Annotated in this window: 57 protein-coding genes and 1 pseudogene (2 of these 58 only partly in view); 23 read left to right on the forward strand and 35 right to left on the reverse strand. The window is 69.4% G+C overall.

Going from position 1 to position 56,157, the window contains the following annotated elements:
• The 3 genes from OP79_RS00795 to OP79_RS00805 all read left to right on the forward strand — a co-directional run.
• Positions 1-472, forward strand: the 3' portion of a protein-coding gene (locus tag OP79_RS00795) for an alpha/beta fold hydrolase (protein WP_033317884.1). 452 nt of this gene lie to the left of the window's left edge; 472 of the gene's 924 nt are visible here — the last part of the coding sequence; its start codon lies off the left edge, out of view; it ends in the stop codon at positions 470-472.
• Positions 473-554: 82 nt separating this feature from the next.
• Positions 555-1,466 (forward strand): metal-dependent hydrolase, encoded by a 912-nt coding sequence (locus OP79_RS00800; RefSeq protein WP_033317885.1) that lies wholly within the window; start codon positions 555-557, stop codon positions 1,464-1,466.
• A gap of 23 nt (positions 1,467-1,489) precedes the next feature.
• Positions 1,490-2,593: a PDR/VanB family oxidoreductase gene (locus OP79_RS00805; RefSeq protein ID WP_033317886.1), complete on the forward strand. Its 1,104-nt coding sequence runs from the start codon at positions 1,490-1,492 to the stop codon at positions 2,591-2,593.
• 162 nt (positions 2,594-2,755) lie between these two features.
• Here OP79_RS00805 and OP79_RS00810 read toward each other — a convergent pair whose 3' ends face one another.
• From OP79_RS00810 to OP79_RS57985, 5 genes are all read right to left on the reverse strand, one after another.
• Complete coding sequence (locus OP79_RS00810) at positions 2,756-3,460, reverse strand: antibiotic biosynthesis monooxygenase (RefSeq protein WP_033317887.1); 705 nt, start codon at positions 3,458-3,460, stop codon at positions 2,756-2,758.
• Between the two features lie 93 nt (positions 3,461-3,553).
• Positions 3,554-4,156 carry a DUF3618 domain-containing protein gene (locus OP79_RS00815; RefSeq protein WP_051744287.1) on the reverse strand — a complete coding sequence of 201 codons (603 nt, stop codon included), beginning with the start codon at positions 4,154-4,156 and terminating at the stop codon, positions 3,554-3,556.
• Positions 4,153-4,566, reverse strand: coding sequence for a phage holin family protein (locus OP79_RS00820; protein ID WP_033317888.1), 414 nt, complete (start codon positions 4,564-4,566; stop codon positions 4,153-4,155). The genes OP79_RS00815 and OP79_RS00820 overlap by 4 nt, the downstream gene beginning before the upstream one ends.
• Before the next feature lie 53 nt (positions 4,567-4,619).
• Positions 4,620-5,297, reverse strand: a complete 678-nt coding sequence (locus tag OP79_RS00825; RefSeq protein ID WP_033317889.1) for a hypothetical protein — start codon at positions 5,295-5,297, stop codon at positions 4,620-4,622.
• Positions 5,294-5,425, reverse strand: a complete 132-nt coding sequence (locus tag OP79_RS57985; RefSeq protein WP_281193003.1) for a hypothetical protein — start codon at positions 5,423-5,425, stop codon at positions 5,294-5,296. Before OP79_RS57985 ends, OP79_RS00825 begins: the two co-directional genes overlap by 4 nt.
• Before the next feature lie 161 nt (positions 5,426-5,586).
• Between OP79_RS57985 and dapA the strand changes: the two genes are divergently transcribed.
• Positions 5,587-6,483, forward strand: a complete 897-nt coding sequence (gene dapA, locus OP79_RS00830; protein WP_033317890.1) for a 4-hydroxy-tetrahydrodipicolinate synthase — start codon at positions 5,587-5,589, stop codon at positions 6,481-6,483.
• A 10-nt stretch (positions 6,484-6,493) separates the two neighbouring features.
• Here dapA and OP79_RS00835 read toward each other — a convergent pair whose 3' ends face one another.
• The 6 genes from OP79_RS00835 to OP79_RS00860 all read right to left on the reverse strand — a co-directional run bounded on the left by OP79_RS00835 (position 6,494) and on the right by OP79_RS00860 (position 10,804).
• The gene (locus tag OP79_RS00835; protein ID WP_033317891.1) at positions 6,494-7,678 is read right to left on the reverse strand and encodes a WD40 repeat domain-containing protein; all 1,185 of its coding nucleotides are present in this window, start codon (positions 7,676-7,678) and stop codon (positions 6,494-6,496) included.
• The gene (locus OP79_RS00840; protein ID WP_033318117.1) at positions 7,675-8,232 is read right to left on the reverse strand and encodes a SigE family RNA polymerase sigma factor; all 558 of its coding nucleotides are present in this window, start codon (positions 8,230-8,232) and stop codon (positions 7,675-7,677) included. The genes OP79_RS00835 and OP79_RS00840 overlap by 4 nt, the downstream gene beginning before the upstream one ends.
• A 161-nt stretch (positions 8,233-8,393) precedes the next feature.
• Positions 8,394-9,383, reverse strand: a complete 990-nt coding sequence (gene dapD, locus OP79_RS00845; protein ID WP_033317892.1) for a 2,3,4,5-tetrahydropyridine-2,6-dicarboxylate N-succinyltransferase — start codon at positions 9,381-9,383, stop codon at positions 8,394-8,396.
• A gap of 90 nt (positions 9,384-9,473) precedes the next feature.
• Positions 9,474-10,010: a TetR/AcrR family transcriptional regulator gene (locus tag OP79_RS00850; RefSeq protein ID WP_033317893.1), complete on the reverse strand. Its 537-nt coding sequence runs from the start codon at positions 10,008-10,010 to the stop codon at positions 9,474-9,476.
• A gap of 31 nt (positions 10,011-10,041) precedes the next feature.
• Entirely contained in the window at positions 10,042-10,362 is a 321-nt protein-coding gene (locus OP79_RS00855) for a DMT family transporter (protein ID WP_033317894.1), read from the reverse strand.
• A gap of 76 nt (positions 10,363-10,438) precedes the next feature.
• Complete coding sequence (locus OP79_RS00860; RefSeq protein WP_033317895.1) at positions 10,439-10,804, reverse strand: VOC family protein; 366 nt, start codon at positions 10,802-10,804, stop codon at positions 10,439-10,441.
• A gap of 142 nt (positions 10,805-10,946) precedes the next feature.
• On the opposite strand from OP79_RS00860, the gene OP79_RS00865 reads away from it, so the two are divergent.
• Positions 10,947-12,710 carry a hypothetical protein gene (locus OP79_RS00865; RefSeq protein WP_245685181.1) on the forward strand — a complete coding sequence of 588 codons (1,764 nt, stop codon included), beginning with the start codon at positions 10,947-10,949 and terminating at the stop codon, positions 12,708-12,710.
• Between the two features lie 313 nt (positions 12,711-13,023).
• Positions 13,024-13,968: an AbfB domain-containing protein gene (locus tag OP79_RS00870; protein ID WP_033317896.1), complete on the forward strand. Its 945-nt coding sequence runs from the start codon at positions 13,024-13,026 to the stop codon at positions 13,966-13,968.
• 82 nt (positions 13,969-14,050) lie between these two features.
• Here OP79_RS00870 and OP79_RS00875 read toward each other — a convergent pair whose 3' ends face one another.
• The 8 genes from OP79_RS00875 to OP79_RS00910 form a co-directional block, all read right to left on the reverse strand.
• Positions 14,051-14,383 carry a metal-sulfur cluster assembly factor gene (locus tag OP79_RS00875; protein WP_033317897.1) on the reverse strand — a complete coding sequence of 111 codons (333 nt, stop codon included), beginning with the start codon at positions 14,381-14,383 and terminating at the stop codon, positions 14,051-14,053.
• Positions 14,380-14,847, reverse strand: a complete 468-nt coding sequence (gene sufU, locus OP79_RS00880) for a Fe-S cluster assembly sulfur transfer protein SufU (RefSeq protein ID WP_033317898.1) — start codon at positions 14,845-14,847, stop codon at positions 14,380-14,382. The genes OP79_RS00875 and sufU overlap by 4 nt, the downstream gene beginning before the upstream one ends.
• A 16-nt stretch (positions 14,848-14,863) precedes the next feature.
• Positions 14,864-16,120 carry a cysteine desulfurase gene (locus tag OP79_RS00885; protein WP_033317899.1) on the reverse strand — a complete coding sequence of 419 codons (1,257 nt, stop codon included), beginning with the start codon at positions 16,118-16,120 and terminating at the stop codon, positions 14,864-14,866.
• The gene (gene sufC / locus OP79_RS00890; protein ID WP_033317900.1) at positions 16,117-16,881 is read right to left on the reverse strand and encodes a Fe-S cluster assembly ATPase SufC; all 765 of its coding nucleotides are present in this window, start codon (positions 16,879-16,881) and stop codon (positions 16,117-16,119) included. Before sufC ends, OP79_RS00885 begins: the two co-directional genes overlap by 4 nt.
• A gap of 7 nt (positions 16,882-16,888) precedes the next feature.
• Positions 16,889-17,206: a non-heme iron oxygenase ferredoxin subunit gene (locus tag OP79_RS00895; protein WP_033318119.1), complete on the reverse strand. Its 318-nt coding sequence runs from the start codon at positions 17,204-17,206 to the stop codon at positions 16,889-16,891.
• 5 nt (positions 17,207-17,211) lie between these two features.
• Positions 17,212-18,393, reverse strand: a complete 1,182-nt coding sequence (gene sufD / locus OP79_RS00900) for a Fe-S cluster assembly protein SufD (RefSeq protein WP_033317901.1) — start codon at positions 18,391-18,393, stop codon at positions 17,212-17,214.
• A gap of 95 nt (positions 18,394-18,488) precedes the next feature.
• On the reverse strand, positions 18,489-19,910 hold the full coding sequence (sufB, locus tag OP79_RS00905) for a Fe-S cluster assembly protein SufB (RefSeq protein WP_033317902.1): 1,422 nt from the start codon (positions 19,908-19,910) through the stop codon (positions 18,489-18,491).
• Positions 19,907-20,641, reverse strand: a complete 735-nt coding sequence (locus tag OP79_RS00910) for a helix-turn-helix transcriptional regulator (RefSeq protein ID WP_033317903.1) — start codon at positions 20,639-20,641, stop codon at positions 19,907-19,909. Before OP79_RS00910 ends, sufB begins: the two co-directional genes overlap by 4 nt.
• 194 nt (positions 20,642-20,835) lie before the next feature.
• Here OP79_RS00910 and OP79_RS00915 point away from each other — a divergent pair, with 194 nt between their 5' ends.
• From OP79_RS00915 to OP79_RS00940, 6 genes and pseudogenes are all read left to right on the forward strand, one after another.
• Positions 20,836-21,246, forward strand: a complete 411-nt coding sequence (locus OP79_RS00915; protein ID WP_078491541.1) for a response regulator — start codon at positions 20,836-20,838, stop codon at positions 21,244-21,246.
• Positions 21,246-21,620 carry a response regulator transcription factor gene (locus tag OP79_RS00920; protein WP_033317904.1) on the forward strand — a complete coding sequence of 125 codons (375 nt, stop codon included), beginning with the start codon at positions 21,246-21,248 and terminating at the stop codon, positions 21,618-21,620. The genes OP79_RS00915 and OP79_RS00920 overlap by 1 nt, the downstream gene beginning before the upstream one ends.
• Positions 21,621-21,777: 157 nt before the next feature.
• Positions 21,778-22,113 (forward strand): annotated as a pseudogene (locus tag OP79_RS56730) (HEAT repeat domain-containing protein); the annotation flags it as partial.
• Positions 22,114-22,116: 3 nt separating this feature from the next.
• On the forward strand, positions 22,117-22,716 hold the full coding sequence (locus tag OP79_RS56735; protein ID WP_157857259.1) for a HEAT repeat domain-containing protein: 600 nt from the start codon (positions 22,117-22,119) through the stop codon (positions 22,714-22,716).
• Positions 22,713-24,206: a glycosyltransferase family 2 protein gene (locus OP79_RS00935; protein WP_211270711.1), complete on the forward strand. Its 1,494-nt coding sequence runs from the start codon at positions 22,713-22,715 to the stop codon at positions 24,204-24,206. The genes OP79_RS56735 and OP79_RS00935 overlap by 4 nt, the downstream gene beginning before the upstream one ends.
• A complete protein-coding gene (locus OP79_RS00940; protein ID WP_157857260.1) occupies positions 24,203-26,302 on the forward strand; it encodes a HAMP domain-containing sensor histidine kinase in 2,100 nt (699 codons plus the stop codon). The genes OP79_RS00935 and OP79_RS00940 overlap by 4 nt, the downstream gene beginning before the upstream one ends.
• 25 nt (positions 26,303-26,327) lie before the next feature.
• On the opposite strand, the gene OP79_RS00945 is transcribed toward OP79_RS00940, so the two are convergent.
• The gene (locus OP79_RS00945) at positions 26,328-27,245 is read right to left on the reverse strand and encodes a glycoside hydrolase family 16 protein (RefSeq protein WP_078491543.1); all 918 of its coding nucleotides are present in this window, start codon (positions 27,243-27,245) and stop codon (positions 26,328-26,330) included.
• 252 nt (positions 27,246-27,497) lie between these two features.
• On the opposite strand from OP79_RS00945, the gene OP79_RS00950 reads away from it, so the two are divergent.
• The 3 genes from OP79_RS00950 (at position 27,498) to OP79_RS00960 (ending at position 30,252) form a co-directional block, all read left to right on the forward strand.
• Positions 27,498-28,421 (forward strand): ABC transporter ATP-binding protein, encoded by a 924-nt coding sequence (locus OP79_RS00950; RefSeq protein ID WP_033317908.1) that lies wholly within the window; start codon positions 27,498-27,500, stop codon positions 28,419-28,421.
• Positions 28,422-28,471: 50 nt separating this feature from the next.
• Positions 28,472-29,188: an ABC transporter permease gene (locus OP79_RS00955; RefSeq protein WP_051744335.1), complete on the forward strand. Its 717-nt coding sequence runs from the start codon at positions 28,472-28,474 to the stop codon at positions 29,186-29,188.
• Positions 29,189-29,259: 71 nt separating this feature from the next.
• Positions 29,260-30,252 carry a COX15/CtaA family protein gene (locus OP79_RS00960; RefSeq protein ID WP_245685185.1) on the forward strand — a complete coding sequence of 331 codons (993 nt, stop codon included), beginning with the start codon at positions 29,260-29,262 and terminating at the stop codon, positions 30,250-30,252.
• 30 nt (positions 30,253-30,282) lie between these two features.
• Here the strand turns inward: OP79_RS00960 and OP79_RS00965 are convergent, their stop codons facing one another.
• From OP79_RS00965 to OP79_RS00980, 4 genes are all read right to left on the reverse strand, one after another.
• Complete coding sequence (locus tag OP79_RS00965) at positions 30,283-31,035, reverse strand: nucleotidyltransferase domain-containing protein (RefSeq protein ID WP_033317911.1); 753 nt, start codon at positions 31,033-31,035, stop codon at positions 30,283-30,285.
• A gap of 29 nt (positions 31,036-31,064) precedes the next feature.
• Positions 31,065-32,171 carry an amidohydrolase family protein gene (locus OP79_RS00970; RefSeq protein ID WP_033317912.1) on the reverse strand — a complete coding sequence of 369 codons (1,107 nt, stop codon included), beginning with the start codon at positions 32,169-32,171 and terminating at the stop codon, positions 31,065-31,067.
• A gap of 109 nt (positions 32,172-32,280) precedes the next feature.
• On the reverse strand, positions 32,281-32,661 hold the full coding sequence (locus OP79_RS00975) for a hypothetical protein (RefSeq protein WP_033317913.1): 381 nt from the start codon (positions 32,659-32,661) through the stop codon (positions 32,281-32,283).
• A 98-nt stretch (positions 32,662-32,759) separates the two neighbouring features.
• On the reverse strand, positions 32,760-33,713 hold the full coding sequence (locus OP79_RS00980; protein ID WP_033317914.1) for a heme o synthase: 954 nt from the start codon (positions 33,711-33,713) through the stop codon (positions 32,760-32,762).
• A 366-nt stretch (positions 33,714-34,079) separates the two neighbouring features.
• On the opposite strand from OP79_RS00980, the gene tkt reads away from it, so the two are divergent.
• From tkt to pgl, 5 genes are read left to right on the forward strand one after another with little or no spacing between them, the layout of a single operon-like run.
• Positions 34,080-36,167, forward strand: coding sequence for a transketolase (gene tkt / locus OP79_RS00985; protein WP_033317915.1), 2,088 nt, complete (start codon positions 34,080-34,082; stop codon positions 36,165-36,167).
• A gap of 34 nt (positions 36,168-36,201) precedes the next feature.
• Complete coding sequence (tal, locus tag OP79_RS00990) at positions 36,202-37,320, forward strand: transaldolase (RefSeq protein ID WP_033317916.1); 1,119 nt, start codon at positions 36,202-36,204, stop codon at positions 37,318-37,320.
• Positions 37,321-37,324: 4 nt separating this feature from the next.
• The gene (zwf, locus tag OP79_RS00995; protein ID WP_033317917.1) at positions 37,325-38,863 is read left to right on the forward strand and encodes a glucose-6-phosphate dehydrogenase; all 1,539 of its coding nucleotides are present in this window, start codon (positions 37,325-37,327) and stop codon (positions 38,861-38,863) included.
• Entirely contained in the window at positions 38,860-40,116 is a 1,257-nt protein-coding gene (opcA, locus tag OP79_RS01000; RefSeq protein ID WP_051744292.1) for a glucose-6-phosphate dehydrogenase assembly protein OpcA, read from the forward strand. The genes zwf and opcA overlap by 4 nt, the downstream gene beginning before the upstream one ends.
• On the forward strand, positions 40,113-40,898 hold the full coding sequence (gene pgl / locus OP79_RS01005) for a 6-phosphogluconolactonase (protein ID WP_033317918.1): 786 nt from the start codon (positions 40,113-40,115) through the stop codon (positions 40,896-40,898). The genes opcA and pgl overlap by 4 nt, the downstream gene beginning before the upstream one ends.
• 347 nt (positions 40,899-41,245) lie before the next feature.
• Here the strand turns inward: pgl and OP79_RS58410 are convergent, their stop codons facing one another.
• The 11 genes from OP79_RS58410 to uvrC all read right to left on the reverse strand — a co-directional run bounded on the left by OP79_RS58410 (position 41,246) and on the right by uvrC (position 53,152).
• Entirely contained in the window at positions 41,246-41,731 is a 486-nt protein-coding gene (locus OP79_RS58410; RefSeq protein WP_425428545.1) for a DUF2087 domain-containing protein, read from the reverse strand.
• Between the two features lie 110 nt (positions 41,732-41,841).
• Complete coding sequence (gene pgi / locus OP79_RS01015) at positions 41,842-43,494, reverse strand: glucose-6-phosphate isomerase (RefSeq protein ID WP_033317919.1); 1,653 nt, start codon at positions 43,492-43,494, stop codon at positions 41,842-41,844.
• A 230-nt stretch (positions 43,495-43,724) separates the two neighbouring features.
• Entirely contained in the window at positions 43,725-44,060 is a 336-nt protein-coding gene (locus tag OP79_RS01020; RefSeq protein WP_078491545.1) for an RNA polymerase-binding protein RbpA, read from the reverse strand.
• A gap of 214 nt (positions 44,061-44,274) precedes the next feature.
• Positions 44,275-44,505 (reverse strand): preprotein translocase subunit SecG, encoded by a 231-nt coding sequence (gene secG, locus OP79_RS01025; protein ID WP_033317921.1) that lies wholly within the window; start codon positions 44,503-44,505, stop codon positions 44,275-44,277.
• Between the two features lie 125 nt (positions 44,506-44,630).
• Positions 44,631-45,407 (reverse strand): triose-phosphate isomerase, encoded by a 777-nt coding sequence (tpiA, locus tag OP79_RS01030; RefSeq protein ID WP_033317922.1) that lies wholly within the window; start codon positions 45,405-45,407, stop codon positions 44,631-44,633.
• Between the two features lie 6 nt (positions 45,408-45,413).
• Positions 45,414-46,625 (reverse strand): phosphoglycerate kinase, encoded by a 1,212-nt coding sequence (locus OP79_RS01035; RefSeq protein ID WP_033317923.1) that lies wholly within the window; start codon positions 46,623-46,625, stop codon positions 45,414-45,416.
• A 189-nt stretch (positions 46,626-46,814) separates the two neighbouring features.
• Positions 46,815-47,825: a type I glyceraldehyde-3-phosphate dehydrogenase gene (gene gap, locus OP79_RS01040; RefSeq protein WP_033317924.1), complete on the reverse strand. Its 1,011-nt coding sequence runs from the start codon at positions 47,823-47,825 to the stop codon at positions 46,815-46,817.
• Between the two features lie 203 nt (positions 47,826-48,028).
• Positions 48,029-49,018 (reverse strand): DNA-binding protein WhiA, encoded by a 990-nt coding sequence (whiA, locus tag OP79_RS01045; protein ID WP_033317925.1) that lies wholly within the window; start codon positions 49,016-49,018, stop codon positions 48,029-48,031.
• On the reverse strand, positions 49,009-50,076 hold the full coding sequence (locus tag OP79_RS01050) for a gluconeogenesis factor YvcK family protein (protein WP_033317926.1): 1,068 nt from the start codon (positions 50,074-50,076) through the stop codon (positions 49,009-49,011). The genes whiA and OP79_RS01050 overlap by 10 nt, the downstream gene beginning before the upstream one ends.
• On the reverse strand, positions 50,073-51,110 hold the full coding sequence (gene rapZ, locus OP79_RS01055) for an RNase adapter RapZ (RefSeq protein WP_033317927.1): 1,038 nt from the start codon (positions 51,108-51,110) through the stop codon (positions 50,073-50,075). Before rapZ ends, OP79_RS01050 begins: the two co-directional genes overlap by 4 nt.
• Positions 51,107-53,152, reverse strand: a complete 2,046-nt coding sequence (gene uvrC / locus OP79_RS01060) for an excinuclease ABC subunit UvrC (RefSeq protein ID WP_033317928.1) — start codon at positions 53,150-53,152, stop codon at positions 51,107-51,109. The genes rapZ and uvrC overlap by 4 nt, the downstream gene beginning before the upstream one ends.
• 197 nt (positions 53,153-53,349) lie before the next feature.
• Between uvrC and OP79_RS01065 the strand changes: the two genes are divergently transcribed.
• The 3 genes from OP79_RS01065 to OP79_RS01075 all read left to right on the forward strand — a co-directional run.
• Positions 53,350-54,297: a hypothetical protein gene (locus OP79_RS01065; protein WP_033317929.1), complete on the forward strand. Its 948-nt coding sequence runs from the start codon at positions 53,350-53,352 to the stop codon at positions 54,295-54,297.
• Positions 54,298-54,497: 200 nt separating this feature from the next.
• Positions 54,498-55,529: a LacI family DNA-binding transcriptional regulator gene (locus tag OP79_RS01070; RefSeq protein ID WP_033317930.1), complete on the forward strand. Its 1,032-nt coding sequence runs from the start codon at positions 54,498-54,500 to the stop codon at positions 55,527-55,529.
• On the forward strand, positions 55,526-56,157 hold the 5' portion of the coding sequence (locus OP79_RS01075) for a carbohydrate kinase family protein (protein WP_033317931.1). Its footprint extends 280 nt past the window's final position; the window shows 632 of its 912 coding nt (coding positions 1-632); its start codon is at positions 55,526-55,528; the stop codon falls past the right edge of the window. The genes OP79_RS01070 and OP79_RS01075 overlap by 4 nt, the downstream gene beginning before the upstream one ends.

The raw sequence follows: 56,157 nt of genomic DNA on the forward strand, positions 1-56,157 counted from the left end.
GCCGAAGCTGCTGCGGCAGGCCGTACGGTCCTGGTACATCGCCTACTTCCATTTCCCGCTCCTGCCCGCCCTGACCTGGAGAGCACTGGGACACCGCTGGCGCGCCTTCCTCACCGGCTCCCAAGGCGTGCCCCGGCACACCCCCTACCCCGCGCCGACGCTGGCCCGCGACGCCGTGACGGGCACCGCGCTGTACCGCGCCAACATGCTGCCCCGCCTGCTGCGTCCCCGGGACCGGCCGACCACCGTCCCGATCCAACTCGTCGTCCCCACCCGGGACTTCTGCGTCACCCCGGTGCTGTCGTACGGAGTGGAGCACTGGACGCGCCAGATACAACGGCGCCCGATCGACGCCGGGCACTGGGTACAGCTCAGCCACCCCGAGGAGATCGCGTCCCGGATCGCGGAATTCGCCCACCGCGTCGAAGACGGCTCCCGCCGCAGTCCGGACCACACCGCGCACCCGATCTGACAGACCAACAGACCAGCAGTACTGGACGACTGCCTGACCGCCCCTTCGCACACACCGATCGCCGACGGAGGAGGAACCTGTCATGTTCCGAGCCGCACATGCCCACCCGGAGCGTCCGTCCGAGCCCATCGACCACCACGACCTGGTGCTGCAACCCCGGGACGTCACCTTCGACTGGGGCACCACCCCGCTGCACTGGCTGCCGGGTGAGCCCTTCGCGACCCACACCTTCGATGTGCTCCACCTCATGCTCCCCGAGCTGGAACGCTGGTTCGTGCGCACCTTCGAGCAGGCACTGCCACTGATCACCGATGACCGGCTGCGCGAGGACGTACGCGGCTTCATCGGCCAGGAAGCGATGCACGCCGAGGCGCACCAAGAGGTCCTGGAACACCTGCTCACCAAGGGTCTTGACCCGGCTCCGTACACTCTGCAGTCCGAATGGATCTTCCGAAGGGTGCTCGGAGACCGGCCGGGGCTGACGCCGGCCGCCGCACACGCGCACCTCCTCCAACGGCTCGCCCTCATAGCAGCCTTCGAGCACTTCACCGCGTACATGGGTCACTGGATTCTCAGCAACGGGCACCTGGACCAGGCCGGCGCGGACCCCGCGATGCTGGATCTGTTCCGCTGGCACGGCGCGGAGGAGGTCGAACACCGCTCGGTCGCGTTCGACCTGCTGGTGCACCTCGATCCCCGGTACCGGCGCCGAGTGGTCGGCATGCTCGTCACCGCTCCGGTGCTGACCCGGCTGTGGATCCGCGGAGTCCGCTTCCTGATGAGCGCCGACCCCGAACTCGACGATCGGGTCAAGGTCCGCTTCCGCGACTACCTGGCCGCGGCCCGCAAGGACCTGTTGCCCCGGCCGGGCGCGTTCGCCCGCTCGGTGCTGCGCTACTTCCGCCCCGGCTACCACCCGACCCAGGAGGGCTCGACCCAGCTGGCGGTCGCATATCTGGCGGCGTCCCCTGCTGCCCGAGCGGCGGCCCGATGACCCAGCAACCAGTGAGGCATCCCATGGACATCGGCACACCCGTCACTCGGCCGCCGGACCTGTACGGCAAACCGCGCAGCGACTCCTTCATGCGGAAGCTGGCGGCTTTCAGCGACAAGGCGGTCACGGGCCTCGCGCGGCGCAGCACTCCTCCCAGGCGCCCGCCGGCCACCGAGACGCCCGTGATCCGGGAACTGGTGGTCGACGCCAAACACCAAGAGGCCGAGGATGTCGTCTCCCTGCGGCTGGCAGCACCCGACGGGGAAACACTCCCGCCCTGGCAGCCCGGCGCCCACATCGAACTGCGCCTGCCCTCCGGCCGCAAGCGGCAGTACTCGCTGTGCGGCGACCCTGCCGACCGGTACCGGTACCGCATCGCGGTGCGCCGCATCGCCGACGGCGGAGGCGGTTCGGCCGAAGTGCACGACGCCCTCGGAGACGGTGTGCGGGTCGCCATCACCGGGCGGCCCCGGAACGCCTTCCCCTTCGCCGCCGAAGCTTTCGTCCTGCTCATCGCGGGCGGCATCGGAATCACCCCGATCCTGCCGATGGCTCGGGAAGCCGCCCGACGCGGGCTGGACTGGAGGCTCGTGCACACCGGCCGCAGCCGCGGCTCGATGCCCTTCGCGGCAGAGCTGGCCGAACTGGCAGCCGCAGCCCCTGGCCGGGTCTCCATCCGTCCTGACGACGAGTCCGGCGTGCCCGAAGCAGCCGATCTGTTGAGCTTGAGCCCGGCGGCGGGTGCGGTGTACTGCTGCGGGCCCTCGCCCATGATCGACGGCGTTCGGCGCGCGTTCGGTGGCAGCCGCGCGTCAGCCCTGCACTTCGAGCGTTTCGCCCCGGCCCCGATCACGGACGGCCGTCCCTTCGAACTTCAGCTGGGCGACACCGGACGGGTTCTGCCAGTGCCGTACGACCGCTCCGCCCTGGATGTTCTCCACGAGGCCCTGCCGGACCTGCCGTTCTCCTGCCGCCAGGGGTTTTGCGGCACCTGCCGGGTACGGGTGACCCATGGCCATGTCGATCATCGTGACCGTCGGCTCACCGCCACCGAACGTGCGGCCGGCGCCATGCTGCCCTGCGTCTCGCGTGCACCGGAAGGAGAGCGGCTGGTGCTGGAGGTGTGAGCGATGGCCGAGTGCCCGTAGAGCGCGGCCGTCGCCGCGAGGAACCTCAGCGGCATCGGGACCGAAAACTTTTTTGTCCAGACGGTTCAAGCTTTCGGTGAGACGGTGTGGGCCGGCTACGCCCGATGCGGTGCGGGTATGCCCGGTGCGGTGCGCGATGAGTCACTCGGGGACGAGGCCGAGGGCGTACGAGTACCTGCTGACCGTCGAATTCTTCAGGCCGGGGAACGTCTGCACGCGCTCCCACTGCGACGTGGACGATCCGACGCCGTCACCGGGAGCGGCCAGGGCGTCGATATGGGCCTGCGCGCTCTCCCACTCCGCGTAGTTGAGGACCCTCGTGCCGTCGGTGCTCAGGTGGAAGTGGGCGGAGATCCCGCCGGGGTGCTGGTTCGGTTCGCTCTCCAGGGCCTCGAACACGGCGTCCACCCAGGCGCGCTGCCGGTCGGGGTCCGACCCCTCGAACTCGACATCGACGATCACGATGCAGCCCGGCACGCGCGGCTCGGCCTCGGGCCGTGTACCGCTGCGGTAGCGCCGGTACCGTCCGAGGGCCACCCGCTCGATCCCGGGCACTGCGGTGTCGATCTCGTCGACGCGCTCCTGTCGCTGTGTCCTCGCGAACGCCTCGTACGCCTGCTCGTCGGCCCACTGCGAGTGGTGCAGCAGGGTCGTGCCGTCGTGCCCGGTGTAGACGTAATAGCCGAGCAGGCCCTCGATCGGCCAGGGCCTGCTCTCCCAGGTCGAGGCGATCGCCTCGACGGTCTCCTTCTGCCGTTCGGTCGTCCCCACCCGCCAGGTGCTGAAGAACGGGGCTTTCACCTCAGGGCGGGTCAGGTCGGGGTGCGCGTCGGTACGGCGCGTCATCACAGCCTCCAGTGATTCGGTACTCGGTGCGAGCACCACCCACCCTCTGACCTCAACCAAAGTTCAGGTCAAGAGCGGAGACTGTGATCCTGTTCAGCGGCGACCGCGATGACCGGGTCGGCCTCGGTAGCCGCGGTGACTGGACCCGCTGGTGGACCGCCGCCGCAGGATCCCCACCGCGATCACGGCAGCGGCTCCGGCGATCAGTACCGGCTTGGGATGCCGTCGGCCGGTCTGAACGACGGTGGTCGCGGCGTTACGGACGGGCTGCGGCACGTTCTCCTGCACGACGTGCCCTGCGTGGGTCGCCTTGCTCTGCACGGTGTGCCCGGTGTGCCCGACCTTCTCCTGCGCCCGGTGTCCGGCGTCGGCCGCCTTCTCCTGGGCCACATGCCGGGCATGGGCTGCCTTCTCCTGAGCCACATGCCGGGCGTGCGCGGCCTTCTCCTGAGCCACGTGCCCGGCCTGCGCCGCCTTGTCCTGTACGGCATGTCCGGCCTCGGACGCCTTGCCCTTGAGCTCGGCGCGCCGCGCCCGGGCGCGAGCCCGCACATCGGCCTTGGCGGCCAACTCCTCGACGGTTTCGCCGAGTTGCTCGCGGGTCTGCGTGATCTGCTCTCGCAATTCCTCCGGCCCCTTGGCGCCACGGGCCGCCTTGCCGGCTCCCTCGGCGTCCGTGCCCTTCCGCTGGTTCATCGATGCGCCCTTTCCTTGATTGTGTCGACGTCGGCCCGGACGCTTTCGAGGGTCTCCGCAGGCATGGGCGGCGTGGCACGGCGCAGTTGCGCGCGGCCGGTGACGCCCAGGACGGCTGCGATCACGAAGAGCACGGCCGTGACGATGAGCGCCGACGCCCACACGGACAGCACCAGGGACAGCGCGGCGACGCCCGTGCCGGCCAGCGCCATCACGCCGACATATCCGACCGCGCCCGCCGCGCCGAGGAGCCCGCCGCCGCGTCCCGCGCGCTTGCCCTTCTGCGCCAACTCCTCTTTCGCGAGCCGTACTTCCTGCCGTACGAGCTCGGAGAGCTGTTCGGTGGCCTGTCCGATGAGGTCACCCACCGAGTGGTGTTCCTCCGGCCGCCGCTGCATGGTCTCGGTCACGACGCCCCGCCTCCTCTCGTCTCGGGACGCCCGAGTACCCCGCCGAGCCGCCGCTACCCCTGGTCGGCCCCGGGTTGGCCGAGTCGTGCCAGCTGGGTCTGGAACCAGTCGAGCCGGGCCTGCAGCAGCGCGGCCTCGGCGGTCAGCTCGGACACGCCGAGCCCTTCGGGCAGGTCGGCGCCGGACGGTGCGACACCTCCCCCGGCCCGGACCCGCAGCCCCTCTCCGCCGAGCCGCGCGAAGGTCGCCAGGGATACGGAGGGACGGCCGCGTACGCATCCGGCGCAGCTCGCCGCCAGCGCCCGCCAGCCGGGCCTGCCCCATCCGGCGTCGGCCAGCGCCACGGCCACGGAGCCGCAGCCACAGGGGCCGACCGTGGCGGTACGGACCCGTTGCCGGGCGTAACGGAACCCGAGCTCGAAGCGGATGTACGCGCCGAGGACCGCCACCTCGAGGAGCACGGCGGTCCGGTGCTCGGCGGTGCACAGCATCGCCTCCGCCGCCGTGCGGTCGTGCACGCAGTGGAAGCCGCAGTCGCAGCGGCGATGGGGTGCCCGGTGCCGCAGCCCGTACACGCAGTGGGCCTCGTCGAGCACCCCGTACGGCAGCGCGCCGCCCAGCGACACACCGGTGAACCCGGCCCGGCTGCCGTCCTGCGACAGCATCGGGTGGGCGATCTTGAATCCGGTGGGCGGCTCCGCCGGACGTTCCTCGGGGAGCCGCCACCTCATCGCGCGACCGGAACCTCTTCGGCGGCGGGCTCCAACTCCTCGATCTCCTCCGCGAGTTGAAGCTCGTCCTCGTCCACGCGCGGCTGCTCCTCCGCGACTCCGGTGGCGAGCGCCTTACCCAGCCTCATAACGCCTCCCGTGACCGATCACCAACTACCGTCCCCGCCATGGTGACTCAAACGGCGCCGACTTCCTAGAGCGCCCGTTCGCTCACCGCACAGCGTTCCTTATGGATATCTCGTAGAAGAATTAAGTGGAGCTTCAGCATCGGGATGCCGAAACTACGGACATGACCACACCTTCCGCCCCTCCCTTCGGCCGCGCCCTGTGCGCGATGATCACCCCCTTCACCGAGGACGGGCTGCTCGATCCGGACGGGGCGCAGGCGCTGGCCGATCGGCTGGTCGCGGACGGATGCGAGGGTCTTGTGCTGTCGGGGACGACCGGGGAGTCGCCGACCACGACGGACGCCGAGAAGGCCGCGCTCGTGCGGGCCGTGGTCGAGGCGGTCGGAGGGCGGGCCGCGGTGGTGGCGGGCGTCGGGACCTCCGACACACGGCACACGATCGAGCTGGCCCAGGAGGCCGAAAAGGCGGGCGCGGACGGCCTGTTGGTGGTCTCGCCCTACTACAGCAAGCCGCCCCAGGAAGCCCTCGAGGCCCACTTCCGGGAGATCGCGGACGCCTCCGGGCTGCCGCTCGCGCTGTACGACATCCCGGGCCGCACCGCCACCCGCATCGAGCCGGAGACCATGCTGCGCCTCGCCGCGCATCCGCGGATCGTGGCCGTCAAGGACTGTGCGTACGACCTGCTCGGCACCCAGAAGGTACTGGCCCGCACGGATCTCGCGTACTACACGGGCTGCGAGGAGTTCATCCTGCCGCTGTACGCGGTCGGCGGCGCCGGCTACATCAGCACCGTCGCCAACGCCGCACCCCGCCAACTCCGGGGAATCCTGGACGCGTTCGACTCGGGAGACACCACGGAGGCCGCCCGGCGTCAGCGCCGTGCCATCCCTCTCATCGAGTTGATGATGGCATCCGGCCTGCCCGGCACGGTCACGGCGAAGGCCCTGCTCACCGCCCTCGGCCTCCCCGCCGGTCCGGTTCGCGGACCGCTGCGGCCCGCCGGCCGCGAGACGGTCGACGGGCTGCTGGCGGCGTACGAGCGGCTCGTGGCCACCTGACCTGGCCTGATCAGCGTTCGGCGAAGATCGGCGTCCATTGTCCGGGCGCGCCGTCGTTCCCCTTGAGAGCTCCACTCAGGCGTACGAGTTTGTCGCTGCCGATCGTGACGACGACAAGCCGGTTGTGGTGCTCGTTCTGGCCCGGTTCGCTGTACCAGACGATGAGCCGCTCGTCGTCGACCCAGGCGAGCGGCTCGTATCCCCGCACCTTGGCGATCTGCTCGCCGGTGTAGGCATCGAGGACGGCACCGTTGGTCGCGGCCAGCTTGCCGTTCGGGGACACTCCCGCGTCGTTGAACCAGTGCGTGTACTTCTCGTTCGCGGGCTTGTCGACCTTGTTGCCCTCGAAGTCGTAGTACTGCATGTGGGGTTCCGAAGAGAGCCCGGCGTAGACCAGCTTGCCGTCGTGACTGAAGGCGAAGTCCTGACGGGCGTTGCTTTCGTCGCCCGCCGGGACCTCGCTCCACGATCCCTTGCCGGTGGCCACGTCGATGACGTAGAAGCCGTTCCGCGGCTGGTCGTGCGACTGGTCGTAGTCGTTGTTCTTGCCGTCGCCGTCACTGTCGTAGTCAACCTTGAACCGCAGGTCGGGGTTCGTCTTGTACGTCGTCGCGACGAGCTTGCCGCCGTCGGGCGAGAAGCTGACGCCCGCGACGCCGCGGTCCACCGGAATCCAGCGCTCGACCTCGCCGGTGAGCAGGTTGAGCAGGCCGATCCGCTGAGTGGGCAGGTCCTTCTCCAGGACGGCGGCGGTTCGCATGCCGGGGGCGATGTCGACGAAGGACCACTTGGTCGTCTTCTCGTACTTGCCTGTCTTCTGGTCGAGCAGCCGGTACTCGCGGACGCCGACGGCACGGTCGTCCGTCTGCTTGACGTTCTTGCGGGTGTAGTACGCGGCCAGCGCGACGTCTCCTGCCGCGATCATGTCGCGCGGGGGCGACTGGTCGGGGTGGGCGATGACGTCGCTCTCGTTCATCTCGGTCGCGAGCCGATCGCCGTCCTTGCCGGACTCCAGCATCGGCACCGCCACCGCGATGGCGACCACGGCGGCGGTGGCCGCGGCGACGGACGCGAGCGTACGGGTACGGCGGCGCCGGCGGGCCGTCAGCACTCGGTCGGCGAAGCCCGGGGGGACGGGCATGAGCTCGGTGGCCTGCTCCCGCAGGGAGTCACGCACCAGTTCGTCGACGTTCACGGGCGTACCTCCACGGGGGAGTAGTCACGGGACGGGGGCTGCTCGGCGTCGGCGAGGCCGAGTGCGGCCAGTTCGGGTGCGAGGGTGCGCAGCCGGGCGAGCGAGCGGTGCGTGGTGGAGCGCACGGTCCCGACGGAACAGCCGAGGACGCGGGCCACGTCGGCCTCCGGCAGATCCTCGAAGTACCGCAGCACGAGCACGGTCCGCTGCCGCGGGGTCAGCCGTGCCAGCGCTCCGCGCATGACGATGCGCAGCTCGGCGGCGGAGGCGGCGTCACCGCCGCCCGTTCCCTCGGGCGGCTCGGCGACGGTCAGTTCCCGTCTTCGCCACTTCAGCCGCCACCGGCTCACCTGCTGCCGGTACAGGATCCGCCGTACGTACGCCTCCGGCTCGTCGATCCGCTGCCACCGGCCCGCGGCCTTGATCAGCGCGTTCTGCAGCAGATCCTCGGCGGCGTGCCGGTCTCCGCCGCTGAGCAGGACGGCGGTCTTCAGCAACGCCGACGACCGGTTCTCCACGAACTCCCGGAAGCGCTCCTGCCCTTGGGCATCCATCGTCACCTTCTCTTCCCCGGCGGGCCTCCCCCGCTTTGCATTCCTTGTGACGCGCCGGGCCTTCCCCCGCTATGCCTGTGCCACAAAGAAAGTTCTCGCCTCCACACAGCCGAGCGCCCTCCCGCGGTCGGCGGGAGGGCGCTCGGCACGCTTCACGTACGTCAGTTGTGGCTGTGCAGGATTTCGTTCAGGCCGCCCCACACCGCGTTGTTCGGCCGCGCCTCCACCGTGCCGCTGACCGAGTTGCGGCGGAAGAGGATGTTCGAGGCGCCGGAGAGTTCGCGGGCCTTGACGATCTGGCCGTCGGGCATCGTGACGCGGGTGCCGGCGGTGACGTACAGGCCCGCCTCGACCACGCACTCGTCGCCGAGCGCGATGCCGACGCCCGCCTCGGCGCCGACGAGGCAGCGCTCGCCGATCGTGATGCGGACGTTGCCGCCGCCGGAGAGGGTGCCCATGGTGGAGGCGCCGCCGCCGATGTCCGAACCGTTGCCCACCACGACGCCGGCGGAGATACGGCCCTCGACCATCGACGTGCCGAGCGTGCCCGCGTTGAAGTTCACGAAGCCCTCGTGCATGACCGTGGTGCCCTCGGCGAGGTGCGCGCCGAGCCGGACCCGGTCGGCGTCGGCGATGCGTACGCCCTTGGGGGCCACGTAGTCCGTCATGCGCGGGAACTTGTCGACCGACGTCACGGCCAGGTGGAGGCCCTCGGCACGGGCGTTCAGCCGGACCTTCTCGAGGTCGTCGACGGCGACCGGGCCGAGCGAGGTCCAGGCGACGTTCGCGAGATGCGCGAACATGCCGTCCAGGCTCTGGCCGTGCGGCTGCACCAGACGGTGCGAAAGCAGGTGGAGGCGCAGGTACACGTCATGCGCGTCGATCGGCTTCTCGTCGAGCGAGGCGATGACCGTACGCACCGCGACCACCTCGACACCCCGGCGGGCGTCCCGACCGATGGCCTTCGCGGCGCCCTCCCCGAGCAGTTCCACGGCCCGCTCGGCGGACAGCCGCTCCGTACCGGACGGGCCGGGCCCGTCACTGAGCTCGGGCGCGGGGAACCAGGTGTCGAGAACGGTGCCGTCGGCGGCGACCGTGGCGAGGCCGGCGGCGACAGCGCCGGTGGTACGAGAAGCAGTCGTGTCGGTCATGAGGGAAACCTAACCGGCCGGGGGCGCGAGGGGCCAACCGGTGCGCCGGGCATCTCACGTGCCGGGCGCACCGCTCCGCTCAGCCGCAGCTCAGGGGATCACGCGGGCCAGCACATCCCGGGCGTACTCCTCGTCGTACTCCGCTCCCGTCAGCAGCACCTGGAGGCAGATGCCGTCCAGCAGTGCGACCAGGGCGCGGGCGGTGACCGGGTCGGTGCGATGGGCGACGCGCTCGGCGAGGTCCTGGCACCATTCGGCGGCTACGGGGCGCAGGGCGGGGCGGCGGAGGGCGGCGAGGTAGAGCTCGTACTCGAGTTCCACTCCCGTACGGTCGCCTGCGAGCCACTCGCCCGTCAGGCCGGCGAGTTCGGCGGCCAGGTCGCTCTCGGGGTCATCCAGGGCGCCGCGTGCGACGACCAGCTTGGCGAAGCCCTCGTTCGCCTGCCGCAGCGCGGCGACCATCAGCTCGTCGAGGGTCTTGAAGTGGTACGTGGTCGAGCCCAGCGGCACATCGGCCTCGGCCGCGACGGAGCGATGGCTCAGCCCGCCGATGCCCTTGGCGCCCACGACCCGGATGGCCGCGTCGATGATCCGCTGACGCCTGTCGGGGTCGTAACGCCGCACCATCAGCGGACCCCTGTGACCGCACGGCGGCCCATCAGTGCGCCCCGCCCAGGTTCAGCACCACGACCCCGACGATGATCAGCATGATCCCGGTCAGCTTCGCCGTGTTCAGCCCCTCCCCCAGGAACAGCATCCCGATCGCCGCGACGGCCGCCGTGCCGGCTCCGGCCCAGATCGCGTAGGCCGTGCCGACCGACACGGTCTTCAGTGTCTGCGCGAGCAGCACGAAGGCGACGACGTATCCGAGCAGGGTCAGCAGGGAGGGCCACAGCTTGCTGAAACCCTCGCTGTACTTCATGGCGGTCGTGGCGGCCACCTCCGCCGCGATGGCGGCGCCGAGCAGTGCGTATCCCATGTGGACGATCGTACACATCGATACGTACGCCCGTACACAGCGGGGGTGAGGAAGATGAGGTCCGGAGAGACCGCGCTCAGTCGAGGAGCGTCTTCTTCGGCCGCAGTACGCAGAACTCGTTGCCCTCGGGATCGGCCAGATTGACCCAGGTCGCGTCCCCGCCCTGGCCGACGTCGACCCGGCTTGCCCCAAGCGCGAGCAGTCGCTCGACCTCGGCGGCCTGGTCGTCCGGGGTGAGATCGATGTGCAGCCGGTTCTTGACCGTCTTGCGTTCGCCGACCGGTACGAAGCAGATCCCCGGCAACGCATCCGGGGCGGCCGCGATGATGACCTCCTCCTCGGCCTCGAACACCACGCGCCAGTCCAGGACCTGACACCAGAAGCGGGCCAGTGACGGCAGATCGTGCGCGTCTACGACGACTTGATACCAGCGGACAGCCATATGACGCAGTTTTCCCCGGTCGCCCGGCCCTCGCCAACCACCAGATCGGACGACGCCCTTGTGCGAATCCGCGCAGGGGCCGCCCCCGTTTGCTCGTATTTCGCTGTAGAGCAGGTGAGTTACCGCTGGTTACGGTGCGGTCATGAGCAAAGGAGCCGCACCTCGCAACAGGCCCTGGACACGTGCGCTGGCCGCCGGAGCGCTCGCCGCGGCGGCGCTGACCGTGGCACCGGCGGCGGACGGAACACCGGCCCGTACGGAGACCGCCGTGAAGTCCACGTCGCCGGTCACCGACGTCACCGAGACCGAGGTCTCCGTACGGATCCCGCTGCCGGCCTCGGTCGGCAGTCACCCGGCGCGCTGCGACTGGCTGTCGTATCTGCGCTACCGGTCCTCGGACGGGCCGTCGAAGTCCGCCGACGCGGACCGGATTCTGATCGCCCAGCCGGGCATCCTGGAGGGCGCGGGCGCCTTCGACAGTGTGGCCCGGAACACGGTGAAGGCGGCGGCCGAGAAGGGCGAGCACATCGAGTTCTGGGCGCTGGACCGGCGCTCCAACTGCCTTGAGGACAACGCCGGTATCGCAACGGGCAGCAGCACCAAGGCCGTTGACTACTACTACGGTGGCAAGCCGGTCGACGGGCGCACCTTCGACGGCTTTCTGACGAGCGGTCAGGCGGGCTGGCTCGCCGACGTCGGTCTGGAGCAGACCGTACGCGACCAGTACGACCTGCTGTCCGCCGAACTGCCCGACCAGAAGCTGCGCAAGGAGAAGGTGCTGTGCGGCGGGCATTCGCTGGGCGGCGTCCTCACCGGTGTCTTCGCCACCTGGGACTTCGACGGGAACCCCGCGACGAAGGCGGACGCGGGCTTCAACCAGTGCTCGGGCTACTTCGCCCTGGACACCACGATCTCCACCTCGCTGGACGACCTGAACGGCACGTCGTCCGGCGGGAACGGTCCCGGCGGGTCCCTGCTGCCGGGGCTGATTCCGGACACGAGCATCGGTTACGCCGCCGTACAGGCCGGGCTGCGCACCGGAGTTCTGCCCCGTTTCCTCGCGCTCCCCGCGGTGCTCAATCCGGAGACGATGAACCTGCTCTCGCTCGCCGGCCTGGCCGCCCGTAACGCGCCCGACGCCGAGTCCGCGCTGCTCGACGACGTCCCGTCGAACGCCAACATCGAGACGACGGGCCGCATGCTGTTCTCCAAGAACTCGGAGGTCTTCCTCAAGGGCAGCCCCACCATCCGCGACTTCCGGCTCACCAACGAGGCGGTACTGGGCACCTTCATGGACGACCACTCGGCGCCGCTCGCCTTCATCCAGACGAGCGTGGGCTTCTTCGACAGTGCGGGCAGCGGCAGCGGTGGTGGCGGCAGGATCGTGGACAAGAACTTTCCGGCCTCGAACGACGCCGCTGCCCAACCAGCCCTGTTCGGTACGGAGTTGAAGGCGATCCCGGACGAGCCGGGCGGCCCTCTCTACACCTGGCGGAACTACGACCGGGTGGGCGCGGCGGACGACCCGGTGTATCGCTCGGCCAATGGCACCCCGTTCACCACCGCCGCCAAGGAGGTCACGGATATCGGGGAGTTGGCCCGCAGCCTGGCCGAACAGCCGCTGGACTTCACGGAGGACCACTTCCCGACCAGGCTGGTCACGGACATCCAGCTGATCGACGATCCACAGCTCGCGGGCAAGTTGGTGCACAAGGAGGGCCTCACCGCGAACCCCAGGGTCACGTTCATCGCGGGCGACGGCATCCTGGCGGACCACATTCCCCAGGACGAGAACCCCGTGGTCCTGCCGGGCTACCAACACCTGGACGTGCTCACGGCGGCACCGGTGCAGAACGGCGGAAGCCGGGAGCGGATCGCGGCCGACCTGGCCGAGTTCGCTCGCTGACGCCGCGTCACATCCCGTGCGCTCCCCGCGTTCTCCTTGCGGGGAGCGCACGAGACGGTGCAGGTCGGGCCAAAGTGAGCGCAATTTGCTTCAGGTTACGAAATTGTTCCCTCCGGTCTTGAAACCGCTCTCTGAAACGTCTGCTCAGAAGGCGCCGGGTCCACTACTGTTTCAGCGTCGCGCACCGGAGTCACCCGGCCACAGCCGTACCTTCCGTGTCGCGACCTCCGCTTCCTCTCGTGCTTCCTCTCATGGCGAGGGCACATGACCAATCCGCGTCCGCCTCGGGGCGACGACGCTGGAGGAACAGCGCATGCCAGACAGCAAGCCCGGACCCGGTCCGGACCAGCCCGCGCCTGAGCCGAAGGGCGCACTGGGCCGTCCCCCACGTGCCGCTGCCAACACAGCGGACCCGCAACTCCCCGCCGAACAGCCCCCGAAGGTATGGGAGACCGGCGAAGACCTCGACGGGGGCCGCATACCCGGGACGCGCCGCCTCTATCTGGCCGGCGTACTGGCCGTGGCGGTGCTGGCCTCCACGGTGACCGCGATCGCCATACTCGACCAGACCGAGGACAAGGGGGCGCAGGACCCGCAGACCACCTCCGCCGCACAACCGGTCGTCCCCGGCTTCACCCCTGAGGCCCCCACCACGGAGCCCAGCGGGAAGAGCGGCCTTTCCTCACCGCAGCAGGACTCCGAGGACGCCGCCTCGAAGGACAAGGACGACAAGGACGGCTCCGGCTCCCCCGAGGCCCAGCAGCGGGGCTCCGAGCCCATCCCCGAGCCGTCGAAGAAGCCTCCCGCCTCCAGCAAGGCGCCCGCCAAGCCGCCGGCCTCCTCACGGAAGTCGGTCCGGGCGGTCAACTACCCGGACCGCTACTGGCACTTCAGCGACGGCACCGGCCGCCTCGACCAGGTGAACTCCGACGAGGCCCGGCGGGACTCCACCTTCAAGCTCGTGCCCGGCCTCGCCGACTCCGGCTGTGTGTCCTTCTCCACCGGCGACGGCAGCTACGTACGCCACCGCGACTTCCGCCTCCGTACGGACCGCCACGACGGCTCGGAGCTCTTCAAGAAGGACGCCACGTTCTGCCCGCGCCCGTCCTCGTACTCCGGTGCCGTGATGCTGGAGGCGGTCAACTACCCCGGCAGCTTCCTGCGGCACCGCAACTTCCAGCTCCGGCTGGAGCGGTACGAGCACAGCAACCTCTACCGGGCCGACTCGGCGTTCCGGCTGGTCGAGGGCCTGAGCTGAGCCGACAGGCGTGACCGCATACGTGTGTGGGGCCCCGGCAACTGCCGGGGCCCCACACACGTACAGGCTGAACTCAGAGGTCTCAGACGTTGAACCCGAGCGCCCGAAGCTGCTCACGCCCATCGTCCGTGATCTTGTCGGGTCCCCACGGCGGCATCCAGACCCAGTTGATCCTCAGCTCGCTGACGAGGCCGTCCGTGGCGGACTTGGCCTGGTCCTCGATGACGTCCGTCAGCGGACAAGCCGCCGACGTCAGGGTCATGTCGAGCGTCGCGATGTTCGCGTCGTCGATGTGGATGCCGTAGATCAGGCCGAGGTTGACGACGTCGATGCCCAACTCGGGGTCGACCACGTCGTACAGCGCCTCGCGGACCTCTTCCTCCGAGGCCGGTTTCATCTCAATGGTCTCGCTCATGCCGTCTTCCTTTCGGCGTCGGCCTCGCCCAGGGCCTGGGCCGTCGCATCCTTCCAGGCCATCCAGCTCAGCAGCGCGCACTTCACACGGGCGGGGTACTTGGAGACCCCGGCGAACGCCACCGCGTCCTCCAGAACCTCCTCCATCGCGTCGTCCGGTTCGATGCGGCCCTTGGACTGCATCAGCTCCAGGAAGGTCTCCTGGATCTTCTGCGCCTCGGCGAGCTGCTTGCCGACGAGCAGTTCGTTCAGTACGGAGGCGGAGGCCTGGCTGATCGAGCAGCCCTGGCCTTCGTAGCTCACATCCACGATCTGCGAGCCCTCGTACTTCACGCGCAGCGTGATCTCGTCACCGCACGTCGGGTTGACGTGGTGCACCTCGGCGTCGCCATCCCGCAGACCGCGCCCGTGCGGGTGCTTGTAGTGGTCCAGGATGACTTCCTGGTACATCGAATCCAGCTTCACGTCAGCGCCAGCTCCCTCAGCCGAAGAAGTTCCGTACGTAGTCCAGGCCTTCCACGAGTGCGTCGATCTCACTCGGCGTGGAGTACAGATAGAACGACGCTCGCGTGGTCGCAGGAATTCCGTACCTCAGGCAGACGGGCCGGGCGCAGTGGTGGCCGACCCGAACCGCGATGCCCTGCTCGTCGAGGACCTGGCCCACGTCGTGGGGATGGATGTCGCCGAGCGTGAAGGAGATCGCCGCGCCGCGCTCCTCGGCCGTCGTGGGGCCGATGATCCGCAGGTCGGGGACCTCCGACAGGCGCTTGACCGCGTACTCGGTCAGCGCGTGCTCGTGGGCCGCGATCTTCTCCATGCCGATGGAGGTCAGGTAGTCGATCGCCGCGCCGAGACCGACCGCCTGCGCGATCGGCGGCGTACCGGCCTCGAACTTGTGCGGCGCCGGGGCGTAAGTCGACGAGTGCATCGACACCGTCTCGATCATCTCGCCGCCGCCGAGGAACGGGGGCAGGTCCTCAAGGAGTTCCTGGCGTCCCCACAGGATGCCGACGCCCGTCGGGGCGCACATCTTGTGGCCGGTGAACGCCACGAAGTCGGCCTGGAGTGCCTGCACGTCCAGCGGCATGTGCGGCGCGGCCTGCGAAGCGTCGATGCAGACGAGGGCGCCGACTTCCTGCGCCCGGCGGATTATCGCCTCGACCGGGTTGAAGGTGCCGAGGATGTTGGAGACCAGCACGAAGGAGACGATCTTCGTCTTCTCGGTGATGATCTCGTCGATGTTGGAGAGGTCGAGGCGGCCGTCGTCGGTCAGGCCGAACCACTTCAGCTTCGCGCCTGTGCGCTGCGACAGCAGCTGCCACGGGACGATGTTGGAGTGGTGCTCCATCTCCGTGATGACGATCTCGGTCTCGTGGTCCACGCGGTAGGGCTCGTCGGCCCAACCGAGCATGTTGGCCACGAGGTTGAGCGACTCCGAGGCGTTCTTGGTGAAGATCACCTCGTCGCGGCTGGGCGCGTTGATGAACGTGGCGACCTTGTCCCGCGCGCCCTCGTACAGCGCCGTGGCCTCCTCGGCGAGCACATGCACACCGCGATGGACGTTGGCGTTGTGGCGCTCGTAGTACTCGTTCAGGGCGTCCAGTACCTGGCGCGGTTTCTGCGAGGTCGCCGCGTTGTCCAGGTACACCAGCTTCTTGCCCTCGTGGACCTGTCGGTCCAGGAGGGGGAAGTCCTTGCGGATCGCCTCTGTGTCGAGGAGGCCCGGCAGCTGTGTCACGCGGATACGCCACCCTTCGTGTATGCCTCGTATCCCTCGGCCTCCAGCTTGTCGGCCAGCTCGGGACCGCCGGACTCGGCGATGCGGCCGCCCGCGAAGACGTGGACGTGGTCGGGCTTGATGTAGCGCAGGATGCGCGTGTAGTGCGTGATGAGCAGCGTGCCCACCTCGCCGGTCTCGCGGACGCGGTTGACGCCCTCGGAGACGACCCGGAGCGCGTCGACGTCGAGGCCGGAGTCGGTCTCGTCGAGGATCGCGATCTTCGGCTTGAGCAGCTCCAGCTGAAGGATCTCGTGGCGCTTCTTCTCACCGCCGGAGAAGCCTTCGTTCACGTTGCGCTCGGCGAAGGAGGGGTCCATGTTGAGGTTCTGCATGGCCTCCTTCACCTCCTTGATCCACGTACGCAGCTTGGGGGCCTCGCCGCGGATGGCGGTGGCGGAGGTACGGAGGAAGTTGGAGACCGAGACGCCGGGGACCTCGACCGGGTACTGCATCGCGAGGAACAGGCCGGCGCGGGCGCGCTCGTCGACGGACATCTCCAGGACGTCCTCGCCGTCGAGGGTGACGGTGCCCTCGGTGATCGTGTACTTGGGGTGACCCGCGAGCGAGTAGGCGAGAGTCGACTTGCCGGAGCCGTTCGGGCCCATGATGGCGTGCGTCTCGCCCTGCTTCACGGTGAGGTCGACGCCCTTGAGGATCTCCTTCGTGGCGTTGTCGGCCTCGACGGTGACGTGCAGGTCTCGGATTTCAAGCGTTGCCATGGGTGCCTCAGGACTCCTGGGTGAGGGAGACGAGCACGTCGTCCCCTTCGATCTTTACGGGGTATACGGGAATGGGGCGCGTCGCGGGAAGGGCGTCGGGTTTCCCGGAGCGCAGGTCGAATCGCGAGCCGTGCAGCCAGCACTCGATGTGGCAGTCGTCCACCTCGCCCTCCGACAGCGAGACGTTCGCGTGCGAGCAGATGTCGTACACCGCGAACACCTCGCCCTCCGTCTGTACGACGGAGACCGGCGTGCCGTCGAGTTCCACCCGCTTCGGGGTGTCCTCCTCCAGCTCGCTCAGCCCGCAGGCGCGTACGAACGCGATGGCCATCAGACCGACGCCTCCAGCTCCTCGTCGATCTTCACGAGCAGCCGCTCCTCGATGTCGTCGACGCCGATCTGCTGGACCAGCTCGGCGAAGAAGCCGCGCACGACGAGGCGACGGGCCTCGTCGGCGGGGATGCCTCGGGCCATCAGGTAGAAGAGCTGCTCGTCGTCGAAGCGGCCGGTGGCGCTGGCGTGGCCGGCGCCGACGATTTCGCCGGTCTCGATCTCGAGGTTCGGTACGGAGTCGACTCGGGCGCCGTCGGTCAGCACGAGGTTCCGGTTCATCTCGTACGTGTCCGTGCCCTCGGCCTTGGCCTCGATCAGCACGTCACCGATCCACACCGCGTGCGCGTCCTCGCCCTGGAGTGCGCCCTTGTAGGCGACGTTCGACTTGCAGTGCGGGGTGTTGTGGTCGACGAGGAGGCGGTGCTCCTGGTGCTGGCCCGCGTCGGTGAAGTACAGGCCGAAGAGCTCGGCCTCGCCACCGGGGCCGGCGTAGGCGACGCGCGGGTGGAGGCGTACGAGGTCGCCGCCGAAGGTGACCACGAACGACTTGAAGGTGGCGTCGCGGCCGATCAGCGCGTTGTGCTGGCCGACGTGCACGGCCTTGTCGTCCCAGTCCTGGACGGAGATGACGGTCAGCTTGGCGCCGTCACCCAGGACGTAGTCGACGTTGGCGGCGAGTACGGCGTCACCGGTGTGGTCGATGACGACGACGGCCTCGGCGAAGGCGCCGAGTTCGACGACCTGGTGGCCGTAGGCGATCCCGCCCTCGCCGTGCACGGCGACGCGGATCGGCTCGGTGAGCACCGTCTCCTTGGGGACGGTGATCACGCCGGCCTGCTCGAACGCGGAGTACGCCTGGGCGGCGATGCGGTCCACGGGGGTGCCCGCCTTGCCGATCCGGGCGTCGTCACGGCCGACGGTCTCGACGGTGACGCCCTCGGGGGCCTGCACGTCGACCTTCACGCCGGTGCCGGTGGCGACGGCGGTGCCGTCGTGCAACCCGCGCAGCCGCTCCAGCGGGGTGAACCGCCACTCCTCCTCGCGGCCGTGCGGGACCGGGAAGTCCGCCACGTCGAAGGACGGGGGCGCGCTCATGCGCGTGGCGACGGTCGACTCGGCGGCGACCGCGATCTGGCCGGCGGTGGTGGAGCCCACCGGGATGTTCTGAGCCTCAGCCATGGCTGTCGGTCTGCTCTCTTCCTACGTAATGAGTCTTCGCGCTGCTGGCGGGGGGCGGATCGGCCGCCCCCCTGGACGTCGTTCCTGGAGGCCGGTCAGCCGACCGCGCCCTCCATCTGCAGCTCGATCAGCCGGTTGAGCTCAAGCGCGTACTCCATGGGCAGTTCCTTGGCGATCGGCTCGACGAAGCCGCGCACGATCATCGCCATCGCCTCGAACTCGCTCAGACCGCGGCTCATCAGGTAGAAGAGCTGGTCCTCGGAGACCTTGGAGACGGTCGCCTCGTGGCCCATGGACACGTCGTCCTCACGGACGTCCACGTACGGGTACGTGTCGGAACGGGAGATGGTGTCGACGAGCAGCGCGTCACACAGCACGTTCGACTTGGAGCCGTGGGCGCCCTCGCCGATCTCGACCAGGCCGCGGTACGAGGTGCGGCCGCCGGCGCGCGCCACCGACTTGGAGACGATGTTGGAGGACGTGTTCGGCGCCATGTGGACCATCTTGGAGCCGGCGTCCTGGTGCTGCCCCTCGCCCGCGAAGGCGATGGACAGGGTCTCGCCCTTGGCGTGCTCGCCCATCAGGTAGACGGCCGGGTACTTCATCGTCACCTTGGAGCCGATGTTGCCGTCGATCCACTCCATGGTCGCGCCCTCGTAGGCGACGGCGCGCTTGGTGACCAGGTTGTAGACGTTGTTCGACCAGTTCTGGATGGTCGTGTAGCGGCAACGGGCGTTCTTCTTGACGATGATCTCGACCACGGCGGAGTGCAGCGAGTCCGACTTGTAGATCGGCGCCGTGCAGCCCTCGACGTAGTGCACATAGGCGCCCTCGTCGACGATGATCAGCGTCCGCTCGAACTGGCCCATGTTCTCCGTGTTGATCCGGAAGTAGGCCTGGAGCGGAATCTCGACGTGCACGCCCTTCGGCACGTAGATGAAGGAGCCGCCGGACCACACGGCGGTGTTCAGTGACGCGAACTTGTTGTCACCGACCGGGATGACCGTCCCGAAGTACTCCTTGAAGAGCTCCGGGTGCTCCTTCAGGGCCGTGTCGGTGTCCAGGAAGATGACGCCCTGCTCCTCCAGGTCCTCGCGGATCTGGTGGTAGACGACCTCGGACTCGTACTGGGCCGCGACACCGGCGACGAGGCGCTGCTTCTCCGCCTCGGGGATGCCGAGCTTGTCGTACGTGTTCTTGATGTCCTCGGGCAGGTCCTCCCAGGACTCCGCCTGCTTCTCCGTGGAACGTACGAAGTACTTGATGTTGTCGAAGTCGATGCCCGACAGGTCCGAGCCCCAGCTCGGCATGGGCTTCTTGTCGAACAGGCGCAGGCCCTTGAGACGGAGCTTGGTCATCCACTCCGGCTCGTTCTTCTTCGCGGAGATGTCCCGGACGACGTCCTGGCTGAGGCCGCGCTTGGCAGAGGCACCGGCTACGTCGGAGTCGGCCCAGCCGTATTCGTACGTACCCAGACCCTCGAGTTCGGGGTGGGCAGTCTCCGTGGGGAGAGTCATGCGGGGTTCCTCCCGGCCGTGCGTACAGATGCGTTATCGGTGGTCTGGTGTGTCGCCTTGGGGATGAACGTCGTGCAGACGCCGTCGCCGTGGGCGATGGTGGCCAGCCGCTGGACATGCGTCCCGAGCAGCTGGGAAAAGATCTCGGTCTCCGCCTCGCACAGCTGGGGGAACTGCCCGGCGACATGGGCGACCGGGCAGTGGTGCTGGCAGAGCTGCTCGCCCTTCTGCGGAAGGGGAGCGCTGCGCGCCGTAGCAGCGTACCCGTCCGCACTCAGGGCCTTGGCCAGGGCTTCGGTGCGCTTGTCGGGGGCGACGGCCTCGACGGCTTTGCGGTACGCCTCGGCCTGGGCGGCCATACGGGCGCGGGCGAAGGCGACGACCGCCTCGGCCCCGCCCTCGCGCTCCGCGATCCAGCGCAGGGCGTCGGCGGCGAGCTTGTCGTAGGACTGGTCGAAGGCGTCCCGGCCGCAGTCCGTCAGCGCGAACACCTTGGCGGGCCGCCCGCGCGTACGAGCGCCGTAGACCCGCTTCTCGCGCGCCTCCACGACGTCGTCGGCGACCAGGGCGTCCAGGTGCCGGCGTACGGCCGCCTGGGTGAGGCCGAGACGGCCGGCCAGGTCGGCCACGGTCGACGGGCCGTGGTCCAGGATGGAGCGCACGACCCGGTTGCGCGTGGAGCGCTCCCCGGTCGCGAGTTCCTCCTGCGGGACCTGGCCTACGTTTTTCACAACACCATTGTTGCGTAATTCCTCAGAGACTGACAAGCCGCGTCCGAGCGGTGGATGGTGCCGTGCATCACTTAGGCAAACCTAAGCCGACCTGCGGAGATGATCTTTGATCGATCAGCCGACGCCCGGCGCATCACTGGGGGCCATGGGCCCCTTGTGGCGAGAGATCCAAGTTGAGCATATTTTAGAAGTAAATGCCCCACTTGATCGGAATGGCGATGGGCCCTCAGAACGGACTCGTGCACGTCCTGGTGATCGAGGACGACCGGGACGTCAGTGCTCTGCTGCAGCGGCATCTCGGTGCCCTGGGCTGTCGCGTGACCATCGCGGACACGGGTGAGGAAGGGCTGGAGCTGGCGTTCGCAGACCCTCCGGACATGGTGATCGTCGACGTGCTGCTGCCCGGTATCGACGGGCGGGAAGTCATCCGGAGACTACGAGCCGACGAGCGGACGAAGCGGTGCCGCCTCGTCGTCTCCTCCGTACTCAACCCGGAGGACCTGGTCGAGCTCGCGACGGACGAACTGCTGGCCAAACCGTTCCGGCAGGCCGCGGTGGCGCGGCTCGTCGACTCCTACCGAAGTTCCGTATCGCAGGAGGAGTAATGGCTCGTGTCCTGATCGCCGACGACGACGCCGATATTCGGGACCTCGTGGCGTTCAAGCTGGTCCAGAGCGGCCACCAGGTCACGGCCGTGGAGGACGGCATGGCCGCGCTGCAAGTGATGCGTGAGCAGCCGCTGGATCTCGTACTCCTCGACATACGGATGCCGGGGATGTCGGGACTGGACGTCTGCCGCGAGGTGCGCGCGGCCCCCGCAACCGCGTCGCTCCCCGTCATACTGATCACCGCCCGGTCCCAGGAGGGAGACGTCGAACTCGGCTTCGCGGCAGGCGCGGACGACTACATCATCAAGCCCTTCAGCCCCCGCGAACTGTCCAGCCGGGTCACCGCGATGCTCACCCGGGTCGATCGTTGATCAGCACCGGCTTCGTCACCCAGGCGCTGCTGTTCCTGCTGGCCGTGGTGCTGATGCTGAGCCTGCTGACCGCCGCCGTCCGCGGCGCCCGTACGTACCGCAGGCGCAGACGCGAGCGGATCGTGGCGCCGGTGCGTGGCCTGCTGCTGGAACTGCTGTGCGCGGCGGAGGACGAGCAGAGCGAGCTGCTGGGCCGCCTCGCACGGATCGAGAAGCGGACCTGGGCCGCGCTGGAGCCGACGGTGGCGGCGATGCTGGGCAAGGTCTCCGGGAGAGCACGCACGGCGCTCGTCCGTCTGTACGAGCTGCGGGGGCTGCCGACGAGGCCGTCGCCGGCCTCGGCAGCCGCAGCGCGGTTCGGCGAGGGCGAGCAGCTCAGGTTCTCGGGCAGCTCGCCCACCGTCCGGCGGCCCCGGCACTGTGCCGTCTGCTCGACGACCGCGACCGGGAGGTGCGGCTGACCGCGACACGGGCGCTGGGCCGGACCGGAGATCCGGTGGCCGTGCCGCACCTGCTGAGGAGCCTGTGCGGACCGCGGACCGTGCCGCCCAATGTGGTCACCGCGGCGCTGCCCTCCCTCGGACACGAGGCATGGCCCGGTGTCGCAGCGGGGCTCCAGGACCCGGAACCTTTGGTCAGGGCGGTGGCCATCGAGGCGCTCGGGATGACCGGCGCCATTTCCCGGGCCGCCGAGGTGGCCCGTGCGCTGCGCGAGGACGCCGACATCGAGGTACGGATCCGGGCGGCACGCGCGCTGGGCAGGCTGGGCATGCCCGAGGGTCTGAAACCACTGCTGGCGGCCATCAGGCCCGGTCGGCCGACCGCCCTGCGCATCGTGGCCGCCGGGGCCCTGGGCAGTCTGGGCGCCGTCGCCGCGACGGACCCGCTGACGGTGCTGCTCGGCGACCGGAACCCGCATGTGGCGGGCACCGCGGCGCGGGCGCTGCTGCGGCTGGGCCCGGAGGGTCAGGCGGCGCTGCGCGAGGCCGCGGACGGCCGCCCCGACGCGTCGGCCGCCGCGCAGGCCAGGGCCGCACTCGCGGAGGCGGCGGTCGGCGGTGCGCGCCACGACGTCCTGGTGGAGGTGGCCCTGTGAACGCGGCGCGCGTCGAGAGATGGGACGGGCTGCTCGGCACGGTGCATGGCCTGGTCGCTCTGTGCGACACCGCCGTCATCATCTACTTCCTCGCCATCAACAGCGGTTACCTCGTGCTGATCCTCTTCGCCCTCGGAGAGCTCGTCAGGAGGGTGCGCCGGGCCTCGTTCGCCGGCTACGAGGACGCGGCCGGCAGCCCGTTCACCCCGCCCATCTCAGTGATCATGCCCGCGTACAACGAAGCGGCCGGCATCACGGAGGCCGTACGGGCGATGCTGCTGCTGCACTATCCGGTGTTCGAGGTCGTCGTCGTCGACGACGGCTCCACCGACGGATCACTGGATGCCCTCGCGGACGCCTTCGACCTCGCCGAGGTGGACCACGTCGTGCCCGAGGACATCCCCATGCGAGGCAGAGTCACCTCGCTGCATCTGCCCAGGGGTGGTTCGGTGCCCCTGGTGGTGGCCCGCAAGGACAACGGCGGCAAGGCCGACGCGCTCAACGTCGGGATCAACCTGGCGCGCTACCCGCTGCTGTGCATGGTGGACGCCGACTCCATCCTCGACTCCCAAGCCCTGCTCGCGGTGGCCAAACCGTTCAGCGACGACCCGCTGCGGGTGGTGGCCACCGGCGGTGTGGTCGGCATCGCCAACGGCTGCACCGTCGAGGCCGGACGTGTGGTCAGGGCGCACGTCCCCGCGGAGCTGCTCGGACGCGCACAGGTCGTCGAGTATCTGCGCGCCTTCTTCCTCGGCCGTACCGGATGGTCGAAGGTCGGCGGGCTGCTGATCATCGCCGGCGCCTTCGGCCTGTTCCGGCGGGACGCGGTGGTCGCGGTGGGCGGCATGGACCCGGACTGCATCGGCGAGGACGCCGAACTCGTCGTCCGTCTCCACCGGCACCTGCGCGAGCAGGGCCGCCGTCACCGCGACTACCGCATCGTCTTCGTCACCGAGCCGATCTCCTGGAGCGAGGCGCCCTCCAGGCTCCGGGTCCTGGGGTGTCAGCGGCGCCGGTGGCAGCGCGGTCTGACGGAGATCCTGCTCAAGCACCGCCGCATGATCGGCAACCCGCGCTACGGCCGTATCGGCCTGGTGGCCCTGCCGTTCTACGTGCTCTTCGAGCTGCTGGCCCCACTGGTGGAACTCTCCGGTCTCGTGCTCGTGCCGCTGGGTGTGCTGATCGGCGCGGTCGACGCGGACTTCCTGTGGCGCTTCCTGCTCGCCGCCTACGCCTACGCGATGGTCGTCAGCCTGGTGTCGGTCGCGGTGGAGGAGTACGCCTACCACCGCTTCTCACGGTGGCGGGACCTGTGGGGCGCTGTCGTCGGCGTGGCTGTGGAGAACATCGGCTACCGCCAGTTCACGGCGTGGTGGCGGCTACGCGGCGTCTGGGACGCGCTGCACCGGTCCCCGCAGGTGTGGGGGTCGATGACGCACAGCGGATTCGGCCCGCCCGAGGGGGTCCGGGAGGGCGGGGATCGGCGTTGAGGATCACCACTGAACGGCGAGGCGTGCGCGTGGCGCGCCGGCTCGCCGTGACCTTCGGACTCCTGATCGCTCTGCTCCTGCTCGTCGGAGCGGGCGCACTGGCCACCGCCAGGATGGCGGACCAGCTGCACGATGAGGTTGTCGGTCAACTGGAGCCGGTGGTACGCGAAAACCATGGCGTGCACGACCAGGCGGCCCATATGCACCGAGCCGTGCGCACCTATCTGCTCACGGGCGACGCGACGGAGCGGAGCACCTATCTCCGGACGCGTGACGACGCCTTCGCCGCCCTTGCCGCGGCCCGGCGCGATGCCCCCGACACGGCCCGGCGGAACCTCGCGGTGCAAGAACGGCAACTGCGCGCCTACGTACGCATCGCCGACCAGCAGGCGAAAGCGCCGCCCGGCAGTCAACGGGCCGTCCGGCTGACCACGGAGGCCGCCCGGCCGTTCGCGGCCTTCGAGACCGCCAACCACCGGCTGGAGAGCCAGCTCGCCGATGACATCGAGCGTCTGGAGGAACGGGCCGACGCGATCCTCGGCCTCAGCGCCACGGGCATCGGCGCCCTGATGGCGGCAGGTGGGGCACTGGCCGTCTACGCGGCGGTACGCACCACCCGTGCCCTCACCCGACCGCTGCACAGCACCGCTGGAGCCCTCCACCGGCTGGCCTCTGGCGAACACTCGGCGCGGGCCGAGGAGAGGGGACCGCAGGAGATCAGGGCGGTGGCGCGGTCGGTGAACGCGCTCGCCGACGAGAGCGACCGGCTGCGGGCGATCGAGCAACAGCGCGCCGGACTGGCGGAGACCGCACGGTCCGTCGGTATCCGCATCCGGGAGCACCTCGACTTGGAGCAGGTCCTCGACACGGCGTGCGCCGGAATCGGTGAGGGCCTGGACGCCGACCATGTCTTCGTTCTCCTCACCGAGGAGGACAGCCCTCTCGTTCGCGTCGCACGCGCCTGGAGTGCGGGAAGAGGGTTGCTCCCCACACACGAGCAGCCGATTCCGCCCGTCCCCCTCGAAGTGGTACGCGACCACTACCGGCGGGGCACGGCCTGGTGCCTCAACGATCTGCCCGCCGTGCTGGCCGAGGGATCACCGCTTCCCGAGGCGCCCGGCTCCTTCGGCGAGGGCGGCCTGCCGCCGGACGCCCGAGCTGCGGCCGACGCACTGGGCCTGGTGGGCGTACTCGTCGTCCCGGTCGGCGTCGGTGACGAACCGCTCGGTGCCGTCTTCCTCGCGCGGACCGGGCCGGACCACCCCTGGCGCCCGGTGGAGATCGAAACCGCCGAATCCATGGCCGCCGGTGCCGGCCGCGCGCTGCACACCGCGCTGCTCTACAAACAAGAGACGCACCTGGTGGAGAAGCTACGCGCCCTGGACAAGGCCAAGAGCGACTTCCTTTCCACCGTCTCCCACGAGCTGCGCACCCCGCTGACCAGCATCGTGGGGTACATCGAGTTGCTGAAGGACGAGGAGACCGGGCCGCTCACCACGCCGCAGGAGCGCATGCTGGACGTCGTCGACCGAAACGCCAACCGGCTGCGGGCGCTCATCGAGGACCTGCTGACCCTGTCGCGCATCGAGTCGGGGGCGTTCGGCTCCAAGAAGGAACCGGTCGACCTGTGCCGACTGGTGGCGTCGGCGGCCGATGCCATCCGGCCGGCCGCCGAGGCCGCCTCCGTCACCGTCGAGACGCACTGCCCCGCCCGGCCCCTGGTGCTGGACGCGGACAGCGACCAGCTCGACCGGGTCCTGATGAACCTGCTGTCCAACGCCGTGAAGTTCACCCCGCAGGGCGGGAAGGTCACCGTACGCGTCGACGCCCGGGACAACGAGGCGGTCCTGAGCGTCAGCGACACCGGCATCGGCATCCCCGCCGCCGAGCAGGAGAAGCTCTTCCAGCGGTTCTTCCGCGCCTCGAACGCGACCGACGCGGCCATTCCGGGCACGGGCCTGGGGCTGACGATCGTCCATACGATCGTGGCGAACCACGGCGGCGACATCGAGGTGAGCTCGGAGGAGGGACGCGGCACCACCTTCACCGCCCTGCTGCCGATCGCCGCCGCGAACGGGGCGGCCTCCTCGTCCTGAGCCCGCCCCGCCGTACGCGAACACCTCAGACGGTGTCCTCGAAGGTCACCCCCCGCGTCCGGTAGTCGGCGACGGCGGCCTGAACCTCGGCCGGGCTGAGGATCTGGTCCTGGGCGAAGTACACGTAGTCGACCTTCTCCTCGTACGCGCGCGTCCTGCGGCTGCTGATCCCCGTCAGGTTGATCAGCCAGTGGTTGAAGCGGATGCTCATCGTCGACTCGGGCAGATACGGCTCGATGTGCCGGGCGAAGAGCCGGCCGTCGATGTAGTAGGTGACGGCCTCACTGTCGACCGTGATGACCAGGTCGTGCCACCCGGCGAAACTGGCCCGCTCCTCGGTGGTCTGGTGCACCTCCAGAGGCGGAGTCTCCGAGTACGTCTCCCAGGAGGAGGCGAGCAGCGCGCTGCTGGGCCTGCCCCAGCCGCCGTTCGGCAGGTACTCGAAGTCGAGTTCGCTGTAGGCCGGGTCCAGCGGGAAGTTCAGCGGCGAGATGGTGAAGAACGTCTGCACCATGCGGTCGCCGTCCGGTCCGGAGACCGGCACATCGCTGAAGCGGACCCGCGCGGCGTAGGTGCCGTAGTGGAACTTGCGCTGCTGGTAGATCTCGGTGTGCTGGGTGCTGCTCGCCGTCCCGCTGGTGCCCGACCGCATCGTCATGATCGAGTTGCCGGACTCGGTGCCGAACGTGAAGTTCTGCGGCCGCCACGTGGCGCCGGGCACACCGGGCCCGCCCTGGCCGGACCGCAAGGTCCAGCCGCGCTGGACGATCCGCGGGTCGGTGTAGCCGGTGTAGTTGAAGTCGTCGAACAGCGCCGGGCCGACGACGGGTTGAGCGCTCGCGGGCGACGAGCCGGGGAGTACGACGAGGGCTGCGCACAGCATCCCGAAGGCGAGGAGGCCGGCGGCGGCTCTCATCCGGGAGCACAAGGTGCTTCTGATCATGTGTCAACTGCCTTTCTGCGGGAGGGAGAAGACGTCCACCTCCCGCCCTGGGCGGACCATGACAACTGAAGCACCGTCAAAAGATCGCTATCCGATGATTACGGCCGATTCACCCGAACAGTCCAAAGTGGACGGTGTCTGGGTGCCGTGTCCCCGGAGCCGAAGGGTCCGGAGGAGGGGATCACAGGTGTTCCCAGGGGGTTCGCCAACCCGCCCGTTCCGGGCAGTGGGCGCATACCTAGACTCAAAGCCATGCGAAGCGACCCCGTCGTCCAGGTCCAGGCCCTGGTGAAGCGGTACCGCACCAAGACCGCGGTGGACGGCCTCGACCTGGTGGCCGGGGCGGGGATCACCGCCGTACTCGGTCCCAACGGGGCGGGCAAGACGACCACGGTCGAGACCTGCGAGGGGTACCGGAAGCCGGACTCGGGGACGGTACGCGTACTGGGACTCGACCCGGTGCGCGAGGCCGCGGCCCTGCGTCCCCGGATAGGCGTGATGCTCCAGTCCGGCGGCGTCTACTCCGGCGCCCGAGCCGACGAGATGCTCCACCACATGGCCAAGCTGCACGCGCACCCGCTGGACGTGGACGCGCTCATCGAGCGCCTGGGTCTGGGCAGTTGCGGCCGTACGACCTACCGGCGGCTGTCCGGCGGCCAGCAGCAGCGGCTCGCGCTCGCGCTGGCCGTCGTCGGCCGGCCCGAACTGGTCTTCCTGGACGAGCCGACCGCCGGCCTCGATCCGCAGGCGCGCCGGGCCACTTGGGACCTCGTACGCGATCTGCGTACGGACGGCGTCTCGGTCATCCTGACCACGCACTACATGGACGAGGCCGAGCAGCTCGCCGACGACGTGGCGATCATCGACGCCGGCCGGGTCATCGCCCAGGGCTCCCCCGAGGAGCTGTGCCGCGGCGGCGCCGAGAACACGCTGCGCTTCAGCGGCCGTCCCGGCCTCGACATAGGTTCCCTCCTCAAGGCCCTCCCACCGGACTGCACGGCCGCCGAGCTGACGCCGGGCGCATACCGAGTGGGTGGCAAGATCGACCCGCAACTGCTCGCGACGGTCACGTCCTGGTGCGCCCAGCACGGGGTGATGCCGGAGAAGATCTCGGTGGAACGGCACACCCTGGAGGACGTTTTCTTGGAGCTCACCGGCAAGGAGCTGCGTTCGTGACCACCGCCGGTACGTACACCCCGAAGCCGGGGGCGGCCCCGCTGTCCCGCATGATCGCGGCGCAGGCGGTGCTCGAGACGAAGATGCTGCTGCGCAACGGCGAGCAGTTGCTGCTCACTGTCGTCATCCCGACGCTGCTGCTCGTGCTGTTCAGCTCGGTCGACGTCGTCGACACTGGCGAGGGCGAGGCGGTCGACTTCCTGGCCCCCGGCATCCTCGCGCTCGCGGTGATGTCGACGGCGTTCACGGGGCAGGCCATCGCGACGGGCTTCGAGCGGCGGTACGGCGTACTGAAGCGGCTCGCCACCTCACCGCTCCCCCGCTGGGGGCTGATGGCGGCCAAGACGCTCTCCGTACTCGTCACCGAGATCCTCCAGGTGCTCCTGGTGACGGTGATCGCCTTCGCCCTCGGCTGGTCGCCGCACGGCAACCCCCTCGCCGTCCTGCTCCTGCTCGTCCTCGGCACGGCCGCCTTCTCGGGCCTCGGTCTGTTGATGGCGGGCACGCTGAAGGCGGAGGCGACGCTGGCCGCCGCGAACCTGGTCTTCCTGCTGCTGCTCGTGGGCGGCGGGGTCGTCGTCCCGCTCGACAAGTTCCCGGACACGGCCCAGTCCCTGCTCGGCCTGCTGCCGATCTCGGCCCTCTCGGACGGGCTGAGGGACGTGCTCCAGCACGGCGCCGGGATGCCGTGGGGGGACCTTGGAATCCTGGCCGCCTGGGGAGTCGTGGGCCTCACGGCCGCCGCCCGTTTCTTCCGCTGGGAGTAGGGCGGAGTGCACGCCTCCCCCCTCGTGAAGGCGTGCACAAGCGGCCGCCTACCATAGTGCCCGTGCCGAATCTGACCCGCGCCGACGCCGTCGAGGCCGTGCGCAACCCGCTCGCCTTCATCGCCGAACGCTGGACCCCGAAGCCCCGGACGGTCCAGCGAGCGGCCCTCGCCGCGCTCGTCATGGCGGTGGTCATCGTGGTCACCGGCGGTGCCGTACGGCTGACCGGCTCGGGGCTCGGCTGCCCGACCTGGCCCAAGTGCACCGACGACTCGATCACGAACACGAGCGAGATGGGCATCCACGGCGTCATCGAGTTCGGCAACCGGATGCTGACGTACGTCCTGAGCGCGGCGGTCGGATGGGCGATCATCGCCGCACGCTCGCAGAAGCCGCGGCGGCGCAGCCTCACGCGGCTCGGCTGGGCTCAGTTCTGGGTCGTCATGGGCAACGCGGTGCTCGGCGGCATCGTCGTCCTGGTGGGCCTCAATCCGTACACGGTCGCCGCCCACTTCCTGCTGTCCACCGCACTGATCGCCGTCGCCACCGTCATGTGGCAGCGCACCCGGGAGGGCGACTCCGAGCCGCGTCCGCTGGTCGGCAAGTCGGTGCAGCAACTCGTATGGGCCCTGGTCGCCGTCACCGCCCTGCTCATCGCGGTGGGCACGGTGGTCACGGGTGCGGGCCCGCATGCCGGCGACTCGAGCGAGGTCGAGCGCATCCCGCTGGACTGGGAGAACATCACCAGGCTGCATGCCGTCCTGGCCTGGGTCGTGGTGACGCTGACCTTCGCCCTGTGGTTCGTCCTGCGAGCCGTCGACGCCCCCAAAGGGCCCCTCCACCGCACCCGTGACCTCTTCCTGGTGCTCCTCGGCCAGGGTGCCATCGGATACATCCAGTACTTCACCGACCTTCCGGAGGTTCTGGTCGGCCTCCACATGCTCGGCTCCTGCCTGGTGTGGATCGCGACGCTGAGGGTGCTGCTGTCGCTGCGGGAGCGGCACGAGGCCGTGGAGGTCCCGGGGCCGGGGCAGTCGACGCAGCGGGTCGCCACGCGCGCGTAGGCACGAAAACGTGCTCCACGCGCGCGTGCGTCACGCGTAGGCCCGTACGAGGCTGTCGATTGCCGGCCCGAGGTAGGCCCTGGTCAGCTCGGCTCTGCGTGCGGTCCACTCCTCGCCCGGCTCCGCACCAGCGCCCTCGTACCGCCGCCGTCTGATGTCCTCGACCACCTCGACGGGCGCGCCGAGTGCGGGCAGCAGCTCCAGTGCCTCCCGCTTGGTGATCAGCCGCCCGTCCTTCAGGGTGACCGCGGCGCGGGCGTGCGTGACGAGCCCGTAGTCCACCCAGATGTCCTGCGTCCAGTTGCTCGCCCGGTCGACCTCCCGCCGCAAGAAGTCCCGCTGGTCGCGCACCACGAACTCGGCGAGCTCATGGTCCGGCACGGGCGGCAGCAGGCCCGTGGGCGGCTCGCCGTGCAGGACCAGCCCGAAGGTGTGCAGCTCGCGCCGTGTCACCGGCGTGACGGGGAACTTGCCCAGGTGCTCGTGTCGCCAGATGAGGTGCCGTCGCTCCGCGCCTGCCGCGGTGCCGGGCGTCAGATAGGCGCAGTGCAACTTGTCCACGAGCGCCTCGTTGCGCAGGCGGGCGTGCAGCCGCGCCACCTGCCATACCGTTCTCGCTGTGATCGGGTCGTCCAGGACCGCGATCAGGTCCAGGTCGCTGCGGCCCTCCTGGTAGTCGCCGCCGCCGAGTGAGCCGTGTGCCCATACGGCGACGGGGGCCAGGTCGCGCAGTTCGGTGAGGAAGCGGTCGAGGAGCCGGTCGGTCGCGTCGCTGCGTGTCATGCCCACAGTCTGCGCACGTTGTGGGTGGCTCACTCCAGTCCGTACACCCGCCGCGCGTTCCCCGCCGCGATGAGCCCCGCCACCCGCTGCGCGTCGGCCAACGACCAGGCGTCTTCGGCGACCCATGTGCCGAGCACCCGGGCCAGCGACTCGCGGAAGAGGCGGGCCCCGACCACATGGAGTTCGGGCAGGCCGTGGGCGCCGGAGGAGAAGAGGAGCTTGCCGAAGGGCGCGAGTTCGAGGATCTCGGAGAGCACGGCGGAGGCGCGGGCGCCCGTACGGACGAGGGCGGTGCCCAGGTCGGCGTACACATGCGGGAAGGCCCCGGTCAGATGCGCCGCGTGCCGATGGTACGGGTAGCCGTGCAGCAGGACCAGGTCGGTGCCGAGGCCGGCCGTGGCGCGGGCGAAGTCGGTGAGCAGGGCGGGGTCGGTGCGGTCGATGCGCAGGCCCCCTTCGCCGAGTCCCGCGTGCAGTTGGAGCGGGCGGCCCGAGGCGACGGCGATCCACAGGAGGTGCCGTAGCAGTACCGGGTCGGACAGGGTGCCGCCGACGCGGCGTCCGGTGAGCCAGCGGCCCGCGGCGCCCCGGACCTCGCCCGGGCCCGGCGGTTCGGGCGCGAGCGCCAGACCGTGCCGTGCGCCGGCCACCGATGTGAACGCCACGGCGTTCGCGGCCGCCGCGTGCACGGACTCAGCGAGGTTGGCGAGGAACGACTCGACGGTTCCGGAGGTGTCGGCGACCTGCTCGGCGAGCAGTTCCAGGCGGACGATCTCGTGGGCGTCGGCGCCACCGGCCGAGGCCATCTCGCCGGGTCCTGTCAGGTCGCCGGGCAGTCCGGTGTCGACCAGATAGGTCGTGATCCCGCTGCCCCGCAGCAGCCTGCGCCCCGACTCCAGTACGCCCAGCTCACGGCGTCGCGCGAGATAGCGGGCGGGCGGACAGTGCGGTTCCAGACCGAGGAGGGGCGGGCACCAGCGGCGTACGGCGAAACCGGTCTGGGTGTCGAAGAAGGTCGTGCCCGCCGCGGGCCGGCCCTCACCCCGGGCGAGGTGCGCCTCGAAGGTGCCCAGGCCCAGCTCTGTCCGCAGCACGCCATGGCAGTACTGGTCCACCAGCGACAGCGTTTCGATCATCGGGACTCCCCAGCCAGTGGGCCCTGCCTTTACAGGTCCTAACGGAGGAGCCGGGTGTCGGGTGCTGGTTAAGGACGCGGGAAGTACGAAAACTGCCGGTTGGTCGCCGTCAGGCGTTACTGGGACCGCCCAGCTGGATCCCCGCCATCCGCGTCCACTCGTACCGCCCCGTCTTCACCTTCGCCGCGAAGTCGCCGTCGAAGGACTCGTGGACGGTGATGCCTGATTTCTGGACCGCCTGCTCGGCCATCGCGTGACTCGGGGCCACCAGATCGCCCCATTCGCCGTCCTCGCCGACGAGGACGATGCGGGCGCCGCGCTGCCCCAGGTACGCGATCTGGCCCTCGGCGCCGCCGTGTGCCTTGGCGAAGGAGGCGATCTGCTTGGCGAGGCGCGCCACATGACGCTCCGCCCTGGCGGCCTGCTTACGGCCCTCGGCCTCGGCCTCGTCGACCTGCTGGGTGTCTGCGGTGTCTGCGGTGTCTGCCATGGTCAGGATGCTACCGACGGGTAGATCAAACGGCGACGGGCGGGGTGCGTGGCCTTGACCACGTACCCCGCCCGTCGACGGACGAAAGCGGCTACCGCCTACCGCAGGAAGGGATCCACAGCCACCGCCACGAACAGCAGCGAGACGTACGTGATCGACCAGTGGAAGAGGCGCATCTCCTTGAGCTTCGCGCCCACGGCCCCGTCCTTGGCGCGGGCCTGCAGCCCGTGCGCCTCCCAGAGCCAGAAGCCGCCGGTCACCAGGGCGACGGCCGTGTAGAACCAGCCGGTGTAGCCGAGCGGCGTCAGCAGCAGGGAGACGGCGACCATCGCCCAGCTGTAGAGGACGATCTGCCGTGCGACGACCCTGTTGGAGGCGATGACCGGCAGCATCGGCACGCCCACGCGCGCGTAGTCGTCGCGCACCCTCATCGACAGCGGCCAGTAGTGCGGCGGCGTCCAGAAGAACATGACGAGGAAGAGGATGACCGGGGCCCAGGACATGGAGTTGGTGACGGAGGACCAGCCGATGAGAACGGGCAGGCAGCCGGCGATGCCGCCCCAGACGATGTTCTGCGACGTACGCCTCTTGAGGATCATCGTGTAGACGACGACATAGAAGAGGAGGGCTCCGAGCGAGAGCCAGGCGGACAGCCAGTTGACGGTCAGGCCGAACAGCAGGGTCGAGACGACGGCGAGCGTGATGCCGAAGACCAGGCACTCGCGAGGGCTGACCATGCCGGTGACCAGTGGACGCTGCGAGGTGCGCTCCATGAGCGCGTCGATGTCACGGTCGATGTACATGTTCAGCGCGTTGGCGCCGCCCGCGGAGAGGTAGCCGCCGACGCAGGTGAGAAGGACCAGCTTGAGGTCGGGCACGCCCTGCTGGGCGAGGAACATCACCGGCACGGTGGTGATCAGCAGCAGCTCGATGATCCGTGGCTTGGTGAGAGCGATGAACGCCTTGACCCGGGCCCCGAACGGCCGGTGTTTCGTGCTCTGACTCGTCCCGAGCACACCCGCAGGACGGGATTCAACGGCCGTCACGTACACCCCTACAGAGACATTCCAGCGAGCCCCGAGTGTGAACTCCGGGTAAAGGCTCGCGCGTACCACGCCACTGTAGACGTTGCCCAGACCCCGCTCTTCGCGGGGGTCGGATCGTGTTGGACAGGGCCCCGCGAGGGGCTCAGCACCGCTCGATTGAGCAGCCGGATCACCGGTTGCGTATTCACGTTCATTCACCGCCCGAATGCGGAACGCGCCGGTCAGGAGATACGTGACGGGACACTCCCGGAGCTGTGGAATGACTCGAAAAAATACGCGTTCTTACGGGGGTAGGCTCGACAACGGCCGGTGGGCGCGCGTGTGCACCGGCATTCGACATGTGGAACATGTGGAGAGGAGCCCTGACTCAGGGTGAGCACCAAGCCGACCACCACAGACCTCGAGTGGACCGAACTGGACCAGCGAGCTGTCGACACGGCCCGCATCCTGGCCGCCGATGCCGTACAGAAGGTCGGCAACGGCCATCCGGGTACGGCGATGAGCCTGGCGCCTGCCGCGTACACCCTCTTCCAGAAGGTGATGCGGCATGACCCGGCAGACCCGGACTGGACAGGACGGGACCGTTTCGTCCTCTCCGCAGGACATTCCTCCCTGACCCTCTACACCCAGCTGTACCTCGCCGGATTCGGCCTGGAGCTGGACGACCTGAAGGCGTTCAGGACGTGGGGGTCGAAGACCCCGGGCCACCCCGAGTACGGGCACACGGCCGGTGTGGAGACGACGACGGGCCCGCTCGGCCAGGGCGTCGCCAACGCGGTGGGCATGGCGATGGCCGCCCGCTACGAGCGCGGTCTGTTCGACCCGGAGGCCGCTCCCGGCACCTCCCCCTTCGACCACTACATCTACGCGATCGCCGGTGACGGCTGCCTCCAGGAGGGCATCTCCGCCGAGGCGTCGTCGCTGGCGGGCCACCAGAGGCTGGGCAACCTGGTCCTGCTGTGGGACGACAACCACATCTCGATCGAGGGCGACACCGAGGCGGCCGTCTCCGAGGACACCGCCAAGAGGTACGAGGCGTACGGCTGGCATGTACAGCGCGTGCAGCCGAAGGAGAACGGCGACCTCGACCCGGCCGCGCTGTACGAGGCGATCGAGAAGGCCAAGGCCGTCACCGACAAGCCGTCCTTCATCGCGATGCGCTCGATCATCGCCTGGCCGGCCCCGAACGCGCAGAACACCGAGGCCGCGCACGGCTCGGCGCTCGGCGACGACGAGGTCGCGGCCACCAAGCGCGTCCTCGGCTTCGACCCGGAGCAGTCCTTCGAGGTCGCCGACGAGGTCATCACGCACACCCGCGCGCTGGGCGACCGCGGCCGTGAGGCCCGCGCCGAGTGGGAGAAGTCACTCGCCGCCTGGCGTACCGCCAACCCGCAGCGGGCCGCCGAGTTCGACCGCGTCAACGCGGGCGAGCTGCCCGAGGGCTGGGAGTCGCACCTGCCCGTCTTCGAGCCGGGCAAGGGCGTCGCCACGCGTGCCGCCTCCGGCAAGGTGCTCCAGGCGCTCGGCGCGGTCATCCCCGAACTGTGGGGCGGCTCCGCCGACCTGGCGGGCTCGAACAACACCACGATCGACAAGACGAGTTCGTTCCTGCCGCAGGGCAACCCGCTGCCGGAGGCCGACCCGTACGGCCGCACGATCCACTTCGGCATCCGTGAGCACGCCATGGCCGCGGAGATGAACGGCATCGCGCTGCACGGCAACACCCGTATCTACGGCGGTACGTTCCTGGTGTTCTCCGACTACATGCGCAACGCGGTGCGCCTGTCGGCCCTGATGCACCTGCCGGTGACGTACGTATGGACGCACGACTCGATCGGTCTGGGCGAGGACGGTCCGACGCACCAGCCGGTCGAGCACCTGGCCGCGCTGCGCGCGATCCCGGGTCTGAACGTGGTCCGCCCCGCCGACGCCAACGAGACGGCGATCGCCTGGCGCGAGATCCTCAAGCGCTACACCAAGGAGTTCGGCAGGGGCGCCCCGCACGGCCTCGCGCTGACCCGTCAGGGCGTACCGACGTACGAGCCCAACGAGGATGCGGCGAAGGGCGGTTACGTCCTCTTCGACGCCGAGGGCGGCGAGCCGCAGGTGGTCCTCATCGCGACCGGTTCCGAGGTGCATGTCGCAGTCGAGGCGCGCGAGCAGTTGCAGGCCGCCGGGGTGCCGACGCGGGTGGTGTCCATGCCGTCCGTGGAGTGGTTCGAGGAGCAGGACCAGGGGTACCGGGACAGCGTCCTGCCGCCGTCCGTCAAGGCGCGTGTCGCGGTCGAGGCCGGGATCGGTCTGACCTGGCACAAGTACGTGGGGGACGCCGGACGCATCGTTTCCCTGGAGCACTTCGGTGCTTCGGCCGACGGCAAGGTCCTCTTCCGCGAGTTCGGCTTCACTGCCGAGAACGTCGCATCCGCCGCCCGGGAATCGATCGCCGCAGCCCAGCGCTGACGCTGACATACGACACGTAGGAGATGCATTTTCCATGACAGACGCACTGAAGCGCCTCTCCGAAGAAGGCGTCGCGATCTGGCTGGACGACCTGTCGCGCAAGCGGATCACGTCCGGCAACCTCGCCGAACTGATCGACCAGCAGCACGTAGTGGGCGTCACGACCAATCCGTCGATCTTCCAGAAGGCCATCTCGAGCGGTGACGGTTACGAGCAGCAGGTCGCCGACCTCGCCGCCCGTGAGGTCACCGTCGAAGAGGCCATCCGCATGATCACGACGGCGGACGTCCGCGACGCCGCCGACATCCTGCGCCCGGTCTTCGACGCCACCGGCGGTCAGGACGGCCGGGTCTCGATCGAGGTCGACCCGCGCCTCGCGCACAACACGCGGTCGACGGTCGCCGAGGCCAAGCAGCTCGCCTGGCTGGTGGATCGCCCGAACACGCTCATCAAGATCCCGGCCACCCGGGCGGGCCTCCCGGCGATCACCGAGACGATCGGCAACGGCATCAGCGTGAACGTCACGCTGATCTTCTCGCTGGAGCGCTACCGCGAGGTCATGGACGCGTACGTGAGCGGACTGGAGAAGGCCAAGGCCAAGGGCCTGGACCTGTCCAAGATCCACTCCGTGGCGTCCTTCTTCGTGTCCCGTGTGGACACCGAGATCGACAAGCGGATCGACGCCCTGGGCACCGACGAGGCCAAGGCCGCCCGCGGCAAGGCGGGCGTCGCCAACGCCCGGCTCGCCTACCAGGCGTACGAGGAGGTCTTCTCCTCGGCTCGCTGGCAGGAGCTGGACAAGGCGCAGGCCAACAAGCAGCGTCCGCTGTGGGCCTCGACCGGCGTCAAGGACCCGGCCTACAAGGACACCCTGTACGTCGACGACCTGGTCGCGCCGAACACGGTGAACACCATGCCGGAGGCGACCCTCTTCGCCGCCGAGGACCACGGACAGATCACCGGCAACACCATTGCCGGTACGTACGAGCAGGCCCGTGCCGAACTCGACGCGGTCGAGAAGCTCGGGATCTCGTACGACGAGGTGGTCCAGCTCCTGGAGGACGAGGGCGTCGAGAAGTTCGAGGCGTCCTGGAACGACCTGCTCAAGTCGACCGAGGCGGAGCTCAAGCGCCTCGCCCCCTCGGAAGGCTGAGATCTTGACTCCTTCTCCCGGCACCGGAGCGAATCCGCTTCGTGACGCCGCAGACCGACGGCTCCCGCGTATCGCGGGGCCGTCGGGCCTCGTCATCTTCGGCGTCACGGGCGATTTGTCCCGTAAGAAGCTGATGCCCGCTGTCTACGACCTCGCCAACCGCGGCCTGCTGCCGCCGGGTTTCTCACTCGTCGGCTTCGCCCGCCGCGAGTGGGCGAACGAGGACTTCGCCCAGGAGGTCCACGACGCCGTCAAGGAGCACGCCCGCACCCCCTTCCGCGAGGAGGTCTGGCAGCAGCTCATCCAGGGGATGCGGTTCGTCCAGGGCACCTTCGACGACGACGACGCGTTCGAGCGGCTGCGCGAGACGATCGGGGAGCTGGACAAGGCGCAGGGCACGGGCGGCAACTTCGCGTTCTACCTCTCCGTACCGCCGTCCGCCTTCCCCGTGGTCATCCAGCAGCTGAAGAAGCACGGTCTGGCCGACCAGTCGAGCGGTTCCTGGCGGCGCGCGGTCATCGAGAAGCCCTTCGGCCACGACCTCAGGTCCGCCGAGGAGCTCAACGCGACCGTCGAGGAGGTCTTCGCCCCGGACCAGGTCTTCCGTATCGACCACTACCTGGGCAAGGAGACCGTCCAGAACATTCTGGCGCTGCGCTTCGCCAACCAGATGTTCGAGCCGATCTGGACCCGTTCGTTCGTCGACCACGTACAGATCACGATGGCCGAGGACATCGGCATCGGTGGCCGTGCCGGCTACTACGACGGAATCGGCGCCGCCCGCGACGTCATCCAGAACCATCTGCTCCAGCTGCTCGCGCTGACCGCGATGGAGGAGCCCGCCTCCTTCGACGCCGACGCGCTGGCCGCCGAGAAGACCAAGGTGCTGGGCGCCGTGAAGCTGCCCAAGGACCTCGGCCGCGACACGGTGTTCGCGCAGTACGCGGCCGGCTGGCAGGGCGGCCAGAAAGTCATCGGCTACCTCGAAGAGGACGGCATCGACGCCAAGTCGAAGACCGACACCTACGCGGCCGTCAAGCTGGAGGTGGACAACCGGCGTTGGGCGGGCGTCCCCTTCTATCTGCGCACGGGCAAGCGCCTGGGCCGCCGCGTCACCGAGATCGCGGTCGTCTTCCAGCGCGCCCCGCACTCCCCCTTCGACCACACGGCGACGGAGGAGCTGGGACAGAACGCGCTGGTCATCCGCGTCCAGCCGGACGAGGGCGTCACGGTCCGCTTCGGCTCCAAGGTGCCCGGCACCTCCATGGAGGTACGGGACGTGTCGATGGACTTCGCGTACGGCGAGTCCTTCACGGAGTCCAGCCCGGAGGCGTACGAACGGCTGATCCTCGACGTCCTGCTCGGCGACGCCAACCTCTTCCCGCGCACCGAGGAGGTCGAGCTGTCCTGGAAGATCCTCGACCCGATCGAGGAGTACTGGGACAAGCACGGCAAGCCCGCGCAGTACCCGTCGGGCACCTGGGGCCCGGCCGAGGCGGACGAAATGCTCGAACGAGATGGACGGAGCTGGCGCCGGCCATGAAAATCGACCTCACGGACACCACGGCCAGCAAGATCAACAAGGCGCTGGTGCAGGGCCGCCGGGACATCGGCACCCCCGCCGTCGGCATGGTGCTCACCCTCGTCATCGTCACCGACGAGGAGAACGCCTACGACGCGCTGAAGGCCGCCTCCGACGCGTCCCGCGAGCACCCCTCGCGCACCCTCGTGGTCATCAAGCGCATCTCCCGCTCGCCCCGCGACCGCACCACATCCCGGCTCGACGCCGAGGTACGGGTCGGCGCGGACGCGGGCACCGGTGAGACGGTGGTGCTGCGGCTGTACGGCGAGGTGGTCGACCACGCTCAGTCGGTGGTCCTTCCCCTGCTGCTGCCGGACGCGCCGGTCGTCGTCTGGTGGCCGGTGAACGCGCCGCTCGACCCGGCCAAGGACCCGCTGGGCGCCCTGGCGCAGCGCCGCGTCACCGACACCTACGCCGCCGAGCAGCCCGTACGGGAACTCGGCGCCCGCGCCGACGCCTACACCCCCGGCGACACGGACCTGTCGTGGACCCGCATCACGCCCTGGCGTTCGATGCTGGCCGCGGCCCTGGACCAGGTCACCTGCGAGGTCACCTCGGTCGAGGTGGAGGGCGAGGAGTTCAACCCGAGCTGCGAGCTGCTCGCCATGTGGCTCGCGGACCGGCTCGACGTCCCGGTCAAGCGCTCGCTGTCCTCCGGACCCGGTCTCACCTCCGTCCGGATGGCCACCAGCTCCGGACCGATCGTCCTGGACCGCGCCGACGGTTCCCTGGCGACGCTGTCCATCCAGGGCCAGCCCGACCGGGCGGTGGCGCTGAACCGCCGCGACACGGCCGAGCTGATAGCGGAGGAACTGCGGCGACTGGACCCGGACGACACGTATGCGTCGGCGCTGCGGTTCGGAGTGGAGCGGCTGGGCAGCGGGGGCTTCAAGTCCGGTTCGCTCGCGGGGGGTTCCGCGGGCGGATGGGCTGAGGGCTCCGGGGGCGCGGCTGTTACGGCGGCGGGTTCCCGAGCTGCGGCCTTCCGGGCCGGGGTCTCCGGAGCCAGTGCTTCCGAGGCTGACGCTTCCGAGACCGCGGATTCCGCGAGTTCTGCAGATTCTGCGGCGAGGGCTTCCGAAGCTGGAGGTTCCGATGCCGGGGCTTCCGCTGCGGAGTCGTCGCCCGAGGCGTCCGCCAAGGAGTCGGCGAAGGAGGCCGACAAGGCTCCGGCCACCCCCGCCGACCTGGCCAAGAGGGTGGCGTCCAAGTGAGCACCGCGCCGCAGCTCGTCGTCCACCACGACAAGGAACTGATGGCCCAGGCCGCCGCGGCCCGGCTCATCACGAAGATCGTGGACGCGCAGGCCTCCCGGGGCTACGCCTCGGTGGTGCTCACGGGCGGGCGCAACGGCAACGGCCTCCTCGCGGCGCTGAGTTCGGCCCCCGCGCGGGATGCCATCGACTGGGGCCGCCTGGACCTGTGGTGGGGTGACGAGCGGTTCCTGCCCGAGGGCGACCCGGAGCGCAATGTCACCCAAGCCCGCGAGGCGCTCCTGGACTCGGTACCGCTGGATCCGCACCGCGTGCACGCCATGCCCGCGTCGGACGGCCCGTACGGCAAGGACGCCGACGCGGCGGCGGAGGCGTACGCCGCCGAACTGGCCAAGGCCTCGGGCCCCGAGAACCACGGCCCCGTCCCCACCTTCGACGTCCTGATGCTGGGCGTCGGCCCGGACACGCATGTGGCGTCACTCTTCCCTGAGCTGCCCGCCGTACGGGAAACCGAGCGCATGGTGGTCGGCGTACACGGCGCGCCCAAGCCCCCGCCGACCCGTATCTCGCTGACCCTGCCCGCGATCCGGGCGGCCCGCGAGGTGTGGCTGCTGGCCGCGGGCGAGGACAAGGCGAAGGCCGCGGCCATCGCCCTCTCGGGCGCGGGCGAGATCCAGGCCCCGGCAGCGGGCGCGTACGGCCGCTCCCGCACCCTGTGGCTGCTGGACGCGGCAGCGGCATCCCAGCTGCCCCGCTCGCTGTATCCGCCGGCGTCGCCCTGAACACCCGTTCCGCACACGTCGAAGACCCCGCCGGATGACATCCGGCGGGGCTACGACTGCCCACGGCTTAGAAGCCCGCACCCCCGACGACCCGCAGCCTCTCACCGGCGGGAGGGGTCGTGGGCCGGTGCGTCGTATGCCCGTCGCTTAGCTCCGGTCTCGGAGAACCCGCACCGTGTACCAACACCGGGTCGTACGCCCGCCCTGCGACGGGCTGACGCACCGGCCCACGACCCCGCACCCACCACCCACCCAGGGGCGCGGGGAACGGCGCGACCAGCCACCCACACACCCGCACCCGACAACGAACCCAACCGCTCAACCGCCGGAGGCACCCCGCGGAGCGCTCAGGCAGCCGCAACGCGATAGACGCTGCCGTCCCGCTCACGTACGAGCAACCCGTTCTCCACGCAGTAGCGGCGCAGCGCTGACGTGTCGTCGTGCACGGTGCGGAACGCCTCGTTGACCTCACGCTCGGAGTAGCTGCGCTCGGTCTCGAAGAGGGTGCCGGTGAGATGGGTGAGCAGCTCACGGCGTACGGCAGGGCGCACCGGAATCGCGGTCAGCCGCCCTTGCGCGAAGAACCCCACGAGGCGACGGGGAACACCGGGGTGCGCCTCCTCCTCCACGGGCCGGGCACGGCGAAACACGGCGGGATCGGCCCGCAGGGACCCGTCCGCCGTCCGCTCGACGAGCCCCGCGGCGACCAGGCGCCCCAAGTGCTTGCGCATCAGGGCGGAGTCCTGCTCGCGCGGGGGCAGTTGGTCCAGCACGATGCGGGCGTACAGCTTCTGGCGTTCGGGATCCGCGAGTGCGGCGAGCAACTGGTCCATGACGTCCTCCCGGCGGGTGACAGCGCCGGAGCAGTGTCACCCGCCGAGCGGGGGTCGCGCATCCGATTAACGGTGCCGCGACCCGAGGCCCCTGCCTGAGCCGCCTGGGCTCAACGCCCGCGCAGCTCCCGGTACTTGGCGACCAGCGCCCTCGTCGACTCGTCAAGGCCCGGCACCTCGGCACCCTCGGTCAGCGCGGGCTCGACGCGCTTGGCGAGCACCTTGCCGAGCTCGACGCCCCACTGGTCGAAGGAGTCGATGTTCCACACGGCACCCTGCACGAACACCTTGTGCTCGTAGAGCGCGATCAGCTGGCCGAGCACCGACGGAGTGAGCTCGCGGGCGAGGATCGTGGTCGTCGGATGGTTGCCCTGGAACGTCTTGTGCGGCACCAGTTCCTCGGCCGCCCCCTCCGCGCGCACCTCGTCCGGCGTCTTCCCGAAGGCCAGCGCCTGCGTCTGCGCAAAGAAGTTGGCCATCAGCAGATCGTGCTGACCCACAAGACCCGGCAGCAGATCCGCGACCGGCTCGGCGAACCCGATGAAGTCGGCCGGGATCAACTTCGTACCCTGGTGGATGAGCTGGTAGTACGCGTGCTGCCCGTTGGTCCCCGGCGTACCCCACACGACGGGCCCGGTCTGCCACTGAACGGGCTCGCCGTCCCGGCCCACGGACTTGCCGTTGGACTCCATGTCCAGCTGCTGCAGGTACGCCGTGAACTTGGACAGGTAGTGCGAGTACGGCAGCACCGCGTGCGACTGCGCGTCATGGAAGTTGCCGTACCAGATGCCCAACAGGCCGAGCAGCAGCGGCACGTTGGACTCGGCGGGCGCGGTACGGAAGTGCTCGTCGACCAGCCGGAAACCGTCCAGCATCTCGCGGAACCGGTCCGGACCGATCGCGATCATCAGCGAAAGGCCGATCGCCGAGTCGTACGAGTACCGGCCGCCGACCCAGTCCCAGAACTCGAACATGTTGGCCGTGTCGATGCCGAAGTCCGACACCTTCTCGGCGTTCGTCGACAAAGCCACGAAGTGCTTTGCGACCGCATCCTGGTCCGCCTTCAGCTCGGTCAGCAGCCAGTTGCGCGCCGAGGTCGCGTTGGTGATCGTCTCGATGGTGGTGAAGGTCTTCGAGGCGATGATGAACAGCGTCTCGGCCGGGTCCAGGTCCCGTACCGCCTCGTGCAGATCGGCCCCGTCCACGTTCGACACGAAGCGGACCGTCAGCTCGCGATCGGTGAAGGCCCGCAGCGCTTCGTACGCCATCGCCGGACCCAGATCCGAGCCGCCGATGCCGATGTTGACGACAGTGCGGATGCGTTTGCCGGTGTGCCCCGTCCACTCGCCCGAGCGGACGCGGTCGGCAAAGCCGGCCATCTTGTCGAGCACCGCGTGCACACCCGGCACGACGTTCTCGCCGTCGACCTCGATGACCGCGTCGTGCGTCGCGCGCAGCGCGGTGTGCAGCACGGCGCGGTCCTCGGTCGTGTTGATCTTCTCGCCGCGGAACATGGCGTCCCGCAGCCCGAACACATCGGCCGCGGCGGCCAGTTCACGCAACAGCCGCAGCGTCTCGTCGGTGACCAGATGCTTGGAGTAGTCGACGTGCAGATCGCCGACCTGAAGTGTGTATCCGGCGCCGCGTCCCGGGTCCGCGGCGAACAGCTCACGCAGCCGCACCTCGCCGAGTTCCTCACGGTGCTTGGCCAGAGCGGTCCACTCGGGCTTCTGGTTGAGCCGGATATGGCTATCTGCGTTCATCTCGGACTTCAGCCTTCTTTCGTACCTGTCCTGCTGCGTACGTTGCCCCGCTGCCGGTCCCAACTTAATTGATCAGGGCTCGACGTGAGCCGTCGTCCCACCGTCATCCGGCTCAACAACAGATACGTCCGACTTGCGCGCAGGTATCAGGTCCCGCAGCCCGAAAGGCCACGAAGCACACGAAACAGCTCCGGCCGCGCACCTGTGGGTGCCCGGCCGGTTCTCAAGTCCTAGATTTCGCCTCGCAGTTTGGCGAGCGCCTCGGCGAGAATCGCCTCGCCGTCCTCGTCGCTGCGCCGCTCCCGTACATACGCGAGGTGCGTTTTGTACGGTTCGGTGCGCGGCGGGTCCGGCGGGTTGTCCCGGTCCTGTCCGGCCGGAAAGCCGCAGCGCGGGCAGTCCCAGGTTTCGGGAACCTGCGCGTCGCTGGCGAAGCTCGGCTGCGTCTCGTGCCCGTTGGAGCACCAGAAGGAGATGCGCAGCCGCGGCGCGGACTCGCCGCGCTCGGCCTCGCCCATCGGCCCCGCCCCGACCCGGCTTCCACGGATCGCGTTGCCACTTGCCACGGTCGTAACTCCCTGCCTAATGGTGCCGCGAAGCGAGTCGGCGTGACGCTTCGCTGCGAGCGCCTCAGTCTACGTAAGGCCCAACGCGCGTCCAGTGATTGGAGTTACACCCCACCCAAAGACGCAAGCCCCATGATAGGCCGCGCCCGCGGGCGCGTACCGGACATGGGGCTTTATGCGAAAGATGCGCTGTCGTACCGACGTCAGCCGCTGATCAGTTGGTGACCTTCATCAGGATGCCGAGCACGACAATGCACGCGAACCACAACAGACCGACCACGACGGTGATGCGGTCGAGGTTGCGCTCGGCGACCGAGGAGCCGCCGACGGACGACTGCATGCCGCCACCGAACATGTCGGAGAGGCCGCCGCCCTTCCCCTTGTGCATCAGCACCAGCAGCATCATCAGCAGGCTGAAGACGATCAGGGCGATCGAGAACCCCATAACCACGGCTGGACCAACTTCCTCGGATCTGGATGACGACGGGGGTTCAGCGGATATCCACTGAACCCCCGCAAGGGTACGACGTATCGCCGCTACCGCATACTTACTGGTCGCGGAACCGGTACCTACTGGTCACGGAACCGGACGATCTTGACGAACTCGTCGGCGTCCAGCGAGGCGCCGCCGACCAGGGCGCCGTCGATGTCGGGCTTCGCCATGATCTCGGCGACGTTCCCGGCCTTCACGGAGCCGCCGTACTGGATGCGGACCTGGTCGGCCAGCTCCTGCGAGTACAGCTCGGCGAGCTTGCCACGGATCGCCGCGCAGACCTCCTGGGCGTCGTCGGCGCCGCAGACCTTGCCGGTGCCGATGGCCCAGACCGGCTCGTACGCGACCACGATGGACTCGACCTGCTCGGCCGGTACGTCCTTGAGGGCGCCCTCGACCTGGGCGAGCGTGTGCGTGACGTGGTTGCCCGCCTCGCGGACCTCCAGTTCCTCACCGACGCACAGGATCGGCGTGAGGCCGTGCTTGAAGGCGGTCTTGACCTTGGCGTTGCAGAGCTCGTCGCTCTCCTTGTGGTACTGCCGGCGCTCGGAGTGGCCCACCGTCACGTAGGTGCACTTCAGCTTGGCCAGCATCGGGGCGGAGATCTCGCCGGTGTAGGCACCGGAGTCGTGCGCCGAGACATCCTGGGCGCCGTATTTGATCTTGAGCTTGTCGCCGTCGACCAGGGTCTGTACGGAGCGCAGGTCGGTGAAGGGCGCCAGGACGGCGACCTCGACGGCCTCGTAGTCCTTGTCGGCCAGGGCGAAGGCGAGCTTCTGGACGTGGGCGATGGCCTCGAGGTGGTTGAGGTTCATCTTCCAGTTGCCCGCCATCAGCGGCGTACGAGTGGTCATACGGGGTCAGTCCTCCAGTGCGGCGAGGCCGGGGAGCGTCTTGCCCTCGAGGTACTCGAGGGAGGCGCCGCCGCCGGTCGAGATGTGGCCGAATGCCGTCTCGTCGAAGCCCAGGATGCGAACGGCCGCGGCGGAGTCGCCGCCGCCGACGACCGTGAAGGCCGGGGAGTCGAGAAGGGCCTGGGCGACCGACTTGGTGCCCTCGGCGTAGTCGGGGTGCTCGAAGACGCCCATGGGACCGTTCCAGAAGACGGTGGCGGCGTCGGCGAGCTTCGAGGCGTACAGCTTGCGGGACTCAGGGCCGATGTCGAGGCCCATCTGGTCGGCCGGGATGGCGTCCGCGGCGACGGTGGTGGGATTGGCCGGGGCCTTGGTCTTCAGGTCCGGGAACTCGGACCCGACCAGTGCGTCGACGGGCAGGACCAGCTCGACACCAGACTTCTCGGCGCGCTCGATGTACTCGATGACGACCGGGATCTGGTCCTCCTGGAGGAGGGAGCTGCCGATCTCGTACCCCTTGGCCTTGAGGAAGGTGTACGCCATGCCGCCGCCGATCAGCAGCCGGTCGGCCTTGCCCAGGAGCTGGTCGATGACGGCGAGCTTGTCGGAGACCTTGGCGCCGCCGAGCGCGACGACATAAGGGCGCTTGACGTCCTCGGTGAGCTTCTTCAGGACACCGACTTCGGTGGCGATGAGGTGGCCCGCGTAGTGCGGAAGGCGTGCCGGAAGGTCGTACACGGAGGCGTGCTTGCGGTGCACCGCGCCGAAACCGTCGCCTACGTAGACATCGGCCAGGGCCGCGAGCTGGTCCGCGAACTCGCCGCGCTCGGTGTCGTCCTTCGACGTCTCACCGGCGTTGAAGCGCAGGTTCTCGATGACCGCGACCTGGCCGGGCTGCAGGCCGTTCACGGCGTCGTGGGCGGCGGGGCCGACGGTGTCCTGGGCGAACGCGACGGGCGCGCCGAGGAGTTCACCGAACCGCTCGGCGGCGGGCAGCAGCGAGAACGCCGGGTCCGGGGCGCCCTTGGGGCGGCCCAGATGCGAGGCGACAACCACCTTGGCGCCCGCCTCTGTGAGGGCCTTGACGGTGGGCAGGACGGCGCGGATGCGACCGTCGTCGGTGATACGGCCGTCGGCCAGCGGCACGTTCAGGTCGGCGCGCACGAAGACACGCTTGCCACTGACTCCTTCGACGAGAAGTTCGTCGATCGTCTTCATTGAGTGACTCCTGGGTGGGGCTCTGATGTATTACCCGCGAATAGATCAGCCATCAATTGAGGAACCACGACGGCGGTCAACCAGGTCCGCGAGAGCGGCGGCGGTTCAGCCGCAAAAGAGGGGGCCCGGGCAGCGCGGCCTTGCGCTGCCCGAGCCCTGTGCTCACATCGAGGTGCCTTGCTCTGGGACTTAGAGCTGGCCGCCGACGAAGACCGTGAGGTCCACGAGGCGGTTGGAGTAGCCCCACTCGTTGTCGTACCAGCCGAGGATCTTCACCGAGTTGCCCTCCTGGACCATGGTCAGGGAGGAGTCGAAGGTGCAGGAGGCCGGGTCGCCGACGATGTCCGAGGAGACGATCGGGTCCTCGGTGTAGGTCAGGTAGCCCTTGAGGTCGCCGTCGTCGGAGGCCTTCTTGAACGCGGCGTTGACCTCGTCCTTGGTGACCTCGCGCTGCAGCGTCACGACCAGGTCGGTGGCCGAGCCGGTCGGGACCGGGACGCGCATCGCGATGCCGTCGAGCTTGCCCTTGAGCTGCGGGAGGACCAGCGCGGTGGCCTTCGCGGCACCAGTGGTGGTCGGGATGATGTTCTCGGCGGCGGCGCGGGCGCGGCGCAGGTCCGAGTGCGGGAAGTCCAGGATGCGCTGGTCGTTCGTGTACGCGTGCACCGTCGTCATCAGGCCCTTGACGATGCCGAAGTTCTCGTCGAGAACCTTGGCCATCGGGGCCACACAGTTGGTGGTGCAGGAGGCGTTCGAGATGACGTGGTGGTTGGCCGCGTCGTACTTGTCCTGGTTGACGCCCATCACGATGGTGATGTCCTCGTCCTTGGCCGGAGCCGAGATGAGGACCTTCTTGGCGCCGCCGGCGATGTGCTTCTCGGCGTCGGCCTTCTTCGTGAAGATGCCGGTCGACTCGATGACGATGTCGACGCCCAGCTCGCCCCACGGGATATCGGCGGGGTTGCGCTCGGACAGCACCTTGATGGTGCGGCCGTCCACGGTGATGGTGTTCTCCGTGTGGGACACCTCGGCCTTCAGGCGGCCCAGGATGGTGTCGTATTTCAGCAGGTGAGCGGTGGTCGCGGTGTCACCCAGGTCGTTGACAGCCACGATCTCGATGTCTGCACCCTGCTCCAGCAGCGCGCGGAAGTAGTTACGACCGATGCGGCCAAAGCCGTTGATGCCTACGCGGATCGTCACGAACCGATCTCCTCGTTGGTACGCCGGCTTTCGACGCCGGCGAGTTGTATGGGATGTCCCCGACCGCCTACGACCCTACCCCCCTTGAGGCCCCCAGAGTGACATCCAGAGGGCCCGTACACGGCACCACGGTCCATACCCACCAGTAGGGGTACGGACCGGCCCATGCACCGAGGTCCGTAGGGGTGTGACGGGCGGAGCGGTCAGCCGACGAGGTTGTCGGCCAGTTCCTCGGAGAAGCTGGACTCCGTTCCCGGGATGCCCAGGTCCTGGGCCCGCTTGTCCGCCATGGCGAGCAGCCGGCGGATACGGCCGGCGACAGCGTCCTTGGTCAGCGGCGGGTCGGCGAGTGCGCCCAGCTCCTCCAGGGAGGCCTGCTTGTGCTCCATGCGCAGGCGTCCGGCGGCGGCGAGGTGTTCGGGGACCTCGTCACCGAGAATCTCCAGGGCGCGCTGCACGCGGGCTCCGGCGGCGACGGCGGCGCGGGCGGAGCGGCGCAGGTTGGCGTCGTCGAAGTTGGCGAGACGGTTGGCGGTGGCGCGCACCTCCCGCCGCATCCGGCGTTCCTCCCAGGCCAGCACGGCCTCGTGGGCGCCGAGGCGGGTCAACAGGGCGCTGATCGCGTCACCGTCACGGACGACCACCTTGTCCACGCCCCGCGCCTCACGGGCCTTACTGGCGATCTGGAGCCGCCGGGCCGCGCCGACCAGCGCGAGCGCCGCCTCGGGTCCCGGGCAGGTCACCTCCAGCGAGGACGAGCGGCCCGGCTCGGTCAGCGAGCCGTGCGCCAGGAACGCCCCGCGCCAGGCCGCCTCGGCGTCACAGGTGGCGCCCGAGACCACTTGCGGGGGCAGCCCGCGGATCGGTCGGCCCCGGCCGTCGACGAGCCCCGTCTGACGGGCCAGCTGGTCGCCGCCCGCGACCACACGGACGACATAGCGGGAGCCGCGGCGCAGGCCCCCGGGAGCCATCACGATCAGCTCGGAGCTGTGGCCGAAGATCTCCAGGATGTCCCGCTTGAGGCGGCGCGCCGCCATCGCCGTGTCCAGCTCCGCCTCGATCACGATGCGGCCGCTCACCAGGTGGAGGCCGCCGGCGAACCGCAGAAGGGAGGAGACCTCCGCCTTTCTGCAGCAGGTCCGGGTGACGGGGAGCCGGGAGATCTCATCCTTCACCGCTGCCGTCATCGCCATGGGCCGATCCTTCCATGCATCCGAAAAATACGGTCGTACGCGGCCGCCAACAGCTCCGGGTCGTGCCTCGGAGTTCCGTCGGTGCGGGCCACCGGCGCCAGCTCGACCGCGGCCCCGAACCGCTGGGCGGCTTCGGTGAGCAAATCGCGGTCAGGCACGGCGGCCTCGTCGGCGAGTACCACGTCCAAGGCGAGTTTAGGGGCGTGTCGTCCCAAAACCTCCAAATGACGCTGCGGGGAGAAGCCCTCGGTTTCTCCCGGCTGCGGGGCGAGGTTCAGCGAGAGCACCCGGCGCGCCTTCGTCTCCGTGAGGGCGTCGAGCAGCTCGGGTACGAGGAGATGCGGGATCACCGAGGAGAACCAGGAGCCGGGGCCGAGGACCACCCAGTCCGCGTCGAGGACCGCTGCCACGGCCTCGGGGACGGCGGGCGGATCGTGCGGCACGAGGTGCACCGACTGCACCTCGCCGCGCGTGAGGGCGACGGTGGCCTGGCCGCGCACCGTTTCGATGCCCTCGGGCCGCTCCGGATCGTGGCCCTTGACGTGGGCCTGGAGCTCCAGGGGTACGGCGGACATGGGCAGCACGCGTCCGTGCGCGCCCAGGAGTTTGCCGACCAGGTCGAGGGCCTGGACATGGTCGCCGAGCTGCTCCCAGAGGGCGACGATCAGCAGATTGCCGACCGCGTGCTCGTGCAGTTCGCCCTGGGACTGGAAGCGGTGCTGGATGACGCGGGCCCAGGTCTGGCCCCAGTCGTCGTCGCCGCACAGCGCGGCGAGGGCCTTGCGCAGGTCGCCGGGCGGGAGTACGCCCAGCTCGTCCCGGAGGCGGCCGCTGGAGCCGCCGTCGTCGGCGACCGTGACGACCGCGGTGAGGTCACCGGTGATGCGGCGCAGGGCGGTGAGCGAGGCGGACAGACCCATGCCGCCGCCGAGCGCGACGACCTTGGGCTGCGTGCCGCGGCGGCGTGGCTTGCCGCCGCGCGCCTCGGCGGGCCTGCCGCCCTGGCCTTCGGTGCCGACCCGGCGCAGCCTGCTCAGTCGCAGCGTACGACCCGTCATTCGCGGCCCATGTCCCGGTGGACGACGACCGTCTCCACTCCCTCGGACACCAGACGGGCGGCGAGCTTCTCCGACATCGCGACGGAGCGGTGCTTGCCTCCGGTGCAGCCGACGGCGATGGTCACATAGCGCTTGCCCTCGCGGCGGTAGCCGGCCTGGACGAGGCGGAGCAGCTCGGCGTACCGGTCGAGGAACTCCTTGGCGCCGGGCTGGTTGAAGACGTACGCCGCGACCTCCTCGTTGAGGCCGGTGTACTGGCGCAGCTCCGGGACCCAGTGCGGATTGGGCAGGAACCGCATGTCCACGACCAGGTCGGCGTCGACCGGCAGGCCGTACTTGAAGCCGAAGGACATCACGGTGGCCCTCAGCTCGGGCTCCTCCTCACCGGCGAACTGGGCGTCCATCTTGGCGCGCAGCTCGTGCACGTTCAGGCTGGAGGTGTCTATCACCAGGTCGGCGTCGCCGCGCAGTTCACGCAGCAGCTCGCGCTCGGCGGCGATGCCGTCGACGATGCGGCCGTCGCCCTGGAGGGGGTGCGGGCGCCGTACGGACTCGAAGCGGCGCACCAGGGCGTCGTCGGAGGACTCCAGGAAGACGATCCGCCGGGTGACGCTCTTGGCCTCCAGATCGGCGAGGGACTCGCGGAGATTGTCGAAGAAACGGCGGCCCCGTACGTCGACGACGACCGCGATCCTGGCGACATTGCCCTGGGAGCGGGCGCCGAGCTCCACCATGGTGGGGATCAGCGCGGGCGGGAGGTTGTCGACGACGAACCAGCCGAGGTCCTCCAGACACTTGGCGGCGGTCGACCGGCCCGCGCCGGACATACCGGAGATGATCACCAGCTCGGGGATGGCCGCATCGGGGACCCCGGCTGTTTCGATGCCCGTACTCACTTCTGCTCCGTCTTGCCGGCCTGCTTCGGGCGGCGACTGATCTTCGCTCGTCGTCTTCGGCTGTTTCTTGTGTTCCGCCGTGCGCCCGGCTTCCTGTCCGGCTGTGCGCTCGGTGTCTTGTCCGTCCTGCTCGTTCATGGTTCCTGCCCCCGTCGCTCGTTCGAGGCGCCCGCGGATACGGGCTCCTCCGTGGAACCCGCCGTCGTCTCGGGCGCCGCTTCTTCCTCGTCTTCCATGATCTCTCCAGTCGCCGTGTTCACGGCGGGTGCGGCCGGGGTCGCCTGGGCGAGGGCCACAGCGATCACCTCGGCCGTCTTTCGGCCTATGCCGGGGACCTCACAGATCTGCTCGATGGTCGCGGATCGCAGTTTCTTCACCGAACCGAAGTGCTTGATCAGCGCCTGCTTGCGCGTCTCGCCGAGGCCCGGCACATCGTCCAGCGGGCTCGACCTGAAACGCCTGGCCCGCTTGGTGCGCTGGTAGGTGATCGCGAAGCGGTGCGCTTCGTCGCGTACACGCTGAAGAAGATAGAGCCCTTCGCTGGTGCGCGGGAGCACCACCGGGTCGTCATCGCCGGGCAGCCAGACCTCTTCGAGGCGCTTGGCCAGGCCGCACACGGCTATGTCGTCGATACCGAGCTCGTCCAGGGCCTTCTGGGCGGCCGCGACCTGAGGCTGCCCGCCGTCGACGACGACCAGCTGCGGCGGGTACGCGAACCGCTTGGGCCGGCCGTCGTCCTCGGTGAACGTGTTCTCCCCGTCCGCCCACTCGCCGGTCTTCTCCTTCTCGGCGAGGTAGCGCTTGAAGCGGCGGGTGATCACCTCGTGCATGGAGCGGACGTCGTCCTGCCCCTCGAAGCTCTTGATCTGGAAGCGGCGGTACTCGCTCTTGCGCTGAAGGCCGTCCTCGAAGACCACCATGGAGGCCACGACGTCGTCCCCCTGGAGGTGCGAGATGTCGTAGCACTCGATCCGCAGGGGCGCGCTGTCCAGGTCGAGGGCCTCGGCGATCTCCTCCAGGGCGCGCGAACGCGTGGTCAGGTCGGAGGCGCGCTTGGTCTTGTGCAGCACGAGCGCCTGCTGGGCGTTGCGCTCCACGGTCTCCATGAGGGCCTTCTTGTCGCCGCGCTGCGGGATGCGCAGCGAGACGTTGGAGCCCCGGCGCGTGGTGAGCCACTCCTGGACGGGCTCGACGGGATCGGGCAATGCCGGGACGAGCACCTCCTTGGGCACGGAGTCGCCGCTCTCCTCGCCGTACAACTGCTGGAGGGCGTGCTCGACGAGATCCCCCGTGGTGACGGCCTCCACCTTGTCCGTCACCCAGCCGCGCTGACCGCGCACCCGACCGCCCCGTACGTGAAAGATCTGCACGGCGGCTTCCAGCTCGTCCTCGGCGACCGCCATCAGGTCGGCGTCGGTCGCGTCGGCGAGCACGACCGCGTTCTTCTCCATGGCCTTCTTGAGGGCCTCGATGTCGTCGCGGAGGCGGGCCGCCCGTTCGTACTCCATCTCCTCGGCCGCGTCCTTCATCTGCCGCTCCAGACGACGGATGTACGTCCCTGTGCGGCCGGCCATGAAGTCGCAGAATTCCTCGGCCAGCTGACGGTGGTCCTCGGCGGAGATCCGCTCGACGCAGGGGGCCGAGCACTTGCCGATGTAGCCGAGCAGGCAGGGGCGGCCGGTGCGCTCGGCGTTCTTGAAGACGCCGGCGGAGCAGGTGCGGACGGGGAAGACGCGCAGCAGGAGGTCGACGGTGTCGCGGATCGCCCACGCGTGCCCGTACGGGCCGAAGTAGCGCACGCCCTTGCGCTTCTGGCCGCGCATCACCTGCACGCGCGGGAACTGCTCGTTCATCGTCACCGCGAGGTACGGGTAGCTCTTGTCGTCGCGGTACTTGACGTTGAACCGGGGGTCGTACTCCTTGATCCAGGAGTACTCCAGCTGCAGCGCCTCGACCTCCGTGGACACCACCGTCCACTCCACCGACGCGGCTGTCGTCACCATGGTGCGCGTACGCGGGTGGAGGCCCGCCAGGTCCTGGAAGTAGCTGGCCAGGCGCTGGCGCAGGCTCTTCGCCTTTCCGACGTAGATCACCCGGCGGTGCTCGTCGCGGAACCTGTAGACCCCCGGCGAGTCGGGGATCTGCCCCGGCTTGGGGCGGTAGCTGGAGGGGTCGGCCATGTCTCACACCCTACTGGCGCGGTGTGACACCGCGGCGGCCCTGTGGACGGAGCCCCCGCGCCCCTGTGGACAGGACTCTGCCGGGAGTTGCCGAGTTTTGACCGCTGGGCACCAAGTGTTGCCCGGCCATGATCAACACGCTTCAATGCGGGGTGACTTGGGGCCGTAAACCTCGGCATTCACAGAAGGGCTCCTGCATGCGGCACGGCATACAGCACGCGGACGTCGCCACGGCCGAACTGGAGACCGCCCTGCGGGACGGCCCCTTCCATGCGGCCCTGCGCGCCGCGATCACCGCCCGGGGACTGCCACTGCAGCGCGTCCAGCACCATCTGTCGCGGTACGGGGTCAAGGTCGGCGTGACGAGCCTGAGCTACTGGCAGCAGGGCGCCCGCCGCCCACAGCGCCCCGAGTCGCTGCGGGCCGTACGCGCCCTGGAGGAGATCCTCCAGCTGCCCGACGAATCGCTGGTACGACTGCTCGCCCAGGCCGAGGAACGCCCCGGTCCGGCACACCCCGCGGCCCGTTCGTACCGCTCCCGGGTGGAGGCCTCCGGCGCCCTGGAGAAGCTGCTCGCCGAGCTGGGAGTGTCGCTCGACAGCGGACTGCACACGCTCAGCCACCACGAGCGGGTGCGGATCGGCTCGCGCAGGGAGCTGTCGGGGCGCGACTCGCAGCACATCGTGCGCGCCCACAAGGACGGCATCGACCGTTATGTGGCCGTCCACCACGGCGACCCGGGCTGCGCACCGGAACGCATGACGGTGCACGCCCTGGAGAACTGCCGTACGGGACGCGTGCGGTGGCACCACGACACCGGGGTGCTCGTGGCGGAGCTGCTCTTCGACACACGATTGCGGATCGGCGACACCTGCCTGTTCCGCTACGGCGTCGAGGACGGCACGGCCGGCGCGTCCAGGGAGTACGTCCGCGACTTCGGCTCCCCGGGCGGGCAGTACGCCCTCGAGGTGCGGTTCGCCGAGGACGCGCTGCCCGTGCGCTGCCACCGGTTCACACAGCACTCGGCGGCGGCGCCGCGCAGCGGCCGTCAGGAACTGACGCTGAGCGGGCGCCATCGGTCGGTGCACATGGTCGAGCCGCGGGTGCGGTCGGGGATCGTGGGGATCGGGTGGGACTGGGAGTGACAGTGAGCGGCTGAGGCGGTGCTTGGGGGCGGGGTGGCGTAGGGCTGGACGTAAACGCTGACGTAAGCGCTCGCGTAAAGGCTTGCGCAAACGCTTACGTAATCGCTTGCGCAAGCGTTTACGTCTGCCGTCCCATGAGGTACGGTCCGTCCAGACAGCGCCCGGCCGGTCGGCCGGGGCGAGGGTGGGGGAGGAACCACATGGCGACCATGGTCGACGTGGCCCGCAGCGCGGGCGTTTCCGTCGCGACGGTCTCGCACGTCCTCAACAACACCCGCACGGTGCGGCCGGCCACCCGCCAGGCCGTGCTCGACGCCATGGACGAGCTCGGCTACACGCCCAACTCGCTGGCGAGATCCCTGGTCACGGCGCGTACCCGGTCCATCGGGCTCGCGGTGTCGGCGATCAGCAATCCTTACTTCACGGAGATCCTGCAGGGTGTCGAGGCCGGCGCCCTGGAGCAGGGGTACAGCCTGCTGATCGCGGACCCCCACGACGATCCGGAGCACGAGCGCAAGGTGGTCCAACTGCTGCACGAGCGGCGGGTGGACGGCATGATCGTCGCGCCGTCGGTGCGTCCGGACGAGCTCATCGGCTACCTCGGACGGCATGACGTACCGACGGTGTTCCTGGACCGGCTGGTCGACGAGTCCGCGGCGCCCGGCTTCACGTTCGACCAGGTCTGCGCGGAGAACACCGAACCCGTCAGGCGACTGGTCACCCACCTCGCCGAGCTGGGCCACAAGAGGATCGGCCTGGTCGGCGGTCTGCCGGGGCTCAGCACCACGAGCGAGCGGCTCTCGGGTTACCGGCACGGGCTCGCGTACGCGGGGCTCCCGTTCGACGAACGCCTCGTGGTCTCCGGCAGCTCAGAGGCGGAGGGCGCCGAACGCGCGACCGGCGACCTGCTGTCCCTCCCGGCGCCGCCGACGGCACTCGTCACCGCGAACAACGCCATGACCATCGGTGCGCTGCGAGCCCTGCGTGAGCGAGGTCTGTCCGTGCCCGGTGACGTGGCCCTGTGCTGTTTCGACGACTTCTCCTGGGCGGACCTCTTCTCGCCCCGGCTCACCGCGATCTCCCAGCCCAGCAAGGAGATCGGGGCCCAGGCCGTACGGCTGCTCCTGGAACGGCTGGCCTCCCCCGGCCATCCGGCCCGTACGCTCCGGCTGCCCTCCGCCTTCGTTCACCGCACCTCGTGCGGCTGCCCCGAGAAAGGACCCGACTCGTGATCGTCGTCGCCGGTGAGGCCCTGATCGACCTGGTGCCGCAGGAGGCGGGCGCGCTCGCGGGACTCGATCCGCGCCGCGGCGGCGGCCCGTACAACACGGCGGTGGCGCTGGGCCGCCTCGGCTCCCCCGCCGCCTTCTGCTCCCGGGTGTCGTCCGACGCCTTCGGCGAGGCCCTGCTCGGCGGGCTGCGCGAGGCGAATGTCGATGTGTCGTCCGTGCAGCGGGGCACGGAGCCGACGACCCTCGCGGTCGCGTCGATCGGCACGGACGGCTCGGCCCGTTACTCGTTCTACGTCGAAGGCACGGCGGACCGGTTGTTCTCGGCTCCGGACCAACTCCCGCCCGGGGCAAGGGCGGTGTCCTTCGGCACCTGCTCGCTGGTGCTGGAGCCGGGCGCGAGTGCGTACGAGGAGCTGATGCGGTTCGCGTCCGCGCAAGGCGTGTTCACCGCGCTCGACCCGAACATCCGCTCAGTGCTGATCTCCGACGCGGACGCCTACCGGGCCCGATTCAAGAGCTGGCTGCCCTCGGTGTCGCTGCTCAAGCTGTCCGAGGAGGACGCGGACTGGCTCGGCGGCACCCCACGCGAGTGGCTGGCGTCGGGCCCGGCGGCCGTCGTGGTCACGCG

It is taken from the genome of Streptomyces yerevanensis, assembly GCF_000716805.1.
GTDB lineage: Bacteria > Actinomycetota > Actinomycetes > Streptomycetales > Streptomycetaceae > Streptomyces > Streptomyces flaveus.

Coding starts and splice junctions, on each gene's coding strand:
- OP79_RS00800 (WP_033317885.1), top strand. CDS start 555: ATGTTCCGAGCCGCACATGCCCACCCGGAGCGTCCGTCCGAGCCCATC.
- OP79_RS00805 (WP_033317886.1), top strand. CDS start 1,490: ATGGACATCGGCACACCCGTCACTCGGCCGCCGGACCTGTACGGCAAA.
- OP79_RS00810 (WP_033317887.1), bottom strand. CDS start 3,460: ATGACGCGCCGTACCGACGCGCACCCCGACCTGACCCGCCCTGAGGTG.
- OP79_RS00815 (WP_051744287.1), bottom strand. CDS start 4,156: ATGAACCAGCGGAAGGGCACGGACGCCGAGGGAGCCGGCAAGGCGGCC.
- OP79_RS00825 (WP_033317889.1), bottom strand. CDS start 5,297: ATGAGGTGGCGGCTCCCCGAGGAACGTCCGGCGGAGCCGCCCACCGGA.
- OP79_RS57985 (WP_281193003.1), bottom strand. CDS start 5,425: ATGAGGCTGGGTAAGGCGCTCGCCACCGGAGTCGCGGAGGAGCAGCCG.
- dapA (WP_033317890.1), top strand. CDS start 5,587: ATGACCACACCTTCCGCCCCTCCCTTCGGCCGCGCCCTGTGCGCGATG.
- OP79_RS00840 (WP_033318117.1), bottom strand. CDS start 8,232: ATGGATGCCCAAGGGCAGGAGCGCTTCCGGGAGTTCGTGGAGAACCGG.
- dapD (WP_033317892.1), bottom strand. CDS start 9,383: ATGACCGACACGACTGCTTCTCGTACCACCGGCGCTGTCGCCGCCGGC.
- OP79_RS00850 (WP_033317893.1), bottom strand. CDS start 10,010: ATGGTGCGGCGTTACGACCCCGACAGGCGTCAGCGGATCATCGACGCG.
- OP79_RS00855 (WP_033317894.1), bottom strand. CDS start 10,362: ATGGGATACGCACTGCTCGGCGCCGCCATCGCGGCGGAGGTGGCCGCC.
- OP79_RS00860 (WP_033317895.1), bottom strand. CDS start 10,804: ATGGCTGTCCGCTGGTATCAAGTCGTCGTAGACGCGCACGATCTGCCG.
- OP79_RS00865 (WP_245685181.1), top strand. CDS start 10,947: ATGAGCAAAGGAGCCGCACCTCGCAACAGGCCCTGGACACGTGCGCTG.
- OP79_RS00870 (WP_033317896.1), top strand. CDS start 13,024: ATGCCAGACAGCAAGCCCGGACCCGGTCCGGACCAGCCCGCGCCTGAG.
- OP79_RS00875 (WP_033317897.1), bottom strand. CDS start 14,383: ATGAGCGAGACCATTGAGATGAAACCGGCCTCGGAGGAAGAGGTCCGC.
- sufC (WP_033317900.1), bottom strand. CDS start 16,881: ATGGCAACGCTTGAAATCCGAGACCTGCACGTCACCGTCGAGGCCGAC.
- sufD (WP_033317901.1), bottom strand. CDS start 18,393: ATGGCTGAGGCTCAGAACATCCCGGTGGGCTCCACCACCGCCGGCCAG.
- sufB (WP_033317902.1), bottom strand. CDS start 19,910: ATGACTCTCCCCACGGAGACTGCCCACCCCGAACTCGAGGGTCTGGGT.
- OP79_RS00915 (WP_078491541.1), top strand. CDS start 20,836: ATGCCCCACTTGATCGGAATGGCGATGGGCCCTCAGAACGGACTCGTG.
- OP79_RS00920 (WP_033317904.1), top strand. CDS start 21,246: ATGGCTCGTGTCCTGATCGCCGACGACGACGCCGATATTCGGGACCTC.
- OP79_RS00945 (WP_078491543.1), bottom strand. CDS start 27,245: ATGATCAGAAGCACCTTGTGCTCCCGGATGAGAGCCGCCGCCGGCCTC.
- OP79_RS00950 (WP_033317908.1), top strand. CDS start 27,498: ATGCGAAGCGACCCCGTCGTCCAGGTCCAGGCCCTGGTGAAGCGGTAC.
- OP79_RS00955 (WP_051744335.1), top strand. CDS start 28,472: ATGATCGCGGCGCAGGCGGTGCTCGAGACGAAGATGCTGCTGCGCAAC.
- OP79_RS00965 (WP_033317911.1), bottom strand. CDS start 31,035: ATGACACGCAGCGACGCGACCGACCGGCTCCTCGACCGCTTCCTCACC.
- OP79_RS00970 (WP_033317912.1), bottom strand. CDS start 32,171: ATGATCGAAACGCTGTCGCTGGTGGACCAGTACTGCCATGGCGTGCTG.
- OP79_RS00975 (WP_033317913.1), bottom strand. CDS start 32,661: ATGGCAGACACCGCAGACACCGCAGACACCCAGCAGGTCGACGAGGCC.
- tal (WP_033317916.1), top strand. CDS start 36,202: ATGACAGACGCACTGAAGCGCCTCTCCGAAGAAGGCGTCGCGATCTGG.
- opcA (WP_051744292.1), top strand. CDS start 38,860: ATGAAAATCGACCTCACGGACACCACGGCCAGCAAGATCAACAAGGCG.
- OP79_RS58410 (WP_425428545.1), bottom strand. CDS start 41,731: ATGGACCAGTTGCTCGCCGCACTCGCGGATCCCGAACGCCAGAAGCTG.
- pgi (WP_033317919.1), bottom strand. CDS start 43,494: ATGAACGCAGATAGCCATATCCGGCTCAACCAGAAGCCCGAGTGGACC.
- secG (WP_033317921.1), bottom strand. CDS start 44,505: ATGGGGTTCTCGATCGCCCTGATCGTCTTCAGCCTGCTGATGATGCTG.
- tpiA (WP_033317922.1), bottom strand. CDS start 45,407: ATGACCACTCGTACGCCGCTGATGGCGGGCAACTGGAAGATGAACCTC.
- OP79_RS01035 (WP_033317923.1), bottom strand. CDS start 46,625: ATGAAGACGATCGACGAACTTCTCGTCGAAGGAGTCAGTGGCAAGCGT.
- whiA (WP_033317925.1), bottom strand. CDS start 49,018: ATGGCGATGACGGCAGCGGTGAAGGATGAGATCTCCCGGCTCCCCGTC.
- OP79_RS01050 (WP_033317926.1), bottom strand. CDS start 50,076: ATGACGGGTCGTACGCTGCGACTGAGCAGGCTGCGCCGGGTCGGCACC.
- rapZ (WP_033317927.1), bottom strand. CDS start 51,110: ATGAACGAGCAGGACGGACAAGACACCGAGCGCACAGCCGGACAGGAA.
- uvrC (WP_033317928.1), bottom strand. CDS start 53,152: ATGGCCGACCCCTCCAGCTACCGCCCCAAGCCGGGGCAGATCCCCGAC.
- OP79_RS01065 (WP_033317929.1), top strand. CDS start 53,350: ATGCGGCACGGCATACAGCACGCGGACGTCGCCACGGCCGAACTGGAG.
- OP79_RS01070 (WP_033317930.1), top strand. CDS start 54,498: ATGGCGACCATGGTCGACGTGGCCCGCAGCGCGGGCGTTTCCGTCGCG.